This window comes from Paenibacillus sp. 7523-1 (assembly GCF_002276415.1).
Lineage (GTDB): Bacteria > Bacillota > Bacilli > Paenibacillales > Paenibacillaceae > Paenibacillus > Paenibacillus illinoisensis_A.
In genome coordinates this window covers 1-57,671 of record NZ_NPBR01000032.1, presented here as the reverse complement: position 1 = coordinate 57,671, position 57,671 = coordinate 1, and the positions used below count along the sequence as shown (strand labels likewise).

The 57,671-nt window shown below is 47.9% G+C and carries 56 protein-coding genes and 1 riboswitch (1 of these 57 running past the window's edge); of the genes, 53 read left to right on the top strand and 3 right to left on the bottom strand.

Annotation, left to right across the window (positions count from 1 at the left end; translation table 11 throughout):
* Both CHH60_RS28520 and rsmI read left to right on the top strand, forming a co-directional pair.
* A protein-coding gene (locus CHH60_RS28520; protein WP_095362259.1) for a tRNA1(Val) (adenine(37)-N6)-methyltransferase crosses the window boundary here: on the top strand, positions 1-639 show its 3' portion. It extends 150 nt beyond the left edge of the window; 639 of the gene's 789 nt are visible here — the last part of the coding sequence; its start codon lies off the left edge, out of view; its stop codon occupies positions 637-639.
* Positions 640-1,521 carry a 16S rRNA (cytidine(1402)-2'-O)-methyltransferase gene (gene rsmI, locus CHH60_RS28515; protein ID WP_095362258.1) on the top strand — a complete coding sequence of 294 codons (882 nt, stop codon included), beginning with the start codon at positions 640-642 and terminating at the stop codon, positions 1,519-1,521.
* Positions 1,522-1,801: 280 nt separating this feature from the next.
* Here the strand turns inward: rsmI and CHH60_RS28510 are convergent, their stop codons facing one another.
* Positions 1,802-2,056: an AbrB/MazE/SpoVT family DNA-binding domain-containing protein gene (locus tag CHH60_RS28510; protein WP_024633700.1), complete on the bottom strand. Its 255-nt coding sequence runs from the start codon at positions 2,054-2,056 to the stop codon at positions 1,802-1,804.
* Between the two features lie 318 nt (positions 2,057-2,374).
* Here CHH60_RS28510 and CHH60_RS28505 point away from each other — a divergent pair, with 318 nt between their 5' ends.
* The 13 genes from CHH60_RS28505 to CHH60_RS28445 all read left to right on the top strand — a co-directional run bounded on the left by CHH60_RS28505 (position 2,375) and on the right by CHH60_RS28445 (position 15,336).
* A complete protein-coding gene (locus CHH60_RS28505; protein WP_095362257.1) occupies positions 2,375-3,652 on the top strand; it encodes an HD domain-containing protein in 1,278 nt (425 codons plus the stop codon).
* Positions 3,653-3,963: 311 nt separating this feature from the next.
* Positions 3,964-4,734, top strand: a complete 771-nt coding sequence (locus CHH60_RS28500; protein ID WP_170948305.1) for a TatD family hydrolase — start codon at positions 3,964-3,966, stop codon at positions 4,732-4,734.
* 242 nt (positions 4,735-4,976) lie between these two features.
* A riboswitch (cyclic di-AMP (ydaO/yuaA leader) is annotated at positions 4,977-5,231 on the top strand.
* Positions 5,232-5,502: 271 nt separating this feature from the next.
* Positions 5,503-6,687 carry a 3D domain-containing protein gene (locus tag CHH60_RS28495; RefSeq protein ID WP_095293347.1) on the top strand — a complete coding sequence of 395 codons (1,185 nt, stop codon included), beginning with the start codon at positions 5,503-5,505 and terminating at the stop codon, positions 6,685-6,687.
* Positions 6,688-6,839: 152 nt separating this feature from the next.
* On the top strand, positions 6,840-7,385 hold the full coding sequence (gene rnmV, locus CHH60_RS28490) for a ribonuclease M5 (protein ID WP_095293348.1): 546 nt from the start codon (positions 6,840-6,842) through the stop codon (positions 7,383-7,385).
* Positions 7,386-7,389: 4 nt separating this feature from the next.
* Entirely contained in the window at positions 7,390-8,292 is a 903-nt protein-coding gene (gene rsmA, locus CHH60_RS28485; protein ID WP_176476241.1) for a 16S rRNA (adenine(1518)-N(6)/adenine(1519)-N(6))-dimethyltransferase RsmA, read from the top strand.
* 62 nt (positions 8,293-8,354) lie between these two features.
* Complete coding sequence (yabG, locus tag CHH60_RS28480) at positions 8,355-9,251, top strand: sporulation peptidase YabG (protein WP_095362256.1); 897 nt, start codon at positions 8,355-8,357, stop codon at positions 9,249-9,251.
* Between the two features lie 153 nt (positions 9,252-9,404).
* Complete coding sequence (gene veg / locus CHH60_RS28475) at positions 9,405-9,680, top strand: biofilm formation stimulator Veg (protein WP_095293350.1); 276 nt, start codon at positions 9,405-9,407, stop codon at positions 9,678-9,680.
* Between the two features lie 232 nt (positions 9,681-9,912).
* Positions 9,913-10,089 carry a small, acid-soluble spore protein, alpha/beta type gene (locus CHH60_RS28470; protein ID WP_053778930.1) on the top strand — a complete coding sequence of 59 codons (177 nt, stop codon included), beginning with the start codon at positions 9,913-9,915 and terminating at the stop codon, positions 10,087-10,089.
* 148 nt (positions 10,090-10,237) lie between these two features.
* Positions 10,238-11,092, top strand: a complete 855-nt coding sequence (gene ispE / locus CHH60_RS28465) for a 4-(cytidine 5'-diphospho)-2-C-methyl-D-erythritol kinase (protein WP_095362268.1) — start codon at positions 10,238-10,240, stop codon at positions 11,090-11,092.
* A 98-nt stretch (positions 11,093-11,190) separates the two neighbouring features.
* Entirely contained in the window at positions 11,191-12,018 is an 828-nt protein-coding gene (purR, locus tag CHH60_RS28460; RefSeq protein WP_095293352.1) for a pur operon repressor, read from the top strand.
* 188 nt (positions 12,019-12,206) lie between these two features.
* Positions 12,207-12,491: a septation regulator SpoVG gene (spoVG, locus tag CHH60_RS28455; protein WP_017691372.1), complete on the top strand. Its 285-nt coding sequence runs from the start codon at positions 12,207-12,209 to the stop codon at positions 12,489-12,491.
* A gap of 399 nt (positions 12,492-12,890) precedes the next feature.
* Positions 12,891-14,282: a bifunctional UDP-N-acetylglucosamine diphosphorylase/glucosamine-1-phosphate N-acetyltransferase GlmU gene (gene glmU / locus CHH60_RS28450; protein ID WP_164764365.1), complete on the top strand. Its 1,392-nt coding sequence runs from the start codon at positions 12,891-12,893 to the stop codon at positions 14,280-14,282.
* 100 nt (positions 14,283-14,382) lie between these two features.
* The gene (locus CHH60_RS28445; protein ID WP_017691370.1) at positions 14,383-15,336 is read left to right on the top strand and encodes a ribose-phosphate diphosphokinase; all 954 of its coding nucleotides are present in this window, start codon (positions 14,383-14,385) and stop codon (positions 15,334-15,336) included.
* A 103-nt stretch (positions 15,337-15,439) separates the two neighbouring features.
* Here the strand turns inward: CHH60_RS28445 and CHH60_RS28440 are convergent, their stop codons facing one another.
* Positions 15,440-15,640, bottom strand: coding sequence for a hypothetical protein (locus CHH60_RS28440; protein WP_024633712.1), 201 nt, complete (start codon positions 15,638-15,640; stop codon positions 15,440-15,442).
* 139 nt (positions 15,641-15,779) lie between these two features.
* Here CHH60_RS28440 and pth point away from each other — a divergent pair, with 139 nt between their 5' ends.
* The 37 genes from pth (at position 15,780) to CHH60_RS28255 (ending at position 56,105) form a co-directional block, all read left to right on the top strand.
* Complete coding sequence (gene pth / locus CHH60_RS28435) at positions 15,780-16,340, top strand: aminoacyl-tRNA hydrolase (protein ID WP_095293354.1); 561 nt, start codon at positions 15,780-15,782, stop codon at positions 16,338-16,340.
* A gap of 101 nt (positions 16,341-16,441) precedes the next feature.
* Positions 16,442-16,672 carry an anti-sigma-F factor Fin family protein gene (locus CHH60_RS28430; protein ID WP_095362254.1) on the top strand — a complete coding sequence of 77 codons (231 nt, stop codon included), beginning with the start codon at positions 16,442-16,444 and terminating at the stop codon, positions 16,670-16,672.
* A 276-nt stretch (positions 16,673-16,948) separates the two neighbouring features.
* A complete protein-coding gene (gene mfd / locus CHH60_RS28425) occupies positions 16,949-20,476 on the top strand; it encodes a transcription-repair coupling factor (RefSeq protein WP_095362253.1) in 3,528 nt (1,175 codons plus the stop codon).
* Complete coding sequence (locus CHH60_RS28420; RefSeq protein WP_095362252.1) at positions 20,460-21,626, top strand: peptidylprolyl isomerase; 1,167 nt, start codon at positions 20,460-20,462, stop codon at positions 21,624-21,626. The genes mfd and CHH60_RS28420 overlap by 17 nt, the downstream gene beginning before the upstream one ends.
* Before the next feature lie 281 nt (positions 21,627-21,907).
* On the top strand, positions 21,908-22,450 hold the full coding sequence (gene spoVT, locus CHH60_RS28415) for a stage V sporulation protein T (protein WP_095362251.1): 543 nt from the start codon (positions 21,908-21,910) through the stop codon (positions 22,448-22,450).
* A 204-nt stretch (positions 22,451-22,654) separates the two neighbouring features.
* Positions 22,655-24,364, top strand: coding sequence for a putative polysaccharide biosynthesis protein (locus CHH60_RS28410; protein ID WP_095362250.1), 1,710 nt, complete (start codon positions 22,655-22,657; stop codon positions 24,362-24,364).
* Between the two features lie 151 nt (positions 24,365-24,515).
* Positions 24,516-26,012: a nucleoside triphosphate pyrophosphohydrolase gene (mazG, locus tag CHH60_RS28405; RefSeq protein WP_095362249.1), complete on the top strand. Its 1,497-nt coding sequence runs from the start codon at positions 24,516-24,518 to the stop codon at positions 26,010-26,012.
* Positions 26,013-26,321: 309 nt separating this feature from the next.
* The gene (locus CHH60_RS28400; RefSeq protein WP_017691362.1) at positions 26,322-26,594 is read left to right on the top strand and encodes an HU family DNA-binding protein; all 273 of its coding nucleotides are present in this window, start codon (positions 26,322-26,324) and stop codon (positions 26,592-26,594) included.
* On the top strand, positions 26,594-26,872 hold the full coding sequence (locus tag CHH60_RS28395; RefSeq protein WP_095293361.1) for an RNA-binding S4 domain-containing protein: 279 nt from the start codon (positions 26,594-26,596) through the stop codon (positions 26,870-26,872). The genes CHH60_RS28400 and CHH60_RS28395 overlap by 1 nt, the downstream gene beginning before the upstream one ends.
* A gap of 173 nt (positions 26,873-27,045) precedes the next feature.
* On the top strand, positions 27,046-27,330 hold the full coding sequence (yabP, locus tag CHH60_RS28390) for a sporulation protein YabP (protein ID WP_095293362.1): 285 nt from the start codon (positions 27,046-27,048) through the stop codon (positions 27,328-27,330).
* Complete coding sequence (yabQ, locus tag CHH60_RS28385) at positions 27,327-27,896, top strand: spore cortex biosynthesis protein YabQ (protein WP_095362248.1); 570 nt, start codon at positions 27,327-27,329, stop codon at positions 27,894-27,896. The genes yabP and yabQ overlap by 4 nt, the downstream gene beginning before the upstream one ends.
* 12 nt (positions 27,897-27,908) lie before the next feature.
* Complete coding sequence (locus CHH60_RS28380; RefSeq protein ID WP_095362247.1) at positions 27,909-28,244, top strand: FtsB family cell division protein; 336 nt, start codon at positions 27,909-27,911, stop codon at positions 28,242-28,244.
* A gap of 199 nt (positions 28,245-28,443) precedes the next feature.
* Positions 28,444-28,968, top strand: coding sequence for a S1 domain-containing RNA-binding protein (locus CHH60_RS28375; protein ID WP_095293365.1), 525 nt, complete (start codon positions 28,444-28,446; stop codon positions 28,966-28,968).
* Positions 28,969-29,492: 524 nt separating this feature from the next.
* Complete coding sequence (gene spoIIE / locus CHH60_RS28370) at positions 29,493-32,000, top strand: stage II sporulation protein E (RefSeq protein ID WP_176476239.1); 2,508 nt, start codon at positions 29,493-29,495, stop codon at positions 31,998-32,000.
* An 85-nt stretch (positions 32,001-32,085) separates the two neighbouring features.
* Positions 32,086-32,838, top strand: a complete 753-nt coding sequence (locus CHH60_RS28365; RefSeq protein WP_095362246.1) for a VWA domain-containing protein — start codon at positions 32,086-32,088, stop codon at positions 32,836-32,838.
* The gene (locus CHH60_RS28360; protein ID WP_095362245.1) at positions 32,822-33,769 is read left to right on the top strand and encodes a serine/threonine protein kinase; all 948 of its coding nucleotides are present in this window, start codon (positions 32,822-32,824) and stop codon (positions 33,767-33,769) included. Before CHH60_RS28365 ends, CHH60_RS28360 begins: the two co-directional genes overlap by 17 nt.
* Before the next feature lie 44 nt (positions 33,770-33,813).
* Positions 33,814-35,253, top strand: a complete 1,440-nt coding sequence (gene tilS, locus CHH60_RS28355; protein WP_095362244.1) for a tRNA lysidine(34) synthetase TilS — start codon at positions 33,814-33,816, stop codon at positions 35,251-35,253.
* Between the two features lie 52 nt (positions 35,254-35,305).
* Positions 35,306-35,845 carry a hypoxanthine phosphoribosyltransferase gene (gene hpt, locus CHH60_RS28350; RefSeq protein ID WP_095293369.1) on the top strand — a complete coding sequence of 180 codons (540 nt, stop codon included), beginning with the start codon at positions 35,306-35,308 and terminating at the stop codon, positions 35,843-35,845.
* Positions 35,846-35,946: 101 nt separating this feature from the next.
* Positions 35,947-37,992, top strand: a complete 2,046-nt coding sequence (gene ftsH / locus CHH60_RS28345; protein WP_095362243.1) for an ATP-dependent zinc metalloprotease FtsH — start codon at positions 35,947-35,949, stop codon at positions 37,990-37,992.
* Positions 37,993-38,285: 293 nt separating this feature from the next.
* On the top strand, positions 38,286-39,224 hold the full coding sequence (gene nadA / locus CHH60_RS28340; protein ID WP_095362242.1) for a quinolinate synthase NadA: 939 nt from the start codon (positions 38,286-38,288) through the stop codon (positions 39,222-39,224).
* 35 nt (positions 39,225-39,259) lie between these two features.
* Positions 39,260-40,879: an L-aspartate oxidase gene (gene nadB, locus CHH60_RS28335; protein WP_095362241.1), complete on the top strand. Its 1,620-nt coding sequence runs from the start codon at positions 39,260-39,262 to the stop codon at positions 40,877-40,879.
* Positions 40,876-41,742, top strand: a complete 867-nt coding sequence (nadC, locus tag CHH60_RS28330; RefSeq protein WP_095293373.1) for a carboxylating nicotinate-nucleotide diphosphorylase — start codon at positions 40,876-40,878, stop codon at positions 41,740-41,742. Before nadB ends, nadC begins: the two co-directional genes overlap by 4 nt.
* A 6-nt stretch (positions 41,743-41,748) precedes the next feature.
* Positions 41,749-42,519, top strand: a complete 771-nt coding sequence (locus tag CHH60_RS28325) for a type III pantothenate kinase (RefSeq protein WP_095362240.1) — start codon at positions 41,749-41,751, stop codon at positions 42,517-42,519.
* A gap of 157 nt (positions 42,520-42,676) precedes the next feature.
* Positions 42,677-43,564, top strand: coding sequence for an Hsp33 family molecular chaperone HslO (gene hslO / locus CHH60_RS28320; protein WP_095362239.1), 888 nt, complete (start codon positions 42,677-42,679; stop codon positions 43,562-43,564).
* A 23-nt stretch (positions 43,565-43,587) separates the two neighbouring features.
* Entirely contained in the window at positions 43,588-44,538 is a 951-nt protein-coding gene (locus CHH60_RS28315; protein WP_095362238.1) for a peptidyl-prolyl cis-trans isomerase, read from the top strand.
* A 350-nt stretch (positions 44,539-44,888) separates the two neighbouring features.
* Positions 44,889-45,827, top strand: a complete 939-nt coding sequence (gene cysK / locus CHH60_RS28310) for a cysteine synthase A (RefSeq protein WP_095293377.1) — start codon at positions 44,889-44,891, stop codon at positions 45,825-45,827.
* Between the two features lie 141 nt (positions 45,828-45,968).
* Entirely contained in the window at positions 45,969-47,540 is a 1,572-nt protein-coding gene (locus CHH60_RS28305) for an anthranilate synthase component I family protein (RefSeq protein ID WP_095362237.1), read from the top strand.
* A 47-nt stretch (positions 47,541-47,587) separates the two neighbouring features.
* Positions 47,588-48,163 carry an aminodeoxychorismate/anthranilate synthase component II gene (pabA, locus tag CHH60_RS28300; protein WP_095362236.1) on the top strand — a complete coding sequence of 192 codons (576 nt, stop codon included), beginning with the start codon at positions 47,588-47,590 and terminating at the stop codon, positions 48,161-48,163.
* A 2-nt stretch (positions 48,164-48,165) separates the two neighbouring features.
* Positions 48,166-49,050: an aminotransferase class IV gene (locus CHH60_RS28295; RefSeq protein ID WP_095362235.1), complete on the top strand. Its 885-nt coding sequence runs from the start codon at positions 48,166-48,168 to the stop codon at positions 49,048-49,050.
* On the top strand, positions 49,047-49,910 hold the full coding sequence (gene folP, locus CHH60_RS28290; RefSeq protein ID WP_095362234.1) for a dihydropteroate synthase: 864 nt from the start codon (positions 49,047-49,049) through the stop codon (positions 49,908-49,910). The genes CHH60_RS28295 and folP overlap by 4 nt, the downstream gene beginning before the upstream one ends.
* Positions 49,911-50,014: 104 nt before the next feature.
* Complete coding sequence (folB, locus tag CHH60_RS28285; protein ID WP_095362233.1) at positions 50,015-50,377, top strand: dihydroneopterin aldolase; 363 nt, start codon at positions 50,015-50,017, stop codon at positions 50,375-50,377.
* 9 nt (positions 50,378-50,386) lie between these two features.
* Positions 50,387-50,935 carry a 2-amino-4-hydroxy-6-hydroxymethyldihydropteridine diphosphokinase gene (folK, locus tag CHH60_RS28280; protein ID WP_095362232.1) on the top strand — a complete coding sequence of 183 codons (549 nt, stop codon included), beginning with the start codon at positions 50,387-50,389 and terminating at the stop codon, positions 50,933-50,935.
* On the top strand, positions 50,887-51,090 hold the full coding sequence (locus tag CHH60_RS28275; RefSeq protein ID WP_095293384.1) for a helix-turn-helix domain-containing protein: 204 nt from the start codon (positions 50,887-50,889) through the stop codon (positions 51,088-51,090). Before folK ends, CHH60_RS28275 begins: the two co-directional genes overlap by 49 nt.
* 139 nt (positions 51,091-51,229) lie before the next feature.
* Complete coding sequence (gene dusB, locus CHH60_RS28270) at positions 51,230-52,249, top strand: tRNA dihydrouridine synthase DusB (RefSeq protein WP_095362231.1); 1,020 nt, start codon at positions 51,230-51,232, stop codon at positions 52,247-52,249.
* Positions 52,250-52,493: 244 nt separating this feature from the next.
* Positions 52,494-52,973 (top strand): transcription elongation factor GreA, encoded by a 480-nt coding sequence (greA, locus tag CHH60_RS28265; RefSeq protein ID WP_095293395.1) that lies wholly within the window; start codon positions 52,494-52,496, stop codon positions 52,971-52,973.
* Between the two features lie 124 nt (positions 52,974-53,097).
* The gene (gene lysS, locus CHH60_RS28260) at positions 53,098-54,609 is read left to right on the top strand and encodes a lysine--tRNA ligase (protein ID WP_095362230.1); all 1,512 of its coding nucleotides are present in this window, start codon (positions 53,098-53,100) and stop codon (positions 54,607-54,609) included.
* A gap of 158 nt (positions 54,610-54,767) precedes the next feature.
* Entirely contained in the window at positions 54,768-56,105 is a 1,338-nt protein-coding gene (locus CHH60_RS28255) for a TrkH family potassium uptake protein (protein ID WP_095362229.1), read from the top strand.
* A gap of 142 nt (positions 56,106-56,247) precedes the next feature.
* Here CHH60_RS28255 and CHH60_RS28250 read toward each other — a convergent pair whose 3' ends face one another.
* Positions 56,248-56,847: a TetR/AcrR family transcriptional regulator gene (locus tag CHH60_RS28250; protein WP_095362228.1), complete on the bottom strand. Its 600-nt coding sequence runs from the start codon at positions 56,845-56,847 to the stop codon at positions 56,248-56,250.
* Positions 56,848-56,933: 86 nt separating this feature from the next.
* On the opposite strand from CHH60_RS28250, the gene CHH60_RS28245 reads away from it, so the two are divergent.
* A complete protein-coding gene (locus CHH60_RS28245; RefSeq protein WP_095362227.1) occupies positions 56,934-57,482 on the top strand; it encodes a 2TM domain-containing protein in 549 nt (182 codons plus the stop codon).
* Positions 57,483-57,671: the final 189 nt, after the last annotated feature.

The window sequence follows — 57,671 nt, the reverse complement described above, 5'->3', positions numbered from 1 at the left end:
AAACGAGGGCGTGTACTCGATTTATGTACGGGAAATGGGGTTGTTCCCATTCTGCTGACAACGCGTACGCAGGCCACCCTGGAAGGAATCGAGATTCAGCCAAGGCTGGCTGATATGGCACGGAGAAGCGTGAAGCTGAATGCTCTGGACCAAACGATCACAATTCATGAAGGCGACCTGCGGGAACTGGTGAAACAGACAGGACATGCTGTGTATGATGCGATTACCGTGAATCCGCCGTATATGCCGCTAAATGGAAGTGACCTTAAAATGAATACACACCAAGCCATGGCACGTCATGAGTTGGGGTGTACATTGGAGGAAGTTATTCAGGCATGCAATCGTCTCGTGCGTAATGGAGGAAAAGTATCCATGGTTCACCGCCCTCAACGGCTCGGGGAGATTATCTCTCTGATGAGGGAGTACAAGCTTGAGCCGAAGCGGATCCGAATGGTACATCCACGCGCTCACCTTGAAGCCAATATGGTGTTAATCGAAGCGCTGAAGGATGGCAAACCCGAAGTGCGCATGCTTCCGCCCCTCATTGTCTACAATGAAGAAGGAACCTACTGTGATGAAATTATGGATATTTATTACGGATCACAACATACAACGAGTACTACGGAAGGAGGAGTGTAAGTGACACTGCACATTCAAAAAAGTTATGCTGAAGCCCATGATGGTCGGGGTAAATTATATTTGGTTGGAACACCTATTGGGAATCTGGATGATATGACATTTCGAGCAATTAAGACACTGCAGAGTTGTGATATTATTGCGGCAGAAGATACAAGGCAAACCCGAAAGCTGCTCACTCATTTTGAGATCACCCCTTCCATGTTGTTTAGTTATCATGAACATAATAAGGCGGCAAGTGGTCCTGAACTGATACGCTATATAATAGAAGGAAAAAATTTGGCACTGGTCAGCGATGCTGGTTTGCCAGCCATTTCTGACCCTGGTTCTGATCTGGTACAACTAGCAATTGAGGCAGGAATTCATGTTATTCCGATTCCGGGTGCCAATGCAGCATTGTCTGCTCTAATAGTATCCGGACTACCGACGGAACGCTTCACGTTCGGCGGCTTTTTGCCGCGCGAGAAAAAGGATATGCGAAAAGTGCTGGAGGGTTTTGACGAATCTAACGGCACCTTGTTGTTTTATGAGTCACCGCATCGTATTCGCAAAACGTTGGTCAATCTAGAAGAGATTTTGGGGGATCGTTCAGTTGTGCTGGCTCGTGAGCTGACGAAGCGACATGAGGAATTTGCACGTGGCACGGTTCGCGAGTGCATAGACTGGCTGGAGGAGCATCCGCCGCTTGGAGAGTACTGTTTGCTTGTAGAAGGCATTAAGGAACAGGAGCGTAAAGCAGAGCGTGAAGCCTGGTGGCAGCCATTGTCCCTGGAGGACCACGTCAGCCACTATGAAGGTGAAGGACTTCACCGCAAAGATGCGATGAAAAAAACAGCAGCAGACCGAGGGTTAACGAAACGTGATGTATATAACGCGCTGATCTAATCCTCTGCATGCTCCAAACATACGGTTAAATAGGGGAACATAACCTGAAAAGTTTCTCATTGGAAACCTTAGCAAAATATTAAAAGTCCAAGGCGGTGTAAAAATATTTTTTTGATTTTTCACCGCTTTCCTAGTTATGAATGAGCTGATCAGGGTTTGCCCCGAATGGGGTAATAAAAAAAAAGACCTTCCAACGGTGGGGTTCACACCGGGAAGGCAAGTAAGGAATATAAAAAGGTTAGAATTAACAATTCAATAAGTCCATTATACCTGAAATTTCTTATTTTGTCACAGGTGCAGGAATTTCGGAAATACATTCGTTACAAACGATTTTACCTTTGAAGTATGTAACGTTCTCAGCGTTACCACAGAAGATACAAGCTGGCTCGTATTTTTTCAACATGATGCGCTCACCGTCAACATAGATTTCCAGAGCATCTTTTTCACCGATACCCAGTGTACGGCGCAATTCGATTGGAATAACTACCCGTCCCAGTTCGTCTACTTTTCTAACAATACCTGTTGATTTCATCATTATAATCAGTGCTCCTCTCAGCTACTTATCTTTGTCATTATTCGACATTATTTTATGTTTTATGATACTCATCATACCAACGATTCCCAAAACAGTCAACCTTAAAATTAGCTTAAAATTAAGGCTGTTTTTGATAAGATTACGGTTGGCAAGGGGTTAAGAGCGATTTTTCATATTTAAACATCAATGTCAGGTTTGTCGATTTGGAAAACATTAAAAGTGCATTATTCGACAAAATTCGTCATTGTATGTCGAATAATAGGGCTGGGCAAGGCTGAAAGCGACAAACACAACTCATAAACAAGGGAGCGAAGCGACATGGAACAGCGTTTAACCGAAGAGAAAGTGTTTAAAGATCCGGTACATAATTATATTCATGTGCAAGATCCGATTATATGGCAGTTGATCAATACTCCCGAGTTTCAGCGCTTACGACGGATTCGTCAGTTGGGAACATCTTATCTGACTTTTCACGGTGCGGAACACAGCCGGTTTTCACACTCATTGGGCGTTTACGAAATTACACGGAAGATTATCTCTCAATTTGAAAGAAGTCACTACTCCGATTGGCCTAAGGAAGAAAAAGCCGTTGCTCTCTGCGCTGCATTACTGCATGACTTGGGACATGGGCCATTCTCTCACTCCATTGAAGAAGCCTTCGACATGAATCATGAGGACTGGACCTGCCGAATTATCCTTGGGGATACCGAAGTGGGGGCAATCCTGAGACGGTATGCTCCCGATTTCCCGGAGAAGGTGGCATCTGTTATTCAGAAAACATATGAAAAGCCAATCGTCGTAAATTTGGTCACTAGCCCGCTTGATGCAGACCGGATGGACTATCTGCTTCGGGATGCATACTTTACAGGTGTAAACTACGGAACCATCGACCTTGACCGCATCCTGCGAATGCTTCGTCCCTATCACGGGAGAATTGTAGTCAAGGAATCCGGTATGCATGCCGTGGAAGACTATTTAATGTCACGTTACCAGATGTACTGGCAGATATACTTCCATCCGGTGACCCGAAGCTCCGAAATTATCCTGAGACAAATATTTAAGCGTGCAAAAGAGCTAGTAAAGCAGGGGTTCCAATTCCGTTTCATGCTGGAGCCACTGCCGCAGCTGTTTGACGGAGTGCTCTCTGTTGATGAATATCTGCAATTGGATGAGGCCCTAATACAGACCACATTCATGCAGTGGCGCAAAGAGAACGATTCTGTTCTGAGCGAGTTATGCGAACGTTTTATGGATCGCAGGTTGTATAAGTATGTAGAGGTTGAACAGATCGATGTGGAAACGATTGAAGAAATTCGGGTTGCCTTTGTCGAAGCAGGTCTTCATCCCGAATATGATCTGGAAATTGATTTTCCGACGGATCTTCCGTATGATGTTTTTCGTCCGGATGAATCGACAGACAAACAGATTCTGCTGCTGGATAGACAGGACAAGTTGCATGAATTGTCCGAGGTTTCGGACATCGTCCGTTCAATCAGCGGAATACATCGTGGTAAGCATCATCTGTACTATCCGCAAAACAAGGTGGACGCCATCATTCACGAGCTGCCATCTCATATTCGCCCATACTTCTCATGATCATGAAGTGAGCCGTGAGGAGCAAAATTATTACAAATTAGCTATGATAGAAAGAGTTTCTATTTCGAGATATTATCATGATACAGTAATCTGCTTTAATGGAGAGTATATGTAGATCGACATAATTTTGTAATGTATACTTTTTTTTGAACAAGTTGAGACCATAAGAGCTCCTATATATAGTAGAAATTAATTTTGGTAATTCCACATGTTGTACTCTGAAAAATCAATGATGATGATAAAATGGGTGCATTTTATAGGATTTTGATTGGGATAGAAAACAGTTATTCGACAGGAAGGGAGAAATACAAATGATGTTATTCGACACACATACACACCTGGATGCACCGCAATTCGACGAGGACCGCGAGGAGATGATTCAACGTGCTGTAGATGCCGGGGTTGGCCGTATGATCAATGTCGGTTTCAACCGGGAGACCATTCCATCCACGATGAAGCTTGCCGAAACGTATGATTTTATATATGCAGCTGTAGGCTGGCATCCTCAGGATGCCATTACGATGCAGGAGGGCGATCTCGAGTGGATTGCGTCTCTGTGCAAGCATGAAAAAGTCGTTGCCATAGGCGAGATTGGCCTGGATTATTATTGGGACACTTCACCCAAGGATGTGCAGCATCGTGTATTAAGACAACAGATCGGACTGGCTCGTGAACTTAACATGCCGATTGTCATTCATAATCGTGACGCTCATGAGGATATTGTCAAAATTTTGCGCGAGGAAAAGGCTGGAGAAGTCGGGGGTGTGATGCACTCATTCTCTGGAAGCTGGGAAACGGCAAAACTCTGTCTGGATCTAGGGTTCCATCTATCCTTCGGGGGACCAATCACGTTCAAAAACGCCAAGCAGCCAAAAGAGGTACTGGCGAAGGTGCCAATGGACCGTTTTTTCATTGAAACTGACTCCCCATATCTTACACCACATCCTTATCGTGGAAAACGAAACGAAACAGCGCATGTACGTCTGGTTGCAGAAGCAGCTGCGGAAATTAAAGGCATTTCGGTAGAGGAAATTGCTGCAATAACGACCAAAAATGCCATGGAACGATTTGGGATTCGTTAAAAAACGAAGCAAATGCGGTGAAAAAGAGAGGTAGACGGAGCGAATTTGCTTTTTGATCCAAATAAATGAAGAATATTACAATATTTTAACCAAATATTTAGAAAAACGTACTTGAACAACGCTTTACAACATGCATCGAAACAGGATATCATCTTTTCAGTGAATTGTTGTGCGGAAAATTGGACAGATGTTCGGGGGATGAACAAAGGGACACTTTCCGATGACACAACAATACTTTTCATGAACCGATCTCGCTGAGTCTCCGTTAACGGAGAGCGGGGGAACCAATAGGGCTTAAACATCAGTGTAAGCAGCTGATGCGCATCGTTTCGCTGACCCAAAAGCAGCGGATGCACTTGCGAAGCGCTATTTGATTTCTTCTTTGGGTCTCGGGGTGAATTCAAGGGCATCCGCCATGAGCGGGTGACCGGAGATAGGGCGGCTCTCTTTCGCCCGAACCCGACAGCTAACCTCGCAAGCGGAAAAAGAGAGGCAACCTCGTGCATGAATTTCCGATATTCAAAATCATTCGGAAGCCACGAAAGAGTTCCTCTTACACTCTTTCTTTGGCTTTTTTGTTTTTGAATAAAAGAAATAAGGTCATCATACGGTAAGAATTCAGGTGGTGACATCATGTTGCGAAGAGTGGTTCATGGTGCAGAGCCGGTCATTGAGATATCGATCAGTTCTGTAGAAAATTTGGTATAGTCGCGTCAAAGACATCATGCATTAACTTTAGACGGCGAGGCTATGAAGGAGGACGGAGAAGTGGGCACATTCCAACCAGAAGAGACCCATGAGTCACGATCATCCAGTAAGTCTTACGCGTTGCGGTGGAAGCATGAGAACATGCGTCAAATGGCACTGATCGCTATTTTCTCAATCGCGCTTACAATCATGATCTTGTTAGTCGTTTACGGTCAAGCCGGGAAACAAATTTCGCTGGTTATTGATGGCAAAGCTCAAGCGGTAGAGACTCGTACAGGAATGCTTCAAGAAATGCTGGAGGAGCAATCAATCACAGTCAGCCCCCATGATGAGGTATCCATGCCTTTGAACGGGGCAATCGCAGATGGAGACCGCATAGTTATTGAGCGGGCCGTTCCAGTCAACATTACGGCAGACGGAGACACCAAGACTCTGTATACAACCGATTCATCGGTAGAAGATGCAATTCAGAAATCTGGAATTGAAGTTGCCAGTGAGGATAAGGTTTATCCTGCGCTCGCAACACCAATCAAGGCAGATATGAAAATTCGCGTAGTGCGTGTAACAAAGCGTACAGTGGAAGTGGAACAGCCGATTGCGTACAAAGTAATCAAAACGGCTGACCCTAGCTTGTACAAAGGTGACAATCGCGTCATCGTAAACGGCAAAGAAGGTACACTTGTACAGCATATCGAAAAGGTGTTTCAGGATGGAGAGTTAGTCTCCAAAAAGATGGTGGGCAAATCGGTATCGACCAACCGTGTCGATAAAGTTATTGCTGTCGGAACCAAAGCAAAACCAGTTGTGAAGCAGCCGGAGATTCAGACGGTATCGGCCCAAACCTCCACAGCAAAGAAAGAAACGACAACGAACTCGAAGAAAACCGCTGCATCAGGCAGCAAAGTGATTACCGTCTCAGGCACTTCTTTTAAATATTCCAAAGTACTTAAAAATGTATCGATGACCGCGTACTCTTCTGAGGAGCCTGGCATTGGTACAAAAACAGCTTCCGGTACCCGGGTAACTGAAGGACGGACCATTGCGGTCGATCCAAAAGTGATTCCGATTGGCTGGTGGGTGTACATTGAGGGCCTCGGCTTCCGTCGTGCGGAAGATACCGGCGGCGCCATTAAAGGCAACAAAATCGATGTGTATTATGACAGTGTGAAGCATGCCCTGAATTTCGGACGTAAGAAAGGCAAGACGGTATATGTGATCGGTCCGGTGAAGCCGGAAGCGAACTAAAATCGTTTTACTTTGAAATGGGAATGCTATAAAATAGTTGCATGAATGAATCATGCGGAATATGCGGCGGTGGAGTCTGAATAGACTCGCCGCCGTTTGGCAGAGAAGAGGATATTCCTCTTCTTTTTGCGTTAGAAAGGAAGAAATGGAACATGATAAAAGAAGTCATTGTGGTAGAAGGACGCGACGATACCGTCGCCATCCGGCGGGCTGTTGAGGCAGACACCATAGAGACCGGCGGATCAGCCATCAATCAGCGAATCCTGAAGCGAATTGCACTGGCACAGGAGAGACGTGGTGTGATTGTTCTTACGGACCCGGATCATGCCGGAGAGCGCATTCGCAAAATCATTGCAAATAAGGTCCCAGGCTGTAAGCATGCTTTTATTCCGGAAGCGGATGCAACCCGCAAAGGGGATATCGGGGTCGAGAATGCCTCGCCTGAGGCAATCCGCCATGCGCTGGAGCGTGTACATACCTCTTATGAGGGTGTACCGAGCCTGATCGATTGGGAGGACTTGATTGCAGCAGGACTGATTGTGCACCCACAGGCAGCCGCAAGGCGTATGGAGATGGGGAATCTGCTGGGCATAGGTTATTGCAACGGAAAGCAGTTCCACAAGCGTCTGGGTGTATTCCAAATTAGCCGGGAAGAGTTTTCTGCAGCATTATCGCAAATTGAACGTGAAGGATTGTGAGCGTATGAATGGCATGGATGAGACTTTGGAAATTGCAACACCTAAGCGAACGAAAGAGATAATTCAGAGACACGGTTTCTCATTTAAAAAAAGTCTAGGTCAGAACTTTCTGATTGATCAGAATATATTGAACAAAATTGTAAATGCAGCGGATCTGGACGAGTCCAAGGGCGCACTCGAAATCGGCCCGGGGATTGGGGCACTTACGGAGAGACTGGCCCGAGCAGCCGGCCCTGTAACAGCTGTGGAAATCGATCAGCGTTTATTACCGATCCTTGGAGAAGTAATGGAGCCCTATCCCAACGTCCGGATACAGCACGGCGATGTGCTGAAGCTGGATTTGGCAGAGCTTTTCCGCACAGACTTTGCTAGTGTGGGCAAGGTGAGTGTTGTAGCCAATCTGCCGTATTATGTGACGACGCCTATTATGATGAAACTGCTGGAAGAGAAACTCCCGGTAGACAGCATTGTCGTTATGATTCAGAAGGAAGTAGCAGAACGTATGGCAGCTGCACCCGGCTCGAAGGACTACGGAAGTCTGAGCATTGCGGTCCAATACTACAGTGTGCCTGAATTGGTTTGTATTGTGCCGCCAACCGTATTTATTCCGCAGCCCAACGTGGAATCGGCTGTCATCAAGCTCAAGGTTCGTGAGCAGCCCCCTGTCGAAGTGCCGAGTGAAGCACACTTTTTCGAAGTGGTACAAGCCTCATTTGCCCAGCGCAGAAAAACCATCTCGAACAATCTGAAAGCTCGCTTCTTCACCAAGGAGAATCGGGAGCAGGCGGATCAGTTACTGGAGCAGGCTGGCATTCAGCCGTCCAGACGGGGTGAGACACTTAGTCTGCAGGAATATGCGACGTTAAGCACGGTAATGTGGGATGCAGGAGTTCGTGCCGGTCTGTAAATAAATTCGGATGAACCAAACCGGGTCTTTGCCCATACGATGGGGTAGAGGTGATTATGTTGATGAATATCGGTGACTTGGTCGTTCGAAAGTCATACGGCGGAGATGTGACTTTTCGGGTGGAAGGCCTCCAGTTGGATAGCGCGGTCATTAAAGGGACCGAATTCCGTCTGCTTGCCGACTCCCCGGTGGACGATTTGATACAGGTTCCTTATGAACCGCAGAGTGCCAAGACCAGGCAGGCACATGTAAAAGCGCATCAGACACTCTCCAGGCTGCAGCAGAACCGGATTGAACAGGCGGAACGCAACCTTGAAGGCTTGACGCAGGACTGGGCTGCACAGCGGGAGCCGGCTTATTTTGAAATGCCCGGCAAGGTGCTTCACTTGGATGGGGATCCAAATTATCTGAAGAAAAGTATGGCTCTCTATGAGCAGCTTCGTGTCCCGGCAGAGGGTCAATATGTCCATGAGTCAGCCATGGCTGATGCCCTGTATCGTCTTCTTCCCAAAGTCCAGCCTGACATTGTGGTAATTACCGGCCATGACGGAGTGCTGAAGACCCGTCAGCCTTACGACTTATACAGTCTTGGAAGTTACAAGAATTCGCAAAATTTTGTGGCAGCGATCCAGGTTGCAAGACAATATGAGCGTCATCTGGATGCACTAACGATCGTTGCAGGAGCATGTCAGTCCCATTTTGAAGCACTGCTGCGGGCAGGTGCGAACTTTGCCAGCTCACCAGGCCGAATTCTGATTCATGCCTTAGACCCGGTATATGTGGCAGCCAAGGCAGCCTTTACATCGGTTAGGGAAACGGTGAATATGAATGATATTCTGCATAACACGATTAGTGGTAGCCAGGGGGTAGGTGGTGTCGAAACACGCGGCAGTTACCGCGTTGGCCTCCCTGGTTTGAACGATTTATCCACACTTAAAGTTAACCCATCAGTCGTCTGATACAAGTCAATTAAAGTCCCAATTTGGGGCTTTTTTCATTTGCAAAAAAATTCATTGACAGCAACTTTTCCATGCTGATATAATATTTAGTTTTGATTTGACATTGACTGTAAATTCAGGTATAATGGACAAGAAAAGAGGTGGTCGTCGACAATGGCTAAAAATACGCTGTTGGATATCAAACGCAATCTCGACGCTCATATAGGTCAAAAAATTATGTTGCGGGCTAATGGTGGCCGCCGTAAGACTATCGAGCGTACGGGTGTATTGGAAGAAACGTACCCTTCTGTTTTTATCGTCAAGCTTGATGAGGAGCAAGAAACGTTCAAGCGAGTCTCTTACAGTTATGCAGATATACTTACGGAGTCGGTGGAAGTCATGGTATTTAACCCAGGCGACCAGACGCCTAACTCCTACATGGAGACGTAAGCATCGTTTTACAGGCAGTTTGCCCCTCGGGGCGAACTGCTTTTTTATTTGTATAGAAATACCGTCCAGGCAGGCATCTCAGGAATGAGGTTTAACCAGAAACGGCATACTACTTGAACAGGCACATATTGATATGCTGAACAGTTCATCGAAAATGGTGGCTCTGAAGCTGTCAGGAAGAATCCTGGTGTAAATGGACTAATCAGAACTGTACTTCAAGGAGGATGGTTTCATGAGCCGCAGAAGAAGAAGTGTGATGTCAGATGAGCTCAAGAATGAGCTGGCAAAAGACCTGGGATTTTATGATACTGTACAGCAGGAAGGCTGGGGTGGAATCAAAGCCAAGGATGCAGGCAATATGGTGAAGCGTGCCATTCAGCTTGCTGAAGAGGCAGCACGCAAATCGTAATTCGATCTAGACGGTTTGGAGAGCGGGGCCTTCCACGAGGTTGACCTCGCTTTTTCCCCATGAATTCGGAATAAAAATGACTTGACAGCCCCATTTTGATATAATATGTTAAGTTGTCTTAGGGAAAAGGTGAGGACGGGTGAACGCCTTGAAAATTTACGAAAAAGCGCCTGCTAAAATTAATTTGATGCTGGACGTTTTACATAAACGAAGTGACGGCTTCCACGAAGTCGAGATGATCATGACCATGGTCGATTTGGCAGACCGGCTGGAAATGTCAGAACTGCCTCGCGATACGATATTTATCTCCAGTCAGGCGGGGTATATTCCGCTGGATGAGAAGAATCTGGCATTCCAGGCGGCCAGATTAATCAAGGAGCGTTACGACGTGCGTACTGGAGTGCACATTCATCTGGACAAAAAGATACCGGTGGCTGCCGGTCTGGCAGGCGGCAGTAGTGACGCTGCAGCTACGCTGCGCGGCTTGAACCGCCTCTGGCGTCTGAATATCCCGGATCATGAGCTCCAGGAGCTCGGAGCAGAGCTTGGTTCGGATGTACCTTTTTGTATTACAGGGGGTACAGCGCTCGCTACAGGCCGCGGAGAGAAACTGAAACCAATGCCTAACCCACCGCAATGTTGGGTCATCTTGGCGAAGCCTCCAATCAATGTGTCGACAGCGGATGTGTACGGAAGATTCCGCAGCGACAAGATTGTGCGGCATCCAAGTGCGGCCAAAATGGAGCAGGCCATTCGTAATCATTCTTTTACAGAAGTGTGCGGACAGATGGGGAATGTGCTTGAGGATGTCACGCTTAAGCTGTATCCGGAAGTTCAGCATCTGAAGGATGCCATGATGAAGCTGGGTGCAGATGGGGTGCTCATGTCGGGTAGTGGCCCAACAGTATTCGGGCTGGTCTCCAAGGAAGCAAAGGTTGCACGGATCTATAATGGGCTGCGCGGCTTCTGCAAAGAAGTGTATGCAGTACGCATGTTGACTTAGAATTCGCTTTTATAATGTACAAACACGTATAAAGGTGGTATATTTTTAAATAATTATTCGGATTTGGATGTTTTCCGTGATCGTGAGGATGGATCTCTGTGAAGAAATTAAAACGAAGCGCTAGGCTGGTTGAAATGACGCAGTATTTATTGTCAAGACCGCATACGGTTATTCCGTTAACCACTTTTGCCGAACGTTATGGTGCCGCGAAGTCGTCAATAAGTGAGGATTTGGCGATTATCAAGGAAGTGTTCGAAGAAGGTGGGTCGGGAGAACTGCAAACACTGGCAGGGGCTGCCGGGGGAGTTAAATGGATTCCGAAGGTATCCAGAGAACATGCTCTGGCTTTTGCCGAACGACTAAGCAATCAGTTGGAGCAGCCTGACCGTATTTTGCCTGGCGGGTACCTCTATATGTCTGACCTGCTTGGACAGCCTGCATTGATGAATGAAGCAGGTAAAATATTTGCGACTGCTTTTGGCAACATGGATATCGATGTAGTCATGACGGTAGAAACGAAGGGCATTCCTCTGGCATATGCGACTGGAGCCCAGCTTAACCTGCCTGTAGTGCTCGTGCGCAGGGACCATCAGGCTACGGAAGGATCGGCCGTAAGTATCAATTATGTATCAGGGTCCCATAAAAGTCTCCATACCATGTCCCTATCCCGCAGGGCGATGCGTGAGCATTCGAGGGTTCTGATTGTGGATGATTTCATGAAAGCCGGTGGAACGGTACAGGGCATGATTGATTTGCTCGCCGAGTTTAATGCAACGGTAGCAGGTGTAGGGGTGCTGGTGGAATCTGGTTCAGTTGATTCGGAAGAGCGTTTGCTGACCGATTACGTATCTCTTGCGCAGCTGACAGCCGTGGATGCAAAAAGCAGACACATTTCGGTGAAACCTGGTAACTATTTTGACCTGTAGAAAGATGACGAATAACATGTCGGGAAAGGTTCTTTTCCATCGACCTGGCACTAACGTTGTCGAATTGTGTATTAAATAAAAAAATTCCTGAAATTAGGACATTTTTGTGGTTATAAAAAGAAGGAGTTCGTATAGGCTGTGTGGAATTATACACCAAGTTCTGATGGAAAAAGGTGGTGAACACACACATGCAAATTACGGATGTCAGACTCCGCCGTGTTAACTCGGAAGGGAGAATGAAGGCTATCGCATCCATTACCATCGATAACGAATTCGTCGTTCATGACATTCGCGTCATTGATGGGAACAACGGAATGTTTGTTGCTATGCCGAGCAAGCGGACTCCTGACGGAGAATTCCGTGATATCGCCCACCCGATCTCTTCCGGTACTCGTGAGAAGATTCAGGCTGCTGTTTTGACTGAGTATGATCGCGCTGCAACTGAGGAAGAAGTCATTGAAGAAGGTGCCTGAGAACATTATTGGGGTTCGAAGGAAAAGAGAGCCATGTCTTATGGCTCTCTTTTCTTTTTGACCGGAATAAGATATATTCAGTATTGAGTTTATTCAAACAGGAACATTTAACAGCTTTATTGCTGGAAAATTTTGAAGGAAACATTAGCGCAGCGTGCGCTTGGTGACAGGGCGGCATCTTAAGAGTCATTGGGATTCGGTTAAGGCTCGCAGGTACACGGCGTATACATATAGGTCACGATTTCCTCGTGTCCGCGTTGTTACGTGTGATAACAGAGACAGTAGGCGATGAACAAGACCGGCTTCAGGCCGGCTGAACGATACTTATCAGGGATGATCCATTAAGGTGGGTCTTCCGGATGGGGTTTTCAGAACAGGAGGTCGTGAAATTTGAAACGAATGGCAATTGTACTTGCTGCAGGGCAAGGCAAACGAATGAAATCTAAATTGTACAAAGTACTGCATCCCGTATGCGGTAAACCTATGGTAGCTCATGTGCTGGATGCAGCTCTACGCGCAGGCGTTGAGCGCAGTGTAGTCGTGGTCGGTCATGGTGCCGAAGCGGTGCAGTCATTTTTGGGTTCCAAAGCAGAGTATGCACTTCAGGCTGAACAATTGGGAACGGGTCACGCGGTGAAGCAAGTGAAGTCTTTGCTTGGAAGTGAGCAAGGCTCTACTATAGTCGTCTGTGGAGATACACCACTGGTAACTAGTGAAACGCTGGAAGGTCTGATGAAGCTTCATGAAAGTCGCGGAGCTGCTGCAACCGTGCTAACGGCTCAATTGGACAATCCAAAAGGCTACGGCCGCGTCATTCGCGGAGAAGACGGTTCTGTACAACGCATTGTGGAACAGAAGGACTGCAACGAGCAGGAAGATGCTGTGAAAGAAATTAACACAGGGACTTACTGTTTCGATAATGCGAAATTGTTTGCTGCACTGGAGAAAGTGACCAACCAGAACGCCCAAGGAGAGTATTACCTGACAGATGTTGTTGGGATTTTCCGTAACGATGGTGAAGTGGTTGAAGCTTATATGTCAGATGATATCGCGGAATCCATCGGAGTTAACGATCGACTTGCTCTGTCCCAAGCAGAAGCATATATGCGTGAACGTTTGGCTGTAAAACATATGTTGAACGGTGTTACGATCATTGATCCGTCATCGACATATATCGGAGCGGATGTTACGATTGGATCAGACACGGTATTGTACCCGGGAACCATTCTGAAAGGGACAACTTCCATTGGTGAAGCTTGCCATATTGGTCCTCAGGCTGATATTGAAGACAGTGTTATTCAGAACGGTGTAACGATTAAACATTCCGTGTTGTCCCAGGCTGAAGTAGGCGAAGAGACAACGGTAGGACCATTTGCTTACCTGCGTCCTGGCACCAAGCTGGGCCGGAAAGTAAAAATTGGTGACTTTGTCGAAGTGAAAAATGCTACAATTGATGAAGGATCCAAAGTATCACATCTCAGCTATATTGGGGATGCTAAAGTAGGGAAGAACGTAAATGTTGGATGCGGGGCAATAACGGTTAATTATGATGGATATAATAAAGCTGTAACGACAATCGAAGATGATGCGTTCGTAGGCAGCAATGTCAATCTGATTGCACCGATCACGGTAGGAAAAGGCGCTTATGTGGTTGCCGGTTCAACCGTTACACATTCCGTTCCGGAGAACGATCTGGCTATTGCTCGTCCTCGCCAGGAGAACAAACCTGGTTACGCGGAGAAAATTCGCGGACGTGCCAAAGCCAAGAAACAAAATGCCAAACCCGAATAAGGGGTATTGATATTCTGATTGCCTCCCGATCTTCGGGAGGTGCCGACATGTCGCAGACGCTTATAGATTCCAATGAACCAGCACGGAGGGTTTTTATTTTATGACTTATTTTGATTCGAAATTAAAAATATTTACTTGCAATTCTAACCCCAAGCTTGCCCATCAAATTGCTGATTATATCGGAATTCCTATGGGTGAATCTCACACAACCAGCTTCAGTGATGGTGAGATTCAAGTGAAGCTCTCCGAGAGCGTTCGGGGCTGTCATGTATACATTGTACAGTCCACTTGCTTGCCGGTTAATGACAACCTGATGGAGATGCTCGTCATGATTGATGCACTGAAACGGGCATCAGCCAAGACAATTAACGTTGTAATTCCGTATTACGGTTATGCACGACAGGATCGTAAGGCACGTTCGCGTGATCCAATTACGGCGAAACTGGTAGCCAATCTGATCGAAAAAGCAGGAGCTACCCGCGTAATTGCGATGGACTTGCATGCCATGCAAATCCAGGGCTTTTTTGATATTCCAGTGGATCATCTGCTTGGTGTGCCGATTCTGGCTCAATATTTCCGCTCCAAACAGATCGAAAATCCGGTCGTTGTATCTCCTGACCACGGTGGTGTAGTACGTGCACGGAAATTGGCTGATTTCCTGAATGCACCCCTGGCCATCATTGATAAACGTCGTCCGGAGCCGAATGTAAGTGAAGTTATGAACATTATCGGTAACATTGAAGGTAAAACAGCAATCCTGATCGATGACATCATCGATACGGCAGGTACCATTGTGCTGGGTGCAAACGCACTGATGGAAGGCGGCGTGAAGGAAGTATACGCATGCTGTACTCACCCGGTATTGTCCGGACCAGCGATGGAGCGTTTGGAGAATGCACCACTGAAAGAAGTTATCGTAACGGATACGATTCCAATCACGCATGCCAATCCGACAAGCAAACTTAAAGTGTTGTCTGTAGCACCTTTGCTCGGGGAAGCCATTATCCGGGTTCATGAGGAATTGTCAATCAGCAAGCTGTTTGAAATTGAATAAGGATGTCTGCACAAAGTAGTAGAGGGGTTACGTTTTCCGGTCGAACGGAAAATGTAACCCCTGTCGGCGTGCCATTATAACGATGCATAGAGAGGCTGGATGATTAATATCCTGGCCGTGAAATGAAGCGAAAACGCCGCCGATGAAAAAGAGTGTCGGCAATTTCGACAAATTGATTATCGAAACGTGTAATCAATCCGATCTCAATATGGGTGTCGCGATCATATACCTGTACGGGTACATGGTATTCGAGATGATAGATAAAATCACTATGTTGAGTCAGCTGTCCGTTATCTTCGCGCAAAACCCGCTCACCTTCCTGGGTTAATAAGATAATAATCGTGAAAATTACAGTAAATAGGAAGTTCACTTTCTTGATATTATATGAAATATAACATTCGAAGTCTATGCCTCACCTCATGTGATCCGAAGGAGGGAATAAGATGAAGTGGATTGTAGGCCTGGGTAACCCGGGCTCAAACTATGCCAAAACACGACATAATATTGGCTTTATGGCACTGGACCAACTGGCCAGTCGTCATGGGATTTCCATCACTCAGAGCAAATGCAAAGCGTTAATTGGAGAAGGAAATATTGGCGGTGTGAAAACCGTGTTGATCAAACCCATGACATTCATGAATCTGTCCGGTGAATCGGTACGGGCATATATGGACTTTTACAAAGTCAGCCTGGAAGATCTGATTGTCGTTTATGATGACATGGACACGGAGATTGGCAAAGTCAGACTGCGCTATCAAGGTAGTGCTGGCGGCCATAATGGAATCAAGTCCATTATTCAGCATACCGGCACACAGCAATTCAACCGTGTACGGATGGGCATTTCCCGCCCGGAACCTGGACACGCCATTGTTGATTATGTACTGTCTACATTTATGAAGAAAGAGAAGGAAGCACTCGAACATACCATTGAGCAAACCTGTGATGCTTTGGAGCATAGCCTGAATCATACATTCGAGCAGACAATGGCTAAGTTTAACGGGTAATACTTGCTTGGAAGACATGCTGGGAAAAATGATCAAAACCGGGTTCAATTCAGTCATAATGGGCATACTGGACGTATAAACCATGTTCAGGAGGCATAAACATGTCAGTGAATTATGTGTGCAGGCACTGCCGTACCTTTATTGGACGAATCGATTCTGCCCGAATATCAGAAGCACAGTTAGGCTTTCATTTCTTGACCCCCGACGAGCGGAGGGATATAATAGCGTATAATTCCGGTGGGGATATTACCGTTCGGATTACATGCGATTATTGCAAAGAAGCGCTTGAACTCAATCCTGAGCTCAGCCTGCTGGCGAGCCCGCTTCAATAATAAGTCTGGTTCGCAGCGAAGATGGATAACAGATGATGGGGGCCGCGGAATACCGCTCCACCTTTATAGCCTTGGCAGCCTGCTGAGGCTTCTTTTCAATTTGGGAATGAAAATGCTCATGACGGAATTTAGGTTATTGGTTGAACCTGATGTGGTAATGAAGCGAGTAATCCGATATGATGAAACAGGACAAAAAGGAATTTGTATCCAATTTAAAATGATAATACTGCGCTAAGGCGTGAACTAATCAAGTAAGTTATAAGAGAGGTGCCCCTTTTGTTACAAGCACTTATACAGGCTTTTTCCAAAGATCCCGATTTTGGATCCATTACTGCCGGTATTACGTCCGGTATGAAAGAGCAGCTGGTCTCAGGATTGTCCGGATCAGCGCGCCAGATCATGCTGGCAGCTCTGCACCAAGAGATGAACCGACCACTGCTCGTCGTTACACACAATATGTTTTCTGCACAAAAAATCGCAGAAGATTTACAGGAAGCGCTTTCACCTGATCAGGTGCTGCTCTATCCTGCGAATGAACTTGTAGCCGCTGAAGCCGCTGTTTCCAGTCCGGAAACACTGGGTCAGCGTATTGATGTGTTAGTTCGTTGCGCCCAAGGTTTTAGGGGCGTTGTTGTTATTCCATTTTCCGGCGTGCGGCGTTATGTGGCTCTTCCGGAAGTGATGGCGAATGCTCAGATTACCATCAAACAAGGGAATACACTCGATCTGGACTCGTTCCTTCTGGAGATGGTGAAGCTTGGATATGAACGTGTAGAACGGGTTGAATCTCGCGGCGAGATGAGCGTGCGTGGAGGGATTATCGACTTTTATCCAGTGACTTCGTCCATTGCCTATCGGGTGGAATTGTTTGACGATGAAATTGACTCCATACGAACATTCGACCCAGCGGATCAGCGTTCCATTGAACGTATCGATGAAGTTACGGTGCTGCCGTGCAAGGAATTGATTGCTGACCGCGAACGCATGGAGAAGGCTGCGGATGAAGCTGTCGTTTTACTGGAAAAACAGCTGGAGAAAATGACTGACCGTCAGGCCAAGCTGCGTCTCCGTGAAGAAATTCACCGGGAGATTGAGCTGCTGCGGGAGCATGTGTATTTCTCTGAAATGTATAAATATATTTCACCGCTCTATCCGGAGCATAAAACCATTTACGATTACATGCCAGAGGACACGCTGCTTGTTCTGGACGAACCTGCACGGCTGGCTGAAACGTCCAAGCAGCTCGACCGGGATGAATCAGAGTGGAACCTGCATTTGATGCAAAACGGAAAGACGCTGCCTGATCTTCATTTGTCGGCAGATGGGGATGATCTGTTATATGAACGCCCATTCCAGACGCTGTTCATGTCGATCTTCTTGCGTCAGGTTCCACATACACAGCCTCAAAACATTCTGAATTTTATCAGTCGGGGCATGCAGGATTTCCACGGACAGATGAATGTACTTAAGGCCGAGATGGAGCGCTGGCAGAAAGCCGGAGTGCATGTGCTTATGCTGGCGAGCGGGGAAGAAAGACTCGAACGTATGCGGCGCGTCCTTATGGACTACGATATACCGGAACCGGAAATGCTTATCGGTAACCTGCAGACCGGATTCGAACTGCCGTCCATTCATTTAGCCGTCGTAACCGAAGGTGAGATGTTCTCCCAAAAGCAGCGCAAGGCACGCAAACAAAGCCGTAATGTGGATAATGCAGAACGGATTAAATCGTATAGTGAGCTGAAAGTGGGCGATTATGTTGTCCACCAGAACCACGGGATTGGTAAATATCTGGGCATTGGTACACTTGAGGTCGGCGGTATTCATAAGGACTATATGCATATTCTCTATGCTGGTGGGGATAAACTGTCGGTACCGATCGAACAGATCGATCTGATCCAGAAATATGTCGGGTCAGAAGAGAAAGAGCCCAAGATCTACAAGCTGGGTGGTAACGAGTGGACACGGGTTAAAAATAAAGTTCGCTCGTCTGTACAGGATATCGCCGATGATCTGATCAAGCTCTATGCAGAGCGTCAGACCTCAAAGGGTTTCGGCTTCGAGAAGGACTCTGCCGAGCAGCAGGAATTTGAGGCCATGTTCCCTTATGATGAAACTCGTGATCAGGTCCGTGCGATTGAAGAAATCAAAAAGGACATGGAACAAAATCGTCCCATGGACCGTCTGCTATGTGGAGACGTCGGTTACGGAAAAACCGAGGTTGCCATTCGTGCTGCATTCAAAGCGGCTATTGAAGGCAAGCAGGTTGCGGTACTCGTTCCGACCACGATCTTGGCACAGCAGCATTATGAGACATTCCGTGAACGTTTCTCGGGGTATCCATTCAATATTCATGTCCTAAGCCGGTTCCGTTCCCGTAAGGAACAAAATGAGACCGCCAAAGGCATTAAAAGTGGAACAGTCGACATTGTTATCGGTACGCACCGGTTGTTATCGCAGGATCTGGTATTCAAGGATCTAGGACTGCTTATTGTTGATGAAGAGCAGCGCTTCGGTGTAACCCATAAGGAGAAACTGAAGAAGCTGAAAACAAACGTGGACGTGCTCACACTGACGGCTACACCAATTCCGCGTACCCTCCACATGTCCATGCTGGGAGTCCGTGATCTCTCGGTGATTGAAACACCACCAGAGAATCGTTTCCCGGTGCAGACCTATGTCGTGGAACATAGCCAGGCGCTGGTTCGGGAAGCCATTGAGCGGGAACTGGCACGTGGGGGTCAGGTTTATTATCTGTATAACCGTGTCCAAGGAATTCAGGAGATGGCTGCCGAAATTGCTGACCTGGTTCCTGGAGCCAAAGTGGGCGTGGGCCATGGTCAGATGTCGGAGACGGAGCTGGAGAAAACCATCCTGGACTTCCTGGATGGCGAATATGACGTACTCGTAAGCACAAGCATCATTGAGACGGGGGTAGATATCCCGAATGTAAATACCCTAATTGTTCATGATGCAGACAAAATGGGCCTTTCCCAGCTGTACCAGCTGCGTGGGCGCGTTGGACGGTCCAATCGAATTGCCTATGCGTACTTTACGTACCAACGGGATAAAGTGCTGACCGAGGTTGCAGAGAAACGTCTGCAGTCTATTAAGGAGTTTACTGAGCTGGGGTCGGGATTCAAAATTGCGATGCGAGATCTATCGATCCGCGGAGCAGGAAACCTGCTGGGTGCAGAGCAGCACGGCTTCATTGCCTCAGTCGGATTCGACTTGTATTCTCAGATGCTGGCCGAGGAAATTAATAAACGCAAAGTCACCATGCTCGGGGAAGAGCCGGTACCTTCCGATCAATGGAACACCACGCTCGATCTCAGCATCGATGCCTACTTGCCGGGTGATTATATCTATGACAGTATACAGAAGATTGAGATTTACAAAAAAGTGGCGGTTATTGCCTCTTTCGACGATGCAATGGAACTGGAAGACGAATTGGTTGACCGATTCGGTGACCTTCCAGAAGCTGTCATTAATCTTATGGCTGTAGCCAGATTAAAAGTGTATGGAAAAATGTATGGAATTGAGTCCATTACGCAGCGTGGTGACGACCTTACCGTGAAATTCTACGAAGGCCGTGAGCATGCGTTTGAACTCTCGAAAATTGCGCACATTGGAAATCAGTTCGAAAGACGTGTACAATTTGAACAAGGACCCCATATGCTTATTCATGTCAAAGGCAAAGGGCTTGGGGACAAGCAACTGATGGAGCTGGTAGAGAAATTTCTGGAGTCCATGAAGAGTGCTTTTAAATCAAAGGGGGAACCAAAGGATGTTACCAAAGTATAAAAAAGTAGGGAAAGTACTCTCCGTGAGTATGGTTGCAGTACTGTCCTTATCACTGCTTGCTGCATGCGGCAAGAAGGATGAAGCAGCTACACCAGAAACCAATGATACAAGCGCTGTTGTAGCGACATATGATGGCGGTACAATTACTGCCAATGAATTCGATATGGAGCAACGGGTCATGAAATTCCTCTATCCGGAATATGCACAAATGATGGAGATGGACGATTTCAAGGACTACCTGGTGCGCCAGGAAGTTGCTTATGAATATTTGAGTGGCAAGGCGACTGAAGAAGCCAAAACAGAAGGTGCCAAAGTGGCAACCGAGCAGTTCGACAAAATGAAGGCTTCTGTTCAAGCCGATCAATGGACTGAAATGTTGAAAGCTCAGAACCTGACAGATCAAAACATCAAGGATTACATGACTCGCATCATGACGGTAATTAAGGATAAAGAGACTGGTGTTACGGAAGATGCAATCAAAAAAGAATTTGAAACAAACAAGGATCAGTTCACAACCGCTTCGGTTCGTCACGTCCTGATCAACTTCACGGACCCAGATACACAAAAAGAGCGTAAAAAAGAAGATGCCTTGAAAATTGCGAAAGAAGTTAAAACCAAACTGGATGCCGGTGAAGACTTTGCAAAAGTGGCAAAAGAATACTCCGAAGATCCAGGCTCTGCAGATAATGGCGGATTGTACGAAAATACCCCTGTATCCAACTGGGTAGAAGCGTTCAAAGAAGCTGCCAAAACATTGCCACTCAACAAAATCAGTGATCCGGTTGAGACGGAATACGGCTATCACGTGATGAAAGTGGAATCCCGTACGGAAGCAGACTACAGCAAATTGACAGATGAGCAAAAAGAAACACTCAAAAGCCAATTGGCAGCTGCAGAGATCGATACGTTCATGACGAATGAACTGGATAAGATCGTGAAGGAAGTAAACCTGCCGAAGACAGACAAGGCTGAAGAAGGTACTACGGAAGGTACTGAAGGCACAACGGGTACTGGATCTGGAACCGAAGGTGACAAATCTACAGAAACCAAAACGGACGAGTCCACAGGTACTGATGCTAAGACAGATCAAGGTACTAAAACAGAGTCCGATGCAACAACAGGCGATAGCGCAGATACAAACAGCAAGTAAGAAACGAGCTGCAGCACACTTACTTTCTGGACAAGCTTAGAGAAGCAAGGGGAGGACTTATGGCCTGCCCCTTGCTTCTTTTTGTACAGACAGCAGGGTAATGGGTACATGGTCACCTTCTGTGAAGAGAACACAACTATATTCTTCAAAGTATGTATAAGGAAATGGGAACAGATGAATACTATGGTCAAGATATCACACTAAACGTTCTGGGACTTTCCTCTACCCATTAAGGAACAGTAGTTGAAAAATCTTCTCGAGAAAGTGGGGCAACATGTGAAATGAAAGCTACTGGTATTGTCCGCCGTATTGATGACCTCGGCCGTGTGGTCATTCCAAAAGAAATCCGTCGTACGTTACGAATTCGTGAAGGAGATCCGCTTGAGATTTTTGTGGATCGTGATGGAGAAGTCATTCTAAAAAAATATTCGCCGATCGGCGAACTGGGCGATTTCGCCAAAGAATATGCTGAATCGTTGTATGAGAGTACAGGTCACGTAACCATGATCTCTGACCGCGATACCATTATTACGGTAGCGGGCGGCTCCAAGAAGGAATATCTGGACAAGCAGGTAGGTCAGCTGGTAGAGAGCTGCATGGAAAATCGCAAGACCATTCTTGAGACAGGTAGTGGCTCCTATGAGATCAGCAAGGATCATGATGAAACATTATCCTCTTTCGTCATTGCACCCATCATTTCGGGTGGAGACCCTATTGGAACCGTCATTCTGTACAACAAGGATGAATCCGTGAAAATGTCCCAGATGGAAGTTAAAATGGCTGAGACGGCTGCTGGCTTCCTTGGCAAACAGATGGAACAATAAATAGCAGATCAACTCCTGGTGCCTTTCCGGCAGACAGGAGTTTTTTGCATTTAAAAAGGCATAATACGCAGGCTGAATTAAGAGCAGATGTAGGGGGCTTCAAAGGGAACTTTAACAGAAGGTTAGTCTGTGCGGCTTCGGGCAGGTATAATAGCAAAGTATGCTTACTGGATATAATCGCTTGGATAACTGTAGGAGGGACTTATGAAACAGCCGTCTACTACTGGCTCAAGATTGCTGCAGGGTGCATTTGTACTTGGCCTTGCTGCCATTATTTCTAAAATCATCGGTGCTTTTCAAAAGATTCCGTTACAGAATCTAGGGGGCGACGGTGTTTTTGGTATTTATAACACGGTATATCCGTTCTATATGCTTATTATTACGATCGCTGCCGCTGGACTGCCTGTTGCCGTATCCAAATTTGTTGCTGAACAGCATGCGCTGGGGAGGCCCGAGGAGGGCAAACGGATTATCCGTTTGTCATCGATACTTCTTGGAAGCATCGGATTAGTCCTGGCCATACTGATGTACATCGGTGCACCACTTATAGGTCAACTGATTGGTAATGGACATGTCATGCCTTCTATTCGGGCAGCGGCGCTCGCACTGCTATTTGTCCCGTTAATGACTGGACTTCGTGGCTATTTTCAGGGTTTACAGCAGATGGTTCCGACCGCTGTGTCACAGGTCGTAGAGCAGACGATTCGTGTGACGGTAATGATTGTACTGCTGCTATGGTTGATGAAGCGGGATGCATCACTGGAGACCATTGCTGCCGGAGCCATGCTGGGTTCCGTTGCCGGTGGATTCGTGGGGTTAATCACCATGCTCGCCTATGTGTACAGTAGGCGGCGAAAGAGCAGGAAAACTGAACTATCCCAAGAAGAGCTGGATGGCTTGCAGAGATCGGGAGCCAGGGAGGGACAACCGGAGCAATGGACAGGAGAAGGCCTTCAAGCGGAGAAGCTTCCCACCAATGGTCAATGGATTCGAACCTTGCTGGTATATGCCATTCCCGTCTGTCTGGGTTCGCTCGCTGTACCTCTGATGAACCTGGTGGATACCTTCACGGTGCCCCGGCTTCTAAAAAGTGAAGGGCTGGATGAGGTCGAATCCATGGTGTCGTTCGGAATTTACAATCGGGGCTTGCCGCTTGTACAGCTCGTGACGATGCTTGCTACGTCGCTATCCGTGCTGTTCATTCCGGCGATGGCCGAAGCTCGCCTGAAGGGCGGGCCAGAAGCCGTCAGGCAGCAGGCAAGCATCGCGCTGCGCTGGTTCTGGTTAATCGGTCTGGCTGCATCCGCCGGTCTGGCGGTACTGGCAGAACCGATCAACCGCATGCTGTACGGTGATGCCGCAGGCACCGAAGCTCTGCGGTATATGGCGCTGACGGCAGCAGGCAGTACCGTCAGCATCATTGCGGCGGCGCTGCTGCAGGGCCTCGGCGCCGTGCGCGCACCCGCGTTCAGCATGCTGGCCGCCGCAGGCGTCAAGGCGCTGCTGAACGTCATGCTTGTGCCTGCGCTGGGCATCAGCGGCGCGGCCCTGGCAGGCGCAGTCGCCTATATGCTGGCGGCTGGCCTGAATGTGGCGCTGCTGGCGCGGCGTACCGCGATGCGCCCTGCCCCTGGCGCCGTCCTGGTGAAGCCGGCGCTGGTGATCGCCGCCATGAGCGTGGCGGCGGCAGGCATGGCCTGGGCTGCCGGAGCGGTGCTCGGCGGCATGGGCGTCGCGACCGATCGCAGGCTGGCCGCGGTAGGCATAAGCCTGCTTGGCATAGCGGCAGGCGCAGCCGTGTTCTTGCTGGCGTCAGCCCGTACCGGGCTGCTGACCGCCACAGATCTGGCCGCGATCCCGAAGCTTGGACCGCGCCTGGCCAAATGGCTTCGCAGGCTGCATGTCCTGCGGTAGCCCTGTCTCACCCTTTTGCGTGTGAAATTATTGGATATCCACGGATTCTGTTATAATACGTGTAATTATAGAGCGCTGTTCTGCGTATGTTCCTCATTTCAGTGTAACAATGGGAGGCATTCTGCAGAATGGTTCGGATGGAGGCTTGAAAATGAGCGCAGCAGCTTTGACCGTCGTTGGTCTTGGATCAGGAGATGCAGATCAGCTGACAGTAGGTATTATCAAGAAAATGAAACAAGCGGCTACGCTGTATGTCCGCACATTGGATCATCCTGTGTTGAATGACCTGAAGCAGGAAGGGCTGGAGATGACATCGTTTGATGCAATCTACGAGGCGAAAGCATCATTCCCGGAGGTTTATGACGAGATTGCCAATCGCCTCATTGAGGCTGCCCGTCAGGGAGAGCCAGGAACCGAGATTGTCTACGCTGTGCCAGGCCATCCGATGGTGGCCGAGGCGAGTGTACGACTGCTTAAGGAACGCTGCCCGCAAATGGGTATCTCACTTCGTGTCATGGGGGGAGAGAGTTTTCTGGATGAAGCCTTTATCCGTCTCGGATTTGATCCCATTGAAGGCTTCCAACTTCTCGATGCGAGCAGCCTGAGCACGGAGCTAGTGCAGCCTCAGCTGCATACCTTGATTGGGCAGGTTTATGATGTGTTTACTGCGTCCGATGTGAAGCTATGCCTGATGGATGTATATCCAGATGACTATCCGGTATTTGTTGGACACGCCCTCGGTGTACAGGATCAGGAGATCATTCACAAGGTACCGCTTCATGAGCTGGACCGGATTGAAGGTTACGGAAACCTCTCCCTTATTTATGTGCCGAAAAACACGGATGATGCCCTGCGACGTCGCTCTTTTGCAAGGTTGCATGAAATCGTTAATATTCTTCGCAGCCCGGGTGGGTGCCCATGGGATCAGGAGCAGACCCATCAGTCGATTCGCAAGAACCTGATTGAAGAGACGTACGAGGTCATTGAAACGATCGATGAAGATGATCCTGACCACATGAAAGAGGAGCTTGGGGACTTATTGCTGCAGATTCTGCTGCATTCCCAGATGGAAGAGGAAGTGGGCACCTTCAATGTATATGATGTCATTGAAGGGCTTAATGACAAGCTCATTTTCCGTCATCCTCATGTATTTGGCGAGCATCAGGCCGAGAATGCGAATGAAGCACTGCAGAACTGGGAACAGATGAAGGCAGAGGAAAAGAAGCGCAAAGGGATCAATCAACAGACCGTTTCGGTGCTGGATGGTATTCCCCGCGATTTGCCTGCCTTGATGAAAGGCTACAAGCTCCAGAAGAAAGCAGCCAAGGTTGGGTTTGACTGGGATGATGTGAATGGTGTATTTGCCAAGATTGAAGAAGAACTGGCAGAACTGAAAGAAGCGGTGCAAAGCAATCAATCGGCTGAGGAGCGGAAGCTGGAACTGGGCGATTTGCTGTTTGCTACGGCCAATGTGGCTCGTTTCATTGATACGGATCCGGAGGAAGCTCTTGCCGCTACCAACCGCAAGTTCACTCAGCGCTTCCAATATATTGAGGAGCGGCTTCGTGAACTTGGACGGACACCTGCAGATAGCAACGTCGAAGAGATGGAGCAATTCTGGCAAGCGGCGAAGAAGGCTGGACTGTAACAGGGTAAACCAAGTAAACTGTTCAAATATCCTTGTTCCATGTTTTTCAATGGTATGATATGCTATACGAACATGTGTTCATGTTTGGATTAGGGTTAATCCTGATTGATCGGACAACATTCCGTGTATTGGACTTAGACTTTCCATAGGTACAGGTTCATCATCAGCCAAAAAAAGTCGCTGGCCGAGGCAGGAATTCAGAATCCAAGCCAGAATACATGTGTAGTAACCTTGCGCGAAAGCCGCGGCAATCAAGCGGATTGCCAGGATTCGCAGATACTTTCTTTTTAATTTGGGAGGCTTTTAAAAATGAACAAAACAGATCTGATTAACAACATTTCCACCAAAAGCGGTTTGACTAAAAAAGACGTTGAGTCCGTATTGAACGGCTTCTTGGGAGAAATTACAGATGCACTCGCAAGCGGAGACAAAGTACAACTGATCGGCTTTGGCACTTTTGAAACCCGCAAACGTTCCGGTCGTACCGGACGTAACCCACAAACAGGGAATGAAATCGTTATTCCTGAGTCCACTGTTCCTGCATTCAAAGCAGGCAACAAACTTAAAGAAGCCGTAAAATAATGCGTCTTGATAAATTCCTGAAGGTCTCCCGGCTGATCAAACGCCGTACTGTGGCCAAGGACGTCTCCGAACAGGGACGTGTTCTGATTAACGGACGTGAAGCAAAGCCAAGCGCTGCTGTTAAAGTGGGCGATGAGCTGACGGTTCAGTTCGGTCAGAAGCTGGTCACCGTGAAGGTGGAACGTCTTGCTGAGAGCACCAAGAAGGATGAGGCGAGCAGCCTCTATACCTTGGTTAAGGAAGAGCCGATCGCCAAGGATAACGGGCTGAACTGGTAATCATCTGCCCGATATGCTCTTTTGTGAATGAAAGTAAGTGAGATAGAAGCACCTTTCCTATATAGGAAGGGTGCTTTTGTACTTGGATAAGCGGAAGCATTTCCTTCATGATCCCTGGTTCTATTCCCGCCTTCGCCTCCATAAGCTAGGTGTAAGAAGGAGGGGTACATGCCATGGTTGAGCACGGTAAACCGAAACAGCATCATTTGAGCATGCAAAATCGCAAACTGCTGGATCTGACAGGTGTCTCCAATGTAGAGAGCTTCGACAGTGAGGAATTTTTGCTGCAGACTGAACTTGGGCATCTGACCATCCGGGGGCACAATTTACATATCAAAAACTTGAGCCTGGAGGAAGGTTTGCTATCTATTGAAGGCACAGTCAGTTCTCTGCAATATCTGGACCCCGGTTCCCAGAACAAGAATAGTAAAGGCCTGTTCGGCAAGATGTTCCGATGAGTCTGGACACGCAGTGGATCACATTAACATGGATGCTGTTGTCGGGAATCGTAATGGGTATGGCCTACGACAGTTACCGGGTACTGTCCGGTCAGCTGCGCTTCCCGAGATGGAGCATGCACACGCTTGACCTGTTGTACTGGGTTGCTTCCGCGCTGTTCGTTTTCCGGATGCTGTACGCCGGAAACCACGGACAGCTGCGGTTTTATGTCTTTTTGGGGCTAATTATAGGGGTTTGCTTCTATTTTTGGCTTTTAAGTGTTACAACCCAGCGTTTTGTGGTAATGTTAATTAAACTCGCAAGAACACTTATTCATTGGTGTGGACATATCCTTAACATCCTGTTCGTTATGCCAGCGAAGGGACTATACAAGCTAGTTCGCGTGATATTGGGTTTTGTGCTCGCGATACTGATATTCCTGGGCAAGCTGGTATTGCAATGTTTGGTACCTTTCGGTAAGTTGTTCCGCTGGATGTTTAGGCCGCTCCTGAAACATTGGGTAACGCCCCGTTGGATAATCCGTGCGGGTTCAAGTATTGCAGCGATATGGAAACGCTGGTTTTAAGGAGGTCCAAAAATGGGTAAAACACCTGTGGGGAGATCTACAGCCCCAACAGGCCAAGGGAAATCTGCCGGGGCAAAAAGACGCCTCATGCTCTGGATGACATTCGTCATTGTATTTGTTATTTGGGCAGGATATACGTTCCTCGTACAGAATGCACAGATTTCGGACAAGAGTTCAAACTTGGCCGCACAGCAGACTTCGAAGGAAGAGACGCAGAAGAAGCTGGATCAGTTGAAGTATGAAGTCAGTCGGTTGAAGGACCCTGAATACATAGGACAGCTGGCGCGGAAAAAAGGTTATTACCTGCCTGAAGAGACGCCAATTCAGGTTGAAGAGTCAGGGAACTGATGGAATTACGCTCATGACTGAGCAAGAATTATTATCCATATATCTGAAGCCGTTATACTGTAAAAAATAGGCTCCCCTGCGGGGTAGAGCTCTGTTGACCTTGGTTTGCGGCATAAGGTATAATTACATTTAGCACAGCATTGATTTTGGCATCTAAAAAATCGGGTTGTATATTTTTAAGGGAGGATCATTTTATTCTATGGCAATTGAAGTGGGCACCAAGTTAGAGGGCAAGGTGACAGGCATCACGCATTTTGGAGCATTTGTGGATCTGTCAGGAGGTGTCACGGGTCTCGTTCACATCTCGGAAATCGCCGACAATTATGTCAAAGATGTCAACGACCACCTGAAACTTAATGACGTCGTTACAGTGAAGGTCATCAACGTTGACAAGGATGGCAAAATCGGACTTTCCATTAAGCAAGCTGTTGACAAACCGGTTGAGCAACAAACACAATCTAGACCCCCAAGAGCTCCAAGACCGGAACGCAGTGGAGGAGATCGCGAACGATTCAGCGGTGGAGGCCCAAGTGGCGGCCAAGGCCGTGGCGGCGGCGGTGGATTTAACCGCGACCGTGGAGGCCGTTCTTTCAAGCCCGCAGCAGGCAAACCTTCATTTGAGGATAAAATGTCACGCTTCCTGAAAGATAGTGAAGAGCGGATCTCTTCGCTCAAGAAGAACACAGAGGGCAAACGCGGAGGCCGTGGAGCTAAGCGCGTGTAATCTGTATCAACCTGATTTAAAATATAAGAAAAGCCGTTAACCCGTAAGGGTCGACGGCTTTTTTGCGTTTTGTCCTTTTTTTTAGTCTGTTGCTACGCATACTTTTTGGGGTTTACCGTCGCCTATGCGCGTTCCACTGGATTCCTGGCTTTTCTTGTAAAGTAGTGCTCCACAGATGCACTTTTTTCGCACAAGGACCATAGGAAATAAGAACATTTGTCGTCTACCATTTTTTACCGACACGTTTCCATGCCATTCCGCAGGTATCCCGTTCAATTCAAGTTGAATGCAGAACAAATGCCATTCAAAATCAGACAACCCCGTCCGCGGTGGACCAGGCTGTGAAGGATGGAATGACAATAAGGCCGGGGGTTTCGCTCCTCCGCGCCATGCTTGTTTCTTTTGTCGTAAACTTTTTGAACCCTATCCACCTATTATGACAAACTACGTCTTCTAATCTATCTATAATCAGAACCATCGAGAATGAAACACGAAAACAAATAATCGAATGGGGTGCCTTTGGGATGATGGAAAAGTGGAATGTCATTCAATTTCCGGGAATGAAAGCTGGTAAAGGGAGTACAGAAGCTCGGGAGGAGTTGTCCGTACGTCTCAAACAGTGGATTACCTCCCGCAAGGCTGTCCAGTTCGTTGCTGCACGCAAATGGGTGCTGCTCCTTACATTTATGGGATTTTTATTGGGTAAGGCCATGATCCTGAATGAACTATCGCCCTTTGCAATTGCGTACTTCGCGGTGATTGCCTTCATGCGTAGGGATTACATTATTCCAGTTGGGGCCGCTTTGCTGGCGGGGAGCCTGTTTGCCCCGTTTCCGGTTCCACTTATCGTTGCGTCTGAGATGGCGATCTTCTATCTCTTGTTCAGAGGGCTGGAGTCTTATGACCGTGCTGAATTATCTTATGCACCAACAATGGTGTTTACGACTACTTTTATGGTCAAGTTGTTCGCGGTCGTCATTGGACCGTCTTTCAGCTGGTACGCCATGTTAATGCTCACGATGGACTCCGTACTCAGCTTTGTGCTTACCCTGGTTTTTATACAAGCCATACCGATTTTTACGTACCGCAAAAAGAAATTCAACCTAAAGAGCGAGGAGATCCTCTGCCTGATCATATTGTTGGCTTCCGTTATGACAGGCGCAGTGGGTTGGACCATTCAATCCCTTTCCGTAGAGCATATGCTCTCTCGTTATTTAATTCTGATCTTCGCGCTGGTGGGCGGAGCCCCCCTGGGGGCATCCGTTGGGGTTATTACTGGGCTTATTTTGAGTCTCGCTGACATGTCCGCCGTGTACCAAATGAGTTTGCTCGCTTTTGCCGGGATGCTGGCGGGTATGCTTAGAGAGGGCAAACGAGCAGGCGTTGCACTGGGGATGCTGCTCGGCTCATCTATTCTATCCATTTATCTGGGCGGTCCAGGTGATGTAATGAATTCCCTATGGGAGACGTGTGCAGCCATTGTTCTGTTCATGCTTACACCTAAAAGCATGATGACGGCCATATCCAAATATGTGCCAGGTACACAGGATCATACCAAATCGCAGCATGAATATGCGAAGCGAATTCGGGATATCACGGCAGAACGGGTGACCCGCTTCTCGCAGGTATTCCGCCAGCTTTCCCGCAGCTTCGATCAGATGTCCGGTACGGGGGAACCGGTACAGAATGAAGGCGGCATGGAGCATTTCATGAATGCGGTAGCAGAGGGAACGTGCGCAGGGTGCTTTAAACGTGCACAGTGCTGGGATGCAAAGTTTATTCAAACCTATAAATACATGACAGATGTGATGAGTTCCATTGAGGCCAATCCGGAGATGTCGGGTAAACAAATCCCAGTGGAGTGGAACAGGGTATGTGCCAAACCGGAGGAGGTGCTTGAGGTTATGCGTGCCCAATATGGGCTCTACCAGCATAATATGCAGTGGAAGCGTCAGATTGTGGACAGCCGGCAGCTGGTTGCCGAGCAATTATCCGGAGTATCCCAGGTGATGGAGGACCTGGCCAGAGAAATCCAACGGGAAAGTGAGGAGATGGTACAGCAGGAGGAACAGATTCGGGATGCGCTGGAGTCGCTGGGCCTGTCCATTCATTCGATTGAGATTATCAATCTGGAAGCAGGCAATGTGGAAATCGAGATTGTTCATGCCTATACGAGGGGATTTGATGAATGCCGGAAGATGATTGCGCCGCTGATCTCGGATGTTCTGGACGAGCATATTGCTGTTCTTCATGAGACGATGACGGATCCCCGTCAGGGTCTCGCAACCGTCACCTTTGGATCAGCCAAAACCTATGAGGTGACTACAGGGGTAGCTGCGGCTGCCAAAGGGGGAGATTTGTTATCCGGGGACAGCTTCAGCACGGTTGAACTGGGGAATGGTACCTTTGCGGTGGCACTCAGTGATGGTATGGGCAACGGGGAACGTGCGCGCATGGAGAGCAGTGCCGCGTTAAATATTCTGGAACAGCTGCTTCAATCGGGCATGGATGAGAAGCTGGCGATCAAGTCCGTGAACTCTGTGCTGATGCTGCGCTCTCCTGAAGAGATGTATGCCACGGTGGACATGGCTCTAATTGATGAATATACGGCAGAGACCACATTTATGAAAATCGGCTCAACTCCGAGCTTTATTAAACGAGGACAGGAGGTTATTCAGGTATCGGCCAGCAACCTGCCCATTGGCATTATTAAAGATATCGAAGTGGATTTGGTCACTGTACAGCTTCAACCGGGCGATATATTGATTATGATGACGGATGGAATCTATGATGCCCCAGGGTATGCCGTTAACAAGGAGCTATGGATGAAACGTCTCATTCAGGAGATTGATAGTGACGATCCGCAGGAGGTAGCAGACTGCCTGCTTGAGAGCGTGATTCGATATCAGCAGCATGAGATTTTGGATGATATGACTGTCGTTGTAGGAAAAGTAGAGCACTACCGTCCCGAATGGGCCACATTGCGTGTACCGGGCATTAACCGGATGGAGCGTCCCCGTACAGTAAGTTAATTGCATCGTTCTCTGTTTGAAGTCTCTTCATTCTGGCAATGCTAGTCATAGAATTGGAGAGTAACGAAAAACGGAGGGATTTCGGATGAAGCAGATCTTGTTGATCACCGACGGTTGTTCTAATGTAGGTACAAGTCCGGTACTGGCAGCAGCGGAAGCCCGTGAAGAGGGAATCACGGTCAATGTAGTTGGTGTGATCGATTACGGAACCATTGGTGAACTGGGCAGCCGGGAGATTGAGGATATTGCAAAAGCCGGAGGGGGGATCAGCCAGATTGTCGGCACAAGGCAGCTTGCCCATACGATGCAGATGATGACAAGGAAAACAGTGGTTCAGACCATTCAGCAGGCGGTTAATAGAGAGTTAACACAAATTTTGGGAGAGAAGGTGTCCAAAACCGTAACGGACCTTGAACCTGCACAGCGTGCTCAGGTAGTAGAAGTAATAGATAACCTGGCTGAAACGAGCCCTCTTCAGGTGATCCTGTTGATCGATGTAAGTGCAAGCATGAAGCCGAAGCTCGCTGCAGTTGAAGAAGGAATCCGGGATTTGATGTTGAGCTTGCAGTCGCGTGTAGGGCAGAGCAAGCTCTCGGTATTTCATTTCCCGGGCCGCCATAGTGGAGAAGAGGCTGTGATGGATATTAACTGGACATCGGATCTGGGCAGTGTCCGTTCGCTGTTTGGACGTCTGCAGATGAAGGGTGCGACCCCGACAGGTCCTGCGATTCAGAAGGTGATTGATTTTTACCGTTATGGTACACTGGAGGGACAGCAGGAAATAGAAGGGAACTATCGCATTGAAAGAGAAGGGATGCTCGGTGACAACGTTGTCTGATGCCTCTTTCCCGCCAGGAACAGTAATTACGGGGAAATGGAATCGCAGCCGTTATACGATTCGCAAGCTGCTGGGCAAAGGCGCCAACGGCATCGTTTTTCTTGTCCAGCGGGGTGAGAATGGCAAGCACTATGCACTTAAGATGGGATTTGATCCGTTCGATCTGCAATCAGAGATCAATGTGCTCAAATCGTTTCAGCTACAGCGTAATCATGAGGCCCTGAAGCAGAGTGGTATTCCTTCCTATCTCAAGGATGTGGACGATTATGCCATTCAGGGACGGGATATTCCCTTTTATGTGATGCGTTATGTTCGGGGTGAAGCTCTTCACCACTTCATCAGGCGTCAAGGGACGGACTGGACACTGCTGGTTGGGCTTAGACTTTTGCAGAAGCTGGCACAATTACATCAGGCGGGATGGGTGTTTGGTGATCTTAAGCCTCAGAACGTACTGGTATCCGATTATGGTCAAGTGGAGCTCATTGATTATGGTGGAGTAACGTCAATTGGGCGAAGTGTGAAACAGTTTACCGAATGGTATGACAGGGGCTTCTGGAATGGCGGAAGCCGAACAGCAGATGGCACCTACGATGTTTTTGCTTTTGCTCTGTTACTGATTCACGTATTGGAGGGGGAAGCACTCAAGGCGCTGGCTGCCGAAGGATTGCCACAACTGCGGAGTGTCAATCAGCTCACGGCTCTGGTGGAGCGAAGCGAAAGGCTGCGACCGTTTCGTAACTGGACGATTCAGGCTCTTCGGGGACAGTTCCGGGATGCCGGACAAGCAGCCAAAGCCTGGAAAGACATGATGGCCCGGCCTACACCTCTTCGCCGGCGTTCATCAAGCACTACACCACGCTGGCTGAAAAATGCATTCGCTGTATCCGTTATATTACTTATTGGGGTACTCATCTATGCACTGCGTTTTTAATTTTTATAGGTGCATATACATAACGCAAGGAATGAGGAACAGGTATGAGGGCTTTACGCTGGAACGAGCTGGTGAATCATGTGCTGGAGGCAGCGGAAGAGCATCAGTTATGGGTTCCCGGGGATCGGATTATCGTCGCTGTATCGGGCGGACCGGACTCGGTGGCTTTTTTGCATATTATGCATGAGATCAGTACAAGACATGTTCCGCTGGATCTGGTCTGTGCTCATGTGCATCACGGGTTCCGCGCAGAATCCGATGAAGAAGCCGAAATGGTCGGGAAAATGGCAGCACAGCTGAACATTCCATTTGAATGGGTGAAGGCCGATATTCCTTCCTATATGAAGCTTACAGGGAAGGGATCCCAGGAAGCTGCACGCGATAGGCGGTATGCATTTCTGCATGAGGTAGCTGACAAATATGGTGCGGCAAGCATCGCTCTGGCACATCATGCGGATGATCAGGCCGAGACCGTTATGCTTCATTTATTACGTGGCAGCGGGTTAACCGGACTGTCTGGAATGAAGTTTAAACGCCGTGAAAAAAATGTGGAACTTATTCGCCCATGTCTTCGTATAAACAAGACAGACCTTGTAGAAGCTTGTAATACTCAGGGATTTCTGTACTTTAATGATGCAAGCAATTCCCAGCGTAAATATCGGCGCAATGCCATTCGCTTGGATGTGCTTCCTTATTTGGGGCAATATAATGGACAGCTCACGCCGTCTTTGAATCGGCTTGCCGAAATTGTGGGCGATGAAGACGATTTCATGGAGCAAGGTGCATATGACGCATACAGGTGTCTAGTGCAGGTGAACGGCGGAAGGCAAACCTTTGAGGTGCCTTCCTTTTTGAAGTTACATGTCGCTTTACAACGAAGGTTGATTAAACTAATATTGAATTATCTGCCTTTGGACAGTGATTTTGTCGACTTTACCCGTATCGAAACCATTCGCCGCAAGGTGATAGAGCCTTATGCGAAGACCTGGAGCCTAGATTTAGGACAGACACTCGCTTGTACCCGGGAGTATGATCTGGTTTCCTTTGGCTTACGGACAGACGTACAGGATCAATCTTTCGAGTATCGTCTCGTGCAATGGAACGGAACTTATGAGCTTTCACTCAGGGAGATTGACCGATATCTTCGGATCGTTCCTATGAGTCCCGAGGACTATCTTGTACCGGAAACGGCAGATCAGGCCGCATTTGATGCGGATCAACTGCTCATGCCGCTGGTTGTGCGTTCACGGTTACCTGGAGATACCATGAAAGTCATGGGATTAAACGGAAGCAAAAAGGTGAAAAATATTTTCATTGATGAAAAAATCCCACCCTCTGTCCGTCCGCGTATTCCCGTGGTTTGTGACGGAGCAGGCAACATTGTCTGGTTGCCGGGTGTTCGCCGGTCGAATATTGCACCGGTGAAGGAGGATACTTCCGCCATCCTGTACATGACTGTAGGCAATTCAGCGATTCAGGGGTAGTGGTTATGGTTCAGGTAAGGCTTTCATAGTATAACTTAGGAGGTTCGCACAGTTGCAGAACGACATTCAGGAAGTATTGATCAGTGAAGAAGAAATTCAAAGTAAAGTCAAGGAATTAGGCGCAACACTAAGTGCCGAATACGCAGGTCGCAATCCTTTGGTCATTTGTGTGCTCAAGGGTGCGTTTATATTTATGGCTGATTTGGTTAAAAACATAACGGTACCTGTTGAAATGGATTTCATGGCAGTATCAAGTTATGGAGCATCCACCAAATCGTCAGGCGTTGTTAAGATCATCAAGGATCTCGACGTCTCGGTTGAAGGCCGTGAGGTTCTCATTGTCGAGGATATTATCGATAGTGGACTTACGCTCAGCTATTTGATTGAACTGCTTCAAAATCGCGGTGCCGAATCGGTGCGCGTGGTTACGCTTTTTGACAAACCTTCAGGCCGCAAGGTGGAGCTTGAAGCTCATTACACCGGCTTTGACATTCCTGACGCATTCATCGTCGGATATGGTTTGGATTATGCCGAGAAGTACCGAAATCTCCCTTACATCGGGATTTTGAAACCGGAAGTATACAGCAGTTAATAAGCATGCTAGTTCCAAGCCCAGTTCTGCTCGTGCCTTCTGTTGAGAAGCCATGTCGGGCTATGTTAAAATAATTAAAGTGTCTCGAGAGGAGGTAGGGGATGAATCGGTTCATCCGGAATTCTGGTTTTTATTTGATTCTTTTTTTAGTCGTGGTGGGCATAGTGCAGTTCGTCAGCAATGGCGGCGAAGCCACAGATAATCCTAGATATGATCAGTTGCGCACGGCGGTTAAGGCGAACAACATCTCGGAATTGACGGTTCAATTCGACGGTCAGTCTTTTCTTGTGACCGGTCAATATAGAGAGAAGCCTAGCGAAGCCAAATCAGAAAATTTCTCAACGTACATTCCTCCTACGGATGAAGCGATTAGTGAGCTTGTAGCGGCAAGTGAAGCTAATAATTTCAAGTTAAATCAGGAGCCAATGAGAGGTGACAGCATCTGGCTGACACTTCTGACATCCTTTATTCCTTTGATCATTATGTTCCTGCTGTTCTTCTTCCTGTTTAATCAGGCGCAAGGCGGCGGCGGTAAAGTAATGAACTTTGGTAAAAGCCGTGCCCGTCTCTATAACGAAGAGAAGAAGCGGGTTACATTTGAAGACGTCGCAGGTGCGGACGAAGAGAAGCAGGAGCTTGTTGAGGTCGTTGACTTCCTCAAAGATCCTCGCAAATTCGCAGCTGTAGGTGCACGGATTCCTAAGGGCGTATTGCTCGTGGGGCCTCCGGGTACTGGTAAAACGTTGCTTGCTCGTGCCGTTGCAGGTGAAGCGGGTGTGCCGTTCTTCAGTATCTCGGGTTCTGACTTCGTCGAAATGTTTGTCGGTGTCGGTGCATCCCGTGTACGTGACTTGTTCGAAAATGCAAAGAAAAACGCCCCATGTATCATCTTTATTGACGAGATTGATGCTGTAGGTCGTCAGCGTGGTGCTGGCCTTGGCGGTGGTCACGATGAACGTGAACAAACGCTCAACCAGTTGCTCGTTGAAATGGACGGATTCGGAGCTAACGAGGGTATTATCATCGTGGCTGCAACGAACCGTGCAGACATTCTGGACCCTGCCTTGCTGCGTCCGGGCCGTTTTGACCGTCAAATTACGGTTGACCGCCCTGATGTAAAAGGTCGTGAAGCGGTACTGAAAGTACACTCCCGCAACAAACCACTCACAAAAGATGTGAAACTGGACATTATTGCGAAGCGTACAACAGGCTTCTCTGGTGCAGATCTCGAGAATCTCCTGAATGAAGCGGCATTGCTTGCGGCACGCCGTAACCGGAGAGACATTTCCATGAAAGAAGTTGACGAGGCGATTGACCGTGTCATCGTAGGTACGGAGAAGAAAAGCCGTGTCATCAGTGATCGTGAGAAACGAATCGTTGCTTATCACGAAGCAGGCCATACCATTGTAGGATACTTCCTGGAACATGCCGATATGGTACATAAAGTGACCATCATTCCGCGCGGACGTGCGGGTGGATATGTAATCATGTTGCCAAAAGAAGACCGTATGCTGGTTACCAAGCAAGAGCTCTTGGACAAAGTTACAGGACTCCTTGGGGGTCGTGTGGCAGAAGAATTGTTCATTGGTGAAATTGGTACTGGTGCATACAGTGACTTCCAGCAAGCGACAGGTATTGTTCGCAGCATGGTAATGGAGTACGGTATGAGTGAAAAATTGGGACCTATGCAATTCGGAAGTTCACAAGGACAGGTATTCCTTGGACGGGATATCGGCCATGAACAGAATTACTCGGATTCCATCGCTTATGAGATCGATCAGGAAATGCAGCGCTTTATCAATGAATGTTACGAGAAATGTAAGGACTTGCTCGTAAAACATTCCAAAGAAATGCACTTGATCGCTCAAACATTGCTTGAAGTGGAGACACTGGAGATGGATCAGATCAAACAATTGATCGAGACAGGTTCCTTGACTCCAAAACCGGAGAGCGATAATGATAACGAAGGTACGCCAAGTGAAGGCGGAGAACCAATCGTCGATAACATCGGTGATGTGCGTGTTCGCATTCAAGGCAAAGACGAAACACCTGAACCACCTGCCGGAGATATCCCTAACGATGCTCCGAATCTGGATAAAGGCAACAGTAATGATCCAGATGATGGTGGTACGAAGCCAACGTCTTAATGTCTAACAGAACCTATTCTGAGAACAGATCAAAGAGAGCCGAGAGGCTCTCTTTTTTTGTGCGTTTTGTTCAAATTGCAGAGATAATGATAACTGCGAGCTAGAGCGCGAACTACGCAGGAAACAGTTGATTAGGGTGTTGTTCTGTGCCCTTTTCATTTATTGACAGAGTCGTGAACGTTGTGTACATTAGGTGTTAAACCGCTTGTGATTCGTTTCTCAAGCGAAAATATCGACGCAGATAGTCACAGGAAACGGCGCATGGCGCCGTCCGTCAAAGGAGAGGATCACAGGTGGAAGCTCTGGCTTTAGAGCGCAAGGCTGAGATGAACCGGGAGCTGCGAGCGCGGCTGATGGAGTTGAAGAAGGAACGTAATGCTATTATTCTTGCTCATTATTACCAACGTGACGAAGTGCAGGAAGTAGCCGATTTCCGTGGGGATTCATTCCTATTGGCACAGAAAGCTGCACAAACGGATGCGGATGTCATTGTATTCTGCGGGGTTCATTTTATGGGTGAAAGCGCTAAGATTTTGGCCCCGAACAAGACGGTTATCATTCCGGATGAACGTGCTGGATGCCCCATGGCAGACATGGTCAATGTTGAGGGCCTGCGTAAACTGAAAGCGCAGCATCCTAATGCAAAAGTAGTGACATATATCAATTCCTCGGCTGAGATCAAGGCGGAGACCGACATCTGTTGTACATCGGCCAATGCAGTCCGGGTTATTCAATCTGTTGATTCTGATGAGATTATCTGGGTGCCGGATAAAAACCTCGGACATTATGTTCAGCAGCACACAGACAAAAAAATGATTATCTGGGAAGGGTATTGCAACACTCACGATATGCTGACTGTAAAAGACGTCGTCGAGATGAGAGCCAAATATCCAAATGCCGAGTTTGTCGTACACCCGGAATGTCGTCCGGAAGTCGTGGAGATGGGAGACTTTGTAGGCAGCACGACAGCAATTCTCGAATACTGTAAAAATTCTTCTGCCAAGGAATTTATCGTGGGTACGGAAGATGGTACAGGGTACCAGCTGCGACTGGATAGCCCGGATAAACAGTTTCATTTTGCCACCAAGTTCTTGGTGTGTCCAAACATGAAGGTCAACAACCTGAAGAAACTGGTTAAATGCCTGGAAACGATGAAGCCGGAAATTTATGTACCACCGGCCGTTGCCGACAAAGCCAGAGAATCGCTAGAGCGCATGTTACTGGTGAAGTAGCATGCGCTACTCTTGCTCCGAGACAGGTGAATAGGATGATACCGCAATATATAGTGGATTTTGATCTGTCCCAGCTGCCCATTGTGGAGACGGATGTACTAGTTATTGGTTCTGGCATTGCCGGATTATATACAGCCATCAGGGCAAGCAAACATAATCAGATATTGATGATTACGAAGAAGTCCTTACTGGAGAGCAATACCCGCTATGCACAAGGAGGCATCGCTGCGGTAATCGCTGAGGATGATTCCCCTGCATACCATCTGCAGGATACACTTGTGGCTGGAGCGGGCCTGTGTCGCCGCGAGGCAGTGGAAGCATTGGTAAACGAAGGCCCGGATGGAGTACAGGAACTGATCCGTCTGGGCACATTGTTTGATGTGGAGAACGGCGAGCTGGCGTTGACGCAGGAGGGTGCGCACAGTCACCGCCGTATTTTGCATGCAAATGGTGATGCGACTGGATACGAGATCGTGAGGGCTCTTGCAGCTCAGGCAAGTGCACATTCAGGTATTGAAGTCTGGGATGAGCATTTTGTCATCGACTTGATCACGGATCACGGTGAATGTGTAGGGGCATTGGTTCAGAAGTCTGACGGTACCAAGGTGTTTGTAAAAGCGCGTGCTACGGTGCTCTGCTCCGGTGGGGCAGGGCAATTGTACCGCTATACAACCAACCCAGAGGTTGCCACAGCTGACGGTGTTGCGATGGCATATCGTGCAGGTGCAGTCATTCGCGATATGGAGTTCATTCAATTCCACCCGACCTCCCTATGTTATCCGGGTGCTCCGCGCTTCTTGGTTTCTGAAGCAGTACGGGGCGAAGGAGCGTTTCTGCGAAATATCAAAGGTGAGCGTTTTATGGAACGTTATCATCCACAGCTTGAACTCGCTCCGCGTGATGTTGTTGCACGAGCAATTGTTAGTGAGATGGAGACGACGAACAGTACATTTGTGTATCTGGATATCACCCATGAATCGGCTGAGTTAATCAAACACCGGTTCCCTACCATATATGAGACATGTATGCGGTACGGACTGGATATGACCACAGACTGGATTCCGGTTGCTCCGGCAGCACACTATATGATGGGTGGCGTCAAAACAGATTTGAACGGGGAGAGCAGCATTGGAAGGTTGTTTGCTTGTGGTGAAGTTTCCTCAACGGGAGTCCACGGAGCCAATCGTCTGGCGAGTAACTCATTGTCTGAAGCCATTGTATTTGGGCACAGAATTGTTGAACGCATTCAAACACTGCCACCGCTAAATTCAATTCAAATTGAAACCCCTGCACCGCATAGTGTCGGGAATAGAAAATGGAATGAGCAGCAGCCGATTTCGGAACGGCGTTTGCGTTTGCAGAAGATGATGGTCCGTCAGGTGGGTCTGAGACGTAACGGTGCCGGCTTACAGGGTGCCTTGAATAAACTGGAGAGTGAAATGGACATCTTCAATTATTTGCTGACACATAAGGAAGAGATGGAATACGCCAACCTTTTGACCTGTGCCTGGCTGGTCACCAGTGGAGCATTACATCGTCAGGAGAGTCGGGGAGCACATTTCCGTGAGGATTTCCCGCTTCGTGATGATGCGGGTTGGCAGAAGCATAGTTTGCAGCAAAGAGAACAAGCGATTGTGGAGGAATTGATGTCATGATACTGAACGGATATAATGAAGGACTCATCGAATCCATCAAAAACTGGCTTCGCGAGGATGTGGGGGCAGGGGATGTCACTACGAGTGTGACGATTCCGGCAGGCCATCAATCCAAGGCAGTTATTCACGCCAAAGACCACGGGTTCATCGCAGGCATATCGGTAGCTGAACTGGTATTTCAGGTAGTAGACCCATCGCTCGTATTTAGACCGATGGTACAAGATGGAGATGAGGTTACTCGGGGAACAACGCTGGCAGAAGTGGAAGGAAGCACCCACAGTCTGCTTACAGGTGAGCGTCTGGCGCTCAATCTGCTGCAGCGCATGTCGGGGATTGCAACGCGCACACGTTCATATGTTGATGCATTAGAGGGCCTCTCTACACGATTGGTGGATACACGTAAAACAACCCCTGGACACCGCATGCTTGAAAAATATGCAGTACGGATCGGTGGAGGGGCGAATCACCGATTCGGATTGTACGATGCGGTTATGATTAAGGATAACCATATTAAAGGGGCAGGCGGCATCACAGAAGCCGTGAAGCGGGCAAGAGATGTCATTCCTCATACAATGACTATTGAGGTGGAGACTGAGAATCTGACCCAGGTGAACGAAGCCTTGCAGGCAGGTGCGGATATCATTATGCTGGACAATATGCATCCGGATCAGATGCGTGAGGCTGTTACGGTTATTCGTAAACAGGCTCCGCATGTGAAGGTGGAGGCATCAGGTAATGTCTCTCTGGATACCATCCGGGGGATTGCCGAGAGTGGTGTGGATGTAATTTCGGTTGGAAGGTTAACCTATTCTTTCGAGAGCCTTGATATCAGCCTAGATTTAAACGAAAAGAAAGAGGGGTGAACCTCTTTGATTCTTGTTGTAGACGTGGGCAACAGTAATATTGTACTCGGCGTGTACCAAGGCCGTTCGTTGCTCCACCATTTTCGTCTGAGTACGTCCCGGCAGTCCACAGTGGATGAATACGGCGTATTGATTTATAATTTATTTCATATGTCGGATATATCAACACGCGACATTGAAGGAGTCATCATCTCATCGGTGGTTCCTCCGCTTGTGCATGTGATGGAAACGATGTGTGAAAAATATGTTGGCAAAAAGCCAATGGTTGTGGGACCTGGCATTAAAACAGGCCTAAACCTAAGGTACGAGAACCCGCGTGAGGTAGGCGCAGATCGCATTGTGAATGCAGTGGCAGCCGTTGAGAAATACGGTGGTCCACTTGTGGTTGTTGACTTTGGCACTGCGACGACCTTCGACTGTATTGATGAGAAGGGCAACTACCTTGGGGGAGCCATCGTACCGGGCATTCATATTGCCACTGAAGCGCTCTATGAGCGGGCATCCAAGCTGCCTCGCATCGAACTGGAGAAGCCCAAGAAGGTTATAGGACGCAATACGGTGCATGCCATGCAGGCTGGTATCATTTATGGCTATGCTGGACAGGTCGACGGCATTGTTGACCGCATTCGTATAGAGATGGGCGTACAGCCCAAAGTTATTGCAACCGGGGGGCTTGCACCGCTGATTGCGGAGGAAACACGCAGCATCGAGGAAGTTGATCCGCTGCTTACGCTGGAAGGGCTGCGTATCATTTATGAGCGGAACCGGGAAAGGTAAGGAAAGAGACGGCATGCAGCGGGCTGATTTACCAGTCTTACGTATTGTGCCGTTTTTTCTGTAAATTGAACGGGTTTATAAGTTGAACGAATATCACATTCAATTTATATACGTGTATCAGAGATACTATAGTATACGCCAAAGGAGGCTGAATGACTTGGAAAACAACAAACAGGACCGCTTGATTCGCGGTACAGCAATGGAAGGACGGGTTAGAGCCTTTGCTGTCCAAACAACAGAGTTGGTTGAGGAATTGCGCAGAAGACATGATACGTTTCCCACGGCTACAGCTGCCATGGGGCGTACGGTAACCACTGCAGCCATCATGGGTGCAATGCTTAAAGGTGAAGAGAAGCTGACCATTCAAGTCAAGGGAGACGGTCCCATTGGGCAGATTGTTGCCGATGCGAATGCCAAAGGGGAAGTTCGTGGATATGTGACGAATCCGCATGTGCATTTACCAAGCAACAGTATGGGTAAGCTTGACGTTAGAGGAGTTGTGGGCACAGAAGGCTTCGTGAATGTAACGAAGGACCTTGGCCTGAAGGAACCTTATCGTGGCAGTGTACCGATTGTTTCGGGAGAGCTGGGCGAAGACTTCACATACTATTTTGCCAAATCGGAGCAGACACCTTCTGCTGTAGGCGTTGGCGTACTTGTAGATACCGACAATTCGGTCATTGTCTCCGGCGGATTCATTATACAGCTGCTACCAGGGCTGACCGACGATGAAATTACCGTAATTGAGAATGCTATCGGCACGTTGCCTGCTGTGACGACGCTGCTGGAGCAAGGGCTTGAACTGGAAGAATTGCTGAAGCGTGTACTGCCGGATGTACAGGTTATGGATGGAATGGACATTCATTTCCGCTGTCAATGTTCCCGGGAACGGGTCGAAGCAACGTTGATCAGTCTGGGTCAGCACGAAATGGAGCAGCTGATCGAAGAAGAAGGCCAAGCAGAAGTGGTGTGCCAGTTCTGCAATGAAGCTTATGATTTCAATAAAGAACAACTCGAGACCATTCTAGAGCAAGCCAAGAACTGATATAAGCGGGGACGGGACGCGGAATGACGAGACAGGAAAAAGGGCTGTGGACGGCTGTAATTGTCCTGACGCTCGGCATGCTTGTGATGGGGACGGTAATGGTGGTTCAGGGTATGAGATCAGGTCGGGATGATGCAGATGCACCTCATGATACAGGTCAGGAGGAAGGAAGCGCCATTGCCACAATTAACGGAGAGGTCATTACGGACAAGGAATGGACCGATGCGCTGAAACGGCGTTATGGCAGTGATATGCTCCTTCAGATGCTGAACCGCAAAGCGGTTTATGCGGAGGCTGTTGATCGGGATCTGACAGTCACTCCGGAGGAAATAGCGAAGGAACTGTCTGTTGCGATGGATGGCTATGATTCGGAGCAGGCATACTTTGACGAGATGAAGTCCCAGCTTGGCCTGACGAGACAAGAGCTTGAGCTGGAAGCTGGCTATCGGCTTTTATTGGAGAAAATCGCTACGAGCGGCATTCAGGTCAAGGATGCAGACATTGAGCATTATTGGGACGAGCATCGCGAGGACTTCATCTCTCCCGAGAAATACGATCTGTCCATGATTATGGTGGAAGATGAAGAGCAAGCCGATTCGTTACTGGATGATTTGGAGCAGGGTGCAGACTTCGAAGATATGGCAAAGGCAGAATCAACAGACAGCTTCACCCGTGACGCTGGAGGGCGGCTTGGCTGGATTGAACAGAATGATCCGTTTCAGCCGGAAGACGTCATGAACCTGGCTGAACAATTGGATGTTGGTGATATTGCTGGGCCAGTACAGGTCGAGGATGGATATGCCATTATCAAATTAAACGATAAGCAGGATGCCCAGGTTCAATCCGCAGAAGAGGTACGTGAAGATATCCGGATGCAGCTGGCTCTGAGCCAGGCTGATCCACTTCCCCAGGTGGAAGAGAGGCTGCGCAACAAATATGAAGCCGTGATTATCGCCGAAATTCCTGCTTCCTGATTTTCACTGATCGGTGGATAGTTATTTGGGATGCTGCACCGTGATAAAAAATACTCTGTCTACAGGCTTAGGGCCCAGGACAGAGTATTTTTTTGAGTACTCATATTGACAATGGCGTGCAACGTTGATAAGATAAAAATAATAAATACCTACTCGTTTACTCGGATTAAAAGCAATGTTTAACCCTAAGAAACCTTCGGAAACCTCAGATCCATTCCATGGATATGCATTTGGGCCAGATGGAGTAAAGGATTTCCGCAGTTCTTCTATAACATCAAGAGGCTGCTCCGGCCGCGCAATATAAGCAACAGGACTTAAGTATTATTCATCCCACTAAGGAGGGCATTCATATGGCTAAAGTTGTTAATAACGTAACAGAACTCATCGGAGGTACTCCGCTTGTTCGTCTCAACCGTATCGTACCTGAAGGCAGTGCTGAAGTATTCGTGAAACTTGAGTATCAGAATCCAGGTTCGAGCGTTAAGGACCGTATTGCGATCAGCATCGTAGAAGAAGCGGAAAAAGAAGGCAAGCTGAAACCAGGTGATACCATCATTGAAGCAACTAGCGGTAACACAGGAATTGGTCTTGCAATGGTAGCTGCAGCCAAAGGCTACAAGTCTGTCATTGTTATGCCTGAAACGATGAGCTTGGAGCGTCGTAACTTGCTTCGTGCCTATGGTTCTGAGCTGGTGCTCACGCCAGGATCCGAGGGAATGAACGGTGCTGTCAAAAAAGCAGAAGAATTGCTTAAGGAAAACCCAACATACTTCATGGCTGAGCAATTTAAGAATAAAGCAAACGTAAAAATCCACCGTGAAACAACAGGTCCGGAGATCGTTGAAGCGATTCAATCTGTTGGTGGTACATTGGATGCCTTTGTTGCAGGGATTGGTACAGGCGGAACAATTACAGGTACAGGCGAAGTATTGAAAGAAGCCTTCCCTTCGATCAAAATCGTCGCTGTAGAGCCAGCCGCGTCTCCAATTTTGGCAGGCGGCAAGCCGGGTCCTCACAAAATTCAAGGAATCGGTGCGAACTTCATTCCTGAGATTTTGGATCAGGAAATCTATGACGAGATCATTCACATTGAGAATGATGATGCGTTCGAAACGGCTCGTCAAGTTGCGAAGGAAGAGGGCATTCTGTCCGGTATTTCTTCCGGTGCAGCGATTCGTGCAGGTCTGCAAGTAGCCAAACAGCTGGGTGCAGGCAAACGTGTTGTTGTTATCGTGCCAAGTAACGGAGAGCGTTACCTCAGCACACCACTATACAACTTCGAAGCTTAGGTGTAAGCATAATGATATCAATCCTCCGTACCCACATGCTGGGTATGGGGGATTTTTTGCTGAATGCTTTTAAAAGATGCGGTGCTTTAGTATACTATCAGACAATAGAACTAGCGACAGATGGAGGGCGGCTAACCGCAAATGACACACCTGATGACAACATACGCCGACTGGACAGAGTGGGCCAGACAAGGATGGACCATGATGCCGTACATGATCAAGTCGGATGAGGGACCGGTTCATGGCGGTTTACCGTTAACATGGGAAGCAGCTTGGCAGCAAGCATCGCCCTATTCCATGGTGCTGGAGAACGGGAAGGGCGGAAGATATACATTTCTGGGATTGCACCCGGTATCCGTTATTTCAGGCAAGGGACATGAAGCGGTCATCTATGATCTGAAAAAAGGATTGACGTCCACAGATACGGGTAAACCGCTGGATGTGTTAAAAAGGTGGTCAGCTCCGTACACTGCCCCTAAAGTGAGTGAGGCTCCTGATTTTGGTGGGGGGAGTGCAGGTTACCTCAGCTATGACGTAGCCAGATCACTGGAGAAGCTGCCAACGCTCGCTGAAGACAATCCCGCTTTGCCTGACTACTGGTGGATGCGTTTTGAAGAGCTTTGGGCATATGATCATGAACAAGAGGCACTGTACTGCATGGTCCATCTGCCGCTAAGAGCTGAATCGGACGAGGCACACCTTCAAGTCTTGTATGCAGAAGCTGAAGAGCGAGCTGAAGCCATGCGGCAGCGATGGCTGCACATTGTGGGCTATGCTCAGGCAGAGGAGCAGCAGCAAGCATTGGAGCATCGCAGCAGGCACATGCAGCAGGCGCAGAAGCAGGAAGAGGCGGACAGGGAAACGGAAGGATGGCAGACATCATTTCCCCAACAGGATTTCGAACAGGCTGTACGCACCGTACAGGAATATATCCGGCAGGGTGATGTGTTCCAAGTGAACCTTTCGCTGCGGCAGGAAAAGCAACTCCAGTCCACTGCCGAGCATATATACGAATGGCTGCGTCTTGTGAACCCATCGCCGTATATGGGAATGCTTCGCAGTCCAGACTTTCAACTGGTGAGTGGTTCACCGGAGCTTCTTGTCAAAGTGGATAACGGCAAGGTAAGTGCACGCCCGATTGCGGGCACCCGGAGAAGAGGTCGTGACGCAGCCGAGGATGAAGCCATGGCCGCTGAGCTGTTGAACAGTGAGAAGGAACGGGCAGAGCATATTATGCTGGTTGATCTGGAGCGCAATGATATTGGGCGCATTGCAGCCTATGGATCAGTTCATGTACCCGAACTGATGACCATCGAGAAGTATTCGCATGTTATGCATCTGGTTTCCCAAGTCGAGGGGAGACTTGCCGATGGTCTATCCGTTTTCAATGTCATTGCAGCCACCTTCCCTGGTGGAACGATTACCGGGGCTCCCAAAGTAAGGACCATGGAAATTATTGAGGAACTTGAGCCTGTGCGGAGAGGTCCCTATACAGGATCGATCGGGTGGATGGACTACAGTGGGAATATGGAGCTGAACATCGTCATCCGAACGCTTGCCATCAAGGATGGAGTCGGCTATGTTCAAGCGGGCGCAGGCATTGTTATTGACTCTGATCCGTATCGGGAATACAAGGAGTGCCGGAATAAGGCAAGAGCCATGATGAGGGCCGTGAACTACAGTGAGCAAGCGGAAGCAGTCAAACTATACTAATTGAAGCAACCGTCATTACATGACGGAAGAAGAGGAGGAACAAGAATATGATACTGGTTATAGACAATTACGACTCCTTCACATATAACCTGGTTCAATATCTGGGTGAGCTGGGAGAGACGGTGGAGGTTCGCCGGAATGATGAGATTGACTTGGCAGGCATTGAGGCATTGGCACCTGATCATATTTTGATCTCTCCTGGACCTTGTACTCCGAATGAAGCAGGCATCAGTCTGGCTGTCATCGATCATTTCAAGGGTAGTATTCCGATCTTTGGCGTTTGCCTGGGACACCAAGCCATTGGACAGGCTTTTGGAGGCAGCGTTATTCGTGCAGATCGCATGATGCATGGCAAAACCTCGGAAATGCATCATCATGGAACGTCTGTTTTTGCCGGACTGCCTTCCCCTTTTACGGCAACCCGCTATCACTCCCTTATTGTAGAGCGCAGCAGTTTGCCGGATTGCCTGGAGATCACAGCCGAGACGGCAGAAGGTGAAATTATGGGATTGCGCCATAAGGAGTTTGCCATTGAGGGTGTGCAGTTCCATCCTGAATCGATCATTACAGATCATGGGCATCAGATGCTGCGTAACTTTCTTTCCCAGAAGGTGAAGGTATAGGAATGCAGTACGCCGCGATAAACGGAAATGTGGTTCATATGGCGGCAGCCGTGGTTCCGGCAACGGATCACGGCTTTTTGTACGGACTGGGCTTGTTCGAGACTTTTCGGACTTATCAAGGCGTCCCCTTCTTGCTGGAACGCCATCTGGAACGAATGGCCGCAGGTTGTGCGGAGCTTGGAATCCCATTTACTACGACAGTAGAGGAACTGAAGGAATGGATCGATCGTCTGCTGCAGGCAAACGCGCTTCGAGATGCGTACGTACGATACACGGTTTCAGCAGGTGAAGCAGCGCTAGGATTGCCCTCGGGGGATTATGATCGACCCAATCATATTGTATTTGCAAAAGCATTACCTGAGCCCTCTCCATCCTTATACGAGAAGGGCAGAATGCTTCAGTGCTTATCGACGGTTCGCAACACACCTGAAGGCAATATACGCTTCAAATCACTGCACTACATGAACAGCATCCTGGCCAAACGGGAATTGAATGGATACGGTAAGCCTGCTCAAGGGGCGGAAGGCCTGCAGCTGACCCGGGAAGGTCATGTGGCTGAAGGCATTGTCAGCAATGTATTCTGGGTGAGGCAGGGTGTTCTCCATACACCATCTATCGAGACGGGGATATTACCAGGCATCACTCGAGCAGCAGTTCTGGAACTTGCAGCTGATATGGGATTAGCCAGCGCCGAGGGCTTGTATACCTGGAATGAGCTGCAGGAAGCAGATGAGATATTCCTGACAGGCTCGGTAGCAGAGCTTGTGCCGGTTACGACTTTACGAGGACAGAACGGAAACGAAACGATAATCAGTAACGGACATATCGGCCCGGTTACAGCAGCACTTCTGGGTATGTACCGTCAGAAAGCGGGGTATACTTCATGACACTCACACCAGTCATTTACGAACGGGACTATTCATGGGGGCCAGCTGAACTTAAGCTTGGCACACGGACACAGATCATGGGCATCCTTAATGTTACGCCGGATTCCTTCTCCGATGGAGGACGCTATAATCAGGTAGATCTGGCAGTTGCCCATGCGATACAGATGATGGAGGATGGAGCAGATCTGATTGATATCGGAGGCGAATCCACACGCCCGGGGTCGGAGACCGTCAGTGCCGAGGAAGAGCTCAGTCGAATCATACCTGTGATCGAAGCATTGCAGCTCCAGGCTCCGCATATTCCGATATCCGTAGATACCTATAAGGCGGAAGTTGCACGGAAGGCTATCCTAGCCGGTGCTCACATTATTAACGATGTATGGGGAGCCAAGGCAGACCCGGATATGGCCCGCACGGCTGCGGATCTGGGATGTCCAATCATTTTGATGCACAATAGACCCGAGCGGGATTACACAAGTTATCTCGATGATGTGGTTCAAGATCTGCAGGAAAGCATTCAAATTGCCTTGGATGCCGGAGTGCATCCGGATCAGATTATTCTCGACCCGGGTATTGGCTTCGTGAAGGATCTGACCGAGAATCTGACGCTGATGTCTTCTCTTGGACTTCTTAACGAGATGGGGTATCCGGTTCTGCTGGCTACTTCACGCAAGCGATTCATTCAGAACACCCTTCAAGTGCAGGCGAATGACGCAATAGAAGGGACGGCAGCAACAGTTGCATTTGGCATCGCCCAAGGCTGCCAGATGGTCCGGGTTCATGATGTGAAGCCGATCCGGCGGACGGCGGACATGTGTGATGCCATGTTGTATGCCTCTCCGGGTCTACGGAGGAAATAACCTGGCGGGTCCGATTGACCCGCTCTAGAAGCGTAGCGTTTTACACGAGGTAACGAACGAGTAGTAACACACAATCTCAATTATATAGAAGGCGGGCGAATCCTATGGATAGAATGGTACTGCATCGGATGGAATATTACGGATATCATGGTGTTTTTGCAGAAGAGCGGAAGCTCGGACAGCGCTACTACATAGATCTCGAATTGGATATGGATCTTGGGGAAGCTGGGCGTACAGATGATCTGACCAAGACCGTTAATTACGCCGAAATTCATGAACTTGTGAAACATATTGTGGAAAACAAATCATTCCAGTTAATTGAAGCTTTGGGCGAACATATTGCATCTTCGTTACTGGACACTTATACTATTATCAATGCTTTGACAGTTAAGGTGACGAAGCCGCATCCACCGTTTGATATTCATTTTGAGGGCGTAACGGTAGAGCTTCGCCGCACAAGAAAGTGAGAACCGATCATGACTGCACATTCGACCTCTGAATATTCAGAGGCTTATATTGCTTTAGGGGCCAATTTAGGTGACCGGGAACAGACGCTGCTTGAAGCGCTGACGTTACTCGATGCACATCCTGATATAGAAGTCCTTCGTTGTTCATCGCTATATCAGACAGAGCCTGTAGGTTATGTGGATCAGCCCTCGTTTCTGAATATGGCTGCTGCAGTACAGACGCGTCTTACTCCCGAGCAGCTCCTGACCGAATTGCTGGAAGTCGAGAATCGGCTTGGACGAGTCCGCGATATTCGCTGGGGTCCTCGAACAGTAGATCTCGATTTGCTCTGGATGAATGGGCAGAGTCGGGATACCGAATTGCTTCAATTACCACATCCGCGGATGGGCGAACGGGCATTTGTGCTTGTTCCATTGTCAGATATCGTACCTGAAGGCGAGCCTTCAGGCTTGTATACCTATGTACACTCATCGTTGTCTGTACTGGATGGAAAGGATGGAATACAGCTTTGGAAAACGTGCAACTGGCGAGCCGCATCCGGGCCTTTCGGAAGCTGAAAGGTTTAACGCAACAGGAACTTGCAGCTGGTACTGGCATATCGCTTGCGATTCTGGGAACGATTGAACGGGGGAACCGCAAGGTATCCGAACAAGAGCTGGAACGCATTGCGAGCGTGCTGAACATCAGCGTTGAAGAAATGCAGGGTAAGTAAGGTTCATTCACTATAGTCACTCATGAGTATATAACGTGTTTTATGAAGACACATATCGTTAATCGTTGATTGTATATAGCACAACATGACCGGGACTCTTGTAAGAATCTGCGGTATTCAGAAGGAGAGAAACACAGAAATGCTGAAAATCGGTGGCATTGAAATGAAAAATCAGGTCGTACTTGCGCCGATGGCTGGCGTGTGTAATCCGGCTTTTCGCCTGATTGCAAAAGAATTCGGAACAGGGCTTGTATGTGCGGAAATGGTAAGTGGCAAAGCCATCGTGCATGGCAACAAACGTACACGTGAGATGCTGTTTGTAGATGAGCGGGAGAAACCGCTGAGCCTGCAGATTTTTGGTGGAGACCGTGAAGCGCTTGTAGAAGCAGCCAAGATTGTAGACAAAGAAACCAACGCAGATATCATCGACATCAACATGGGATGCCCTGTGCCAAAAGTAACGAACTGTGATGCAGGAGCGCGCTGGTTGCTTGATCCGAACAAAATCTATGATATGGTATCCGCTGTAGTGGACGCAGTCGAGAAGCCTGTGACCGTCAAGATGCGTATCGGCTGGGATAACGAGCACATTTTCGTCGTTGAAAATGCACTCGCGGTAGAACGTGCTGGAGGTCAGGCTGTAAGTGTGCATGGCCGTACACGTGAGCAGCTCTATACAGGAACGGCTGACTGGTCCCATATCAAAAATGTAAAAGAAGCAGTCTCCATCCCGGTGATCGGGAACGGAGATGTATCTTCACCGGAAGATGCACGTCGCATGCTGGACGAAACGGGCTGTGATGGGGTCATGATCGGCCGAGCTGCACTGGGTAATCCATGGATGCTGTATCGTACTATTCAATACCTGAGTTCCGGGGAATTGCTTCCTGATCCGGGTGCAGAAGAGAAAATCCGTGTTGCCATTCTCCATATGGACCGTCTGATTGCTTTGAAGAATGAGGCCGTAGCGGTTAAGGAGATGCGTAAACATCTGGCTTGGTACCTGAAAGGATTGAAAGGCTCTGCGCGCATCAAGGACGTGATTATGGAAGGAACCAAACGTGATCAGATGGTACAGATTCTGGAGAACTTTGTAGGCCAGATTCAAAATGAAGAGTACGTTGATGCGGAATCAGCGGTAGCCGAAAATGCATCCTGATCCTGTCCTGTAAAACGTTTACAAATATAAGGGGCGTAACATTGACTTTTCGAGATCGTTCCCCTATAATTTCACAGTATAAATTCGCCATGTGTGTTATAAGGCTAGTGCATCAGGAGGAACGTTCTGTTTCTCTGGAGAACTTCATATAGTTTTGAAGATATATGCGGTCGGAGCTCTGTATTCAGCATTGGTTCCGTTCCCGTGCAATCAAATTATTCCCATGACAGGAGAATCGGTTGAGATGAGCGATAAGGAAGTTATCCTTACACAAGAGGGACTCAAGAAGCTGGAAGAAGAACTGGAAACACTGAAATCGGTTAAGCGCCGCGAAGTGGCTGAACGGATCAAAGTAGCCATCGGGTATGGCGATATCAGTGAAAACTCCGAATACGAAGACGCGAAGAATGAGCAAGCCTTCATTGAAGGTCGTATCATCACTCTGGAGAAAATGCTCCGGAATGCGCGGATCATCAACAGCGATGAAATCGATACCGATGCGGTAAGCGTAGGTGCAACCGTAACTGTAGAAGATCTGGAATTCGGAGACATTACAGAGTACACAATTGTAGGTACCGCGGAATCCAATCCGCTTCAGAACAAAATATCGAACGAAAGCCCTGTTGGAAAAGCCATTTTGGGTAAGAAAAAAGGCACCGTTGTTGACGTAAGCGTACCAGCTGGCGTAATTCAATATAAAATTGTAGATATTAAGAAGCAATAGTTAGTATTGTAATGAAGCAGTCGGGCACGGAGACAAAAGCTTCCTTAGGGAAGCTTTTTTCAACATTTGAGGAAGAACACATCTGAGGATGTCTGCAATGTAAATAAGGAGATGAATATAGATCATGACGGATGAAGTCTTGAATCAGGAAACCGAACTCAGCGAGCTTTTGCAAATTCGCCGCGACAAATTGGACGAGCTCCGCAAATTGGGAATCGACCCTTTTGGCCAAAAATACGTACGTACCGAAGAAGCCGGTTCTATTCTGAAGAAGTATGAAACACTGACCAAGGAAGAGCTGGAAGAGAAGCAGATCGAAGTCAGTATTGCCGGACGGATTATGGCGAAGCGGGGAATGGGTAAGGCAAGCTTTGCGCATATTCAGGACCTGAGCGGCAGAATCCAGATCTATGTTCGTCAGGATACGGTAGCTGAGGACAAGTTTGCGGCTTTCAGTCTGCTGGACCTTGGCGATATCGTTGGAGTTAGCGGTGTAGTCTTCAAGACCAAAACCGGTGAAACGTCGGTTAAAGTAAAAGATTTGGAAGTGCTGTCCAAGTCGCTGTACCCGCTTCCGGATAAATACCATGGTCTCACCGATGTAGAGCTGCGTTATCGTCAGCGCTATGTAGACCTGATCATGAATCCAGAAGTACAACAGACCTTTATTACACGTTCCAAAATCATTCAGTCGATGCGCCGCTACCTGGATTCCCTTGGCTATCTTGAAGTGGAGACTCCTACACTGCACAGCATCGCTGGTGGTGCGGCTGCACGTCCGTTCATTACGCATCATAATGCGCTCGACATGGAGCTGTACATGCGTATTGCGATTGAGCTTCACTTGAAACGTCTGATTGTAGGTGGACTCGAAAAAGTGTATGAAATCGGCCGTGTCTATCGGAATGAAGGGATGTCAACTCGTCACAACCCTGAATTCACGATGATTGAGCTGTATGAGGCTTATGCCGACTATAAAGATATCATGCAATTGACCGAAAATCTGGTTGCTCATATTGCGCAGGAAGTGCTTGGAACACAAGTGATCCAATATGCTGACTACCAAGTAGATCTTACTCCGCAATGGCGCCGTGTAACGATGGTGGATGCGGTTAAGGAAGTCGTTGGTGTGGACTTCTCCGTGCAAATGACAGATGAAGAAGCTCACCAGCTGGCCAAAGAGCACAAGGTTCCAGTTGAGCCGCATATGACGTTTGGCCACATTTTGAATGCATTCTTCGAACAGTTTGTTGAAGAAACACTAATTCAGCCAACGTTTATTATGGGACACCCAGTTGAGATTTCTCCGCTGGCGAAGAAAAGTGATGCAGATCCGCGTTTCACAGACCGCTTCGAGCTATTTATCGTTGGACGTGAGCACGCGAATGCCTTCACCGAGTTGAATGATCCAATTGATCAGCGTCAACGCTTTGAAGCACAACTGCTGGAGAAAGAACACGGAAATGATGAAGCACACGAAATGGATGACGACTTCATTCGTGCACTCGAATACGGAATGCCGCCAACAGGCGGATTGGGTATCGGGATCGATCGTCTGATCATGTTGTTGACCAACTCACCGTCCATTCGTGACGTACTGCTCTTCCCTCACATGCGTCCACGTACGCAAGAATAATAAGGAACGTATTACACGTTCATAATAGAAGAGGAACCTGCCATTCAGTATCATGCTGGGGCAAGTTCCTCTTTAGGTTTACATAGGACGCTTTCCAAGGCTCCTTGGTTCGTTTTGATCTGACTATAGATTGTATTATGTTAAAAGAGGTGCCCTTCATGAAATTCAGGCTTCACATTGCCAAATTTCTGTCACCCCCGCTTATTTTGGTTGGCGGTTTCCTGCTGATTGTCTCTATTGGTACCATTCTGCTGATGCTGCCTATTTCAAACCGAAGCGGTGAGCATCTGGCGTTCATTGATGCGTTATTTACGGCGACTTCAGCAGCATGTGTGACCGGACTGGTCGTTGTGGATGTAGGAACGACGTTTAATCTGTTTGGACAGATTGTCATCATGGTACTCATGCAGCTTGGCGGACTCGGCTTCATGACCATTGCAACGCTGTTTGCACTTGTCCTGGGTAAACGGATATCCCTCAAAGACAGACTGCTTCTGAAAGAGGCCATTAATGCAGACAGCATGGAAGGTATTGTGCGCATTATCCGTAAGGTACTGATTTTTTCCTTTACGATTGAGGGTGTGGCTGCTGTGATCCTGGCTTTGCGCTGGGCAGCCGAAATGCCTCTGGGACAAGCAGCCTACTATGGGATATTTCACTCGGTTTCCCTGTTTAATAACGGTGGATTTGACCTGTTTGGCAACAGCTTTCAGCATTATACCGGGGACCTGTTGTTTAACCTGACTGCATCTGTGCTCGTTATATCTGGTGGACTCGGCTTTGTGGTTCTGAATGACCTGTTTGAGTTTCATAAACGTCGTCGTTTGTCGCTTCAGTCGAAGTTGGTACTTTCCGTGTCTGGTGCGCTGATTGGTATTGGAGCCCTTGTGGTGTTTATCTTTGAATTCACTAATGGACATACACTTGCTTCACTGACCTGGCCTGAGAAAATCTATGCTTCCATCTTCCAGTCTGTGTCTACAAGATCGTCTGGAACAAGCTCGATTGATATAACGGAGATGAGACAGGCGACTCAGTTTTTCTTCATACTGCTCATGTTTATTGGAGCTTCACCGGGTTCAACCGGTGGCGGAATCAAGACAACGACGTTCCTGATTATGATTGGAGCGGTATATGCCATGATCCGCGGCAATAAGGATATTGTGTTTTTCCGTTCTCGTGTTCCCAAAGAACTGCTCATGAGGGCATTGACCATCATTATGGTCTCGTTAATCATCTTCATGATTGTGGTCATGCTCCTGCTTACAACCGAAGATGCACCATTCCTGCCTTTGATGTTTGAAGCAGCTTCCGCAATAGGGACAGTGGGTCTGTCCGTAGGGGTGACTCATGAATTAACGGATATAGGAAAATTGATTATCTGTTTTACGATGTTTGTTGGCCGGATCGGACCATTAACCATTGCGTATGCGCTTCGTCCGCGTAAAGAGAAGAAGTTGTACCGTCATCCGGAAGGACGGATTATTATCGGATAGAGAAAAACCGTCAGACAGCGGTCTACCTCCTGCAATAACAGGAAGTGGACTCGAAACGTCTGGCGGTTTTTTTGTTTTATGGTCATGTCTTCTGTTGTTCAAGCTTTCGTTAAGTCTAGTTGTAATAAAACGGTACAAAGTTTTATTCTTCTGCACGACACAATGCTGCGAGATGTAGAGAAAGAGCATTTTCCATAATTTCATAGGTCATCTGATCGGGTCTGAGTACGGCGTGAATGGACAGTCCGTCCACTAGGGCATAGAGACGCTCTATCTCCAGTTCTTCATTGAGGTTAGCTCGTGAGAGATTAAGTTTAACAATGTACGTGATTACCGTGGCTATGGCTTGTCTGATTTCATCATAAACCTTGTCAGCGAGTGCTTTGAGAGCCGGATCAGTTTTGGACTTGGCTGTAAAAGCAAACCATACCTCCATTTCGGCCATTTTTTCGTCCGTGTTTGGCATGAATTCGAGCAGTAGAAGTTTCATATTCTCTATAGGAGAACCGTTGAACGACATCTGCTTAATTCGGCTTGATACCCTATCGGATACCAAATTCATTGCATATAGGAGTAATTCGGATTGAGTTGAGAAATAGTGACGCATTGAACCGGCAGATATACCCGCTTCTTCGGCAATATTTCGGACAGATGCTTGCTCCATGCCATCTCTGCGTATAATGCGCCAAGCTGCTTCAGCGACAAGGAGTCGCTGTTTGTCATGATCTACTATTTTAGGCATATGTGAATTATAACACTATTGCTTAATATAATACAAACGTGTTAAATTTTATTTAGCACAATTGTGTTATAAAGGGAGGGGTTATGATGATTGCCTATTTTATAATAGGATGTGAAATTGCCTTTTGGATTTTCGTTGCTGCCGGATTATCTGTAAGATACCTGCTAGGTATGAAGCGTCTGGGTGTTGGTTTACTGATGGCGACACCTGTTATCGATTTATTGCTATTAGTGGCTACGGTTATGGATCTGCAAAGAGGGGCTACAGCGAGTATGGTGCATGGCATCGCAGCCATATATATAGGTGTTAGTATTGCTTTTGGCCACCAGATGATTGCGTGGGCAGATCGATACTTTTTATTTTGGTTTAGAGGTGGAGAGAATCCACGCAGCAGGAAAACATACGGAAGCGAACATGCAAGTCAGGAAAGGCATGGATGGTTTCGACATCTGGCTGCCTACATCATAGGGAGTTCCTTCTTATTGATTATGATCTGGTGGATTGGTGATCCTGCCCGTACTGAAGCATTCGTGAACATCGTAAGAGTGTGGGGAGTTATATTGGTCATCGACTTTATAATCAGTTTCAGTTATACCCTATGGCCCAAGAAGATGCCAGCAAAGAAAGTCGAATAGAGAATAAGAGAGTTATTCAGAAATTATATATCAGCAAGTAACAGGCATTTAATTGTTAACACTTTATATAGTCTCCTGAAGCGATTGACCAAATAATCAGCGAACCTAAAGTTTAAACAAAGGGATGTTAATGGGTACGGAATTAGAATATACAATCTTTTTCGAAAAAGTACTTGTATAAAAAATATG

Excerpts from the sequence above, each read along its gene's own strand:
- pth (WP_095293354.1), top strand. The coding sequence starts at position 15,780 with ATGAAGTGGATTGTAGGCCTGGGTAACCCGGGCTCAAACTATGCCAAA.
- folB (WP_095362233.1), top strand. The coding sequence starts at position 50,015 with ATGGATAGAATGGTACTGCATCGGATGGAATATTACGGATATCATGGT.
- mazG (WP_095362249.1), top strand. The coding sequence starts at position 24,516 with ATGAGCGCAGCAGCTTTGACCGTCGTTGGTCTTGGATCAGGAGATGCA.
- CHH60_RS28380 (WP_095362247.1), top strand. The coding sequence starts at position 27,909 with ATGGGTAAAACACCTGTGGGGAGATCTACAGCCCCAACAGGCCAAGGG.
- CHH60_RS28500 (WP_170948305.1), top strand. The coding sequence starts at position 3,964 with ATGATGTTATTCGACACACATACACACCTGGATGCACCGCAATTCGAC.
- CHH60_RS28255 (WP_095362229.1), top strand. The coding sequence starts at position 54,768 with ATGAAATTCAGGCTTCACATTGCCAAATTTCTGTCACCCCCGCTTATT.
- CHH60_RS28245 (WP_095362227.1), top strand. The coding sequence starts at position 56,934 with ATGATTGCCTATTTTATAATAGGATGTGAAATTGCCTTTTGGATTTTC.
- cysK (WP_095293377.1), top strand. The coding sequence starts at position 44,889 with ATGGCTAAAGTTGTTAATAACGTAACAGAACTCATCGGAGGTACTCCG.
- folP (WP_095362234.1), top strand. The coding sequence starts at position 49,047 with ATGACACTCACACCAGTCATTTACGAACGGGACTATTCATGGGGGCCA.
- rnmV (WP_095293348.1), top strand. The coding sequence starts at position 6,840 with ATGATAAAAGAAGTCATTGTGGTAGAAGGACGCGACGATACCGTCGCC.
- nadC (WP_095293373.1), top strand. The coding sequence starts at position 40,876 with ATGATACTGAACGGATATAATGAAGGACTCATCGAATCCATCAAAAAC.
- CHH60_RS28510 (WP_024633700.1), bottom strand. The coding sequence starts at position 2,056 with ATGATGAAATCAACAGGTATTGTTAGAAAAGTAGACGAACTGGGACGG.
- CHH60_RS28410 (WP_095362250.1), top strand. The coding sequence starts at position 22,655 with ATGAAACAGCCGTCTACTACTGGCTCAAGATTGCTGCAGGGTGCATTT.
- yabQ (WP_095362248.1), top strand. The coding sequence starts at position 27,327 with ATGAGTCTGGACACGCAGTGGATCACATTAACATGGATGCTGTTGTCG.
- ftsH (WP_095362243.1), top strand. The coding sequence starts at position 35,947 with ATGAATCGGTTCATCCGGAATTCTGGTTTTTATTTGATTCTTTTTTTA.
- lysS (WP_095362230.1), top strand. The coding sequence starts at position 53,098 with ATGACGGATGAAGTCTTGAATCAGGAAACCGAACTCAGCGAGCTTTTG.
- veg (WP_095293350.1), top strand. The coding sequence starts at position 9,405 with ATGGCTAAAAATACGCTGTTGGATATCAAACGCAATCTCGACGCTCAT.
- CHH60_RS28365 (WP_095362246.1), top strand. The coding sequence starts at position 32,086 with ATGAAGCAGATCTTGTTGATCACCGACGGTTGTTCTAATGTAGGTACA.
- spoIIE (WP_176476239.1), top strand. The coding sequence starts at position 29,493 with ATGATGGAAAAGTGGAATGTCATTCAATTTCCGGGAATGAAAGCTGGT.
- glmU (WP_164764365.1), top strand. The coding sequence starts at position 12,891 with ATGGCAATTGTACTTGCTGCAGGGCAAGGCAAACGAATGAAATCTAAA.
- spoVG (WP_017691372.1), top strand. The coding sequence starts at position 12,207 with ATGCAAATTACGGATGTCAGACTCCGCCGTGTTAACTCGGAAGGGAGA.
- CHH60_RS28505 (WP_095362257.1), top strand. The coding sequence starts at position 2,375 with ATGGAACAGCGTTTAACCGAAGAGAAAGTGTTTAAAGATCCGGTACAT.
- rsmA (WP_176476241.1), top strand. The coding sequence starts at position 7,390 with ATGAATGGCATGGATGAGACTTTGGAAATTGCAACACCTAAGCGAACG.
- CHH60_RS28430 (WP_095362254.1), top strand. The coding sequence starts at position 16,442 with ATGTCAGTGAATTATGTGTGCAGGCACTGCCGTACCTTTATTGGACGA.
- folK (WP_095362232.1), top strand. The coding sequence starts at position 50,387 with ATGACTGCACATTCGACCTCTGAATATTCAGAGGCTTATATTGCTTTA.
- CHH60_RS28395 (WP_095293361.1), top strand. The coding sequence starts at position 26,594 with ATGCGTCTTGATAAATTCCTGAAGGTCTCCCGGCTGATCAAACGCCGT.
- spoVT (WP_095362251.1), top strand. The coding sequence starts at position 21,908 with ATGAAAGCTACTGGTATTGTCCGCCGTATTGATGACCTCGGCCGTGTG.
- CHH60_RS28305 (WP_095362237.1), top strand. The coding sequence starts at position 45,969 with ATGACACACCTGATGACAACATACGCCGACTGGACAGAGTGGGCCAGA.
- CHH60_RS28420 (WP_095362252.1), top strand. The coding sequence starts at position 20,460 with ATGTTACCAAAGTATAAAAAAGTAGGGAAAGTACTCTCCGTGAGTATG.
- CHH60_RS28470 (WP_053778930.1), top strand. The coding sequence starts at position 9,913 with ATGAGCCGCAGAAGAAGAAGTGTGATGTCAGATGAGCTCAAGAATGAG.
- CHH60_RS28295 (WP_095362235.1), top strand. The coding sequence starts at position 48,166 with ATGCAGTACGCCGCGATAAACGGAAATGTGGTTCATATGGCGGCAGCC.
- yabG (WP_095362256.1), top strand. The coding sequence starts at position 8,355 with ATGAATATCGGTGACTTGGTCGTTCGAAAGTCATACGGCGGAGATGTG.
- nadB (WP_095362241.1), top strand. The coding sequence starts at position 39,260 with ATGATACCGCAATATATAGTGGATTTTGATCTGTCCCAGCTGCCCATT.
- CHH60_RS28315 (WP_095362238.1), top strand. The coding sequence starts at position 43,588 with ATGACGAGACAGGAAAAAGGGCTGTGGACGGCTGTAATTGTCCTGACG.
- CHH60_RS28250 (WP_095362228.1), bottom strand. The coding sequence starts at position 56,847 with ATGCCTAAAATAGTAGATCATGACAAACAGCGACTCCTTGTCGCTGAA.
- CHH60_RS28400 (WP_017691362.1), top strand. The coding sequence starts at position 26,322 with ATGAACAAAACAGATCTGATTAACAACATTTCCACCAAAAGCGGTTTG.
- greA (WP_095293395.1), top strand. The coding sequence starts at position 52,494 with ATGAGCGATAAGGAAGTTATCCTTACACAAGAGGGACTCAAGAAGCTG.
- pabA (WP_095362236.1), top strand. The coding sequence starts at position 47,588 with ATGATACTGGTTATAGACAATTACGACTCCTTCACATATAACCTGGTT.
- dusB (WP_095362231.1), top strand. The coding sequence starts at position 51,230 with ATGCTGAAAATCGGTGGCATTGAAATGAAAAATCAGGTCGTACTTGCG.
- CHH60_RS28375 (WP_095293365.1), top strand. The coding sequence starts at position 28,444 with ATGGCAATTGAAGTGGGCACCAAGTTAGAGGGCAAGGTGACAGGCATC.
- CHH60_RS28445 (WP_017691370.1), top strand. The coding sequence starts at position 14,383 with ATGACTTATTTTGATTCGAAATTAAAAATATTTACTTGCAATTCTAAC.
- yabP (WP_095293362.1), top strand. The coding sequence starts at position 27,046 with ATGGTTGAGCACGGTAAACCGAAACAGCATCATTTGAGCATGCAAAAT.
- tilS (WP_095362244.1), top strand. The coding sequence starts at position 33,814 with ATGAGGGCTTTACGCTGGAACGAGCTGGTGAATCATGTGCTGGAGGCA.